This is a genomic window from Methylobacterium sp. UNC300MFChir4.1, assembly GCF_900110155.1.
Classification (GTDB): domain Bacteria; phylum Pseudomonadota; class Alphaproteobacteria; order Rhizobiales; family Beijerinckiaceae; genus Methylobacterium.
On the sequence record NZ_FOCS01000004.1, the window covers coordinates 111,970 to 167,830 of the forward strand.

Annotated in this window: 51 protein-coding genes and 1 pseudogene (2 of these 52 running past the window's edge); 26 read left to right on the forward strand and 26 right to left on the reverse strand. The window is 72.6% G+C overall.

The features are described from left to right. The 4 genes from BMY19_RS08040 to BMY19_RS08055 all read left to right on the forward strand — a co-directional run. On the forward strand, positions 1–636 hold the 3' portion of the coding sequence (locus BMY19_RS08040) for a malate--CoA ligase subunit beta (protein WP_020092653.1). It extends 543 nt beyond the left edge of the window; the window shows 636 of its 1,179 coding nt (coding positions 544–1,179); the start codon falls outside the window, past its left edge; its stop codon occupies positions 634–636. Between the two features lie 16 nt (positions 637–652). Next, entirely contained in the window at positions 653–1,543 is an 891-nt protein-coding gene (gene sucD / locus BMY19_RS08045) for a succinate--CoA ligase subunit alpha (protein WP_010687110.1), read from the forward strand. Positions 1,544–1,710: 167 nt separating this feature from the next. Then, positions 1,711–4,461 (forward strand): phosphoenolpyruvate carboxylase, encoded by a 2,751-nt coding sequence (locus BMY19_RS08050; RefSeq protein ID WP_100251383.1) that lies wholly within the window; start codon positions 1,711–1,713, stop codon positions 4,459–4,461. A gap of 186 nt (positions 4,462–4,647) precedes the next feature. Continuing rightward, positions 4,648–5,619 carry an HpcH/HpaI aldolase/citrate lyase family protein gene (locus BMY19_RS08055; RefSeq protein ID WP_091679616.1) on the forward strand — a complete coding sequence of 324 codons (972 nt, stop codon included), beginning with the start codon at positions 4,648–4,650 and terminating at the stop codon, positions 5,617–5,619. Between the two features lie 187 nt (positions 5,620–5,806). Here the strand turns inward: BMY19_RS08055 and BMY19_RS08060 are convergent, their stop codons facing one another. From BMY19_RS08060 to BMY19_RS08075, 4 genes are all read right to left on the reverse strand, one after another. Next, positions 5,807–6,658, reverse strand: a complete 852-nt coding sequence (locus tag BMY19_RS08060) for a glycosyltransferase family 2 protein (RefSeq protein WP_100251384.1) — start codon at positions 6,656–6,658, stop codon at positions 5,807–5,809. Beyond that, positions 6,655–7,248 carry an SAM-dependent methyltransferase gene (locus BMY19_RS08065; protein WP_100251385.1) on the reverse strand — a complete coding sequence of 198 codons (594 nt, stop codon included), beginning with the start codon at positions 7,246–7,248 and terminating at the stop codon, positions 6,655–6,657. Before BMY19_RS08065 ends, BMY19_RS08060 begins: the two co-directional genes overlap by 4 nt. Further along, positions 7,245–7,982 carry a PIG-L deacetylase family protein gene (locus BMY19_RS08070; RefSeq protein WP_100251386.1) on the reverse strand — a complete coding sequence of 246 codons (738 nt, stop codon included), beginning with the start codon at positions 7,980–7,982 and terminating at the stop codon, positions 7,245–7,247. Before BMY19_RS08070 ends, BMY19_RS08065 begins: the two co-directional genes overlap by 4 nt. Positions 7,983–8,174: 192 nt before the next feature. Continuing rightward, positions 8,175–8,498: a helix-turn-helix domain-containing protein gene (locus tag BMY19_RS08075; protein ID WP_020092648.1), complete on the reverse strand. Its 324-nt coding sequence runs from the start codon at positions 8,496–8,498 to the stop codon at positions 8,175–8,177. A gap of 222 nt (positions 8,499–8,720) precedes the next feature. Between BMY19_RS08075 and BMY19_RS08080 the strand changes: the two genes are divergently transcribed. Together BMY19_RS08080 and BMY19_RS30835 are read left to right on the forward strand one after the other, a co-directional pair. After that, positions 8,721–9,236, forward strand: a complete 516-nt coding sequence (locus BMY19_RS08080) for an META domain-containing protein (RefSeq protein WP_091926157.1) — start codon at positions 8,721–8,723, stop codon at positions 9,234–9,236. 94 nt (positions 9,237–9,330) lie between these two features. Next, positions 9,331–9,495 (forward strand): hypothetical protein, encoded by a 165-nt coding sequence (locus tag BMY19_RS30835; protein WP_170862923.1) that lies wholly within the window; start codon positions 9,331–9,333, stop codon positions 9,493–9,495. Between the two features lie 28 nt (positions 9,496–9,523). Here BMY19_RS30835 and BMY19_RS08085 read toward each other — a convergent pair whose 3' ends face one another. After that, on the reverse strand, positions 9,524–9,739 hold the full coding sequence (locus tag BMY19_RS08085) for a hypothetical protein (protein ID WP_020092645.1): 216 nt from the start codon (positions 9,737–9,739) through the stop codon (positions 9,524–9,526). Positions 9,740–9,847: 108 nt separating this feature from the next. Next, positions 9,848–10,126: a hypothetical protein gene (locus tag BMY19_RS08090; protein WP_091976768.1), complete on the reverse strand. Its 279-nt coding sequence runs from the start codon at positions 10,124–10,126 to the stop codon at positions 9,848–9,850. Between the two features lie 158 nt (positions 10,127–10,284). On the opposite strand from BMY19_RS08090, the gene BMY19_RS08095 reads away from it, so the two are divergent. Continuing rightward, a complete protein-coding gene (locus BMY19_RS08095; RefSeq protein WP_020092643.1) occupies positions 10,285–10,818 on the forward strand; it encodes a gamma carbonic anhydrase family protein in 534 nt (177 codons plus the stop codon). A 40-nt stretch (positions 10,819–10,858) separates the two neighbouring features. Here the strand turns inward: BMY19_RS08095 and ppa are convergent, their stop codons facing one another. After that, entirely contained in the window at positions 10,859–11,392 is a 534-nt protein-coding gene (gene ppa, locus BMY19_RS08100; protein ID WP_020092642.1) for an inorganic diphosphatase, read from the reverse strand. Positions 11,393–11,503: 111 nt separating this feature from the next. After that, positions 11,504–12,010 (reverse strand): GNAT family N-acetyltransferase, encoded by a 507-nt coding sequence (locus BMY19_RS08105; RefSeq protein ID WP_056525909.1) that lies wholly within the window; start codon positions 12,008–12,010, stop codon positions 11,504–11,506. A gap of 207 nt (positions 12,011–12,217) precedes the next feature. Between BMY19_RS08105 and BMY19_RS08110 the strand changes: the two genes are divergently transcribed. After that, positions 12,218–12,943, forward strand: a complete 726-nt coding sequence (locus BMY19_RS08110; RefSeq protein ID WP_020092640.1) for a tyrosine-protein phosphatase — start codon at positions 12,218–12,220, stop codon at positions 12,941–12,943. A gap of 3 nt (positions 12,944–12,946) precedes the next feature. Here BMY19_RS08110 and BMY19_RS08115 read toward each other — a convergent pair whose 3' ends face one another. Both BMY19_RS08115 and BMY19_RS08120 read right to left on the reverse strand, forming a co-directional pair. Continuing rightward, on the reverse strand, positions 12,947–13,804 hold the full coding sequence (locus BMY19_RS08115) for a prephenate dehydratase (protein ID WP_020092639.1): 858 nt from the start codon (positions 13,802–13,804) through the stop codon (positions 12,947–12,949). Positions 13,805–13,827: 23 nt separating this feature from the next. Beyond that, complete coding sequence (locus BMY19_RS08120; RefSeq protein ID WP_100251387.1) at positions 13,828–14,571, reverse strand: 3-deoxy-manno-octulosonate cytidylyltransferase; 744 nt, start codon at positions 14,569–14,571, stop codon at positions 13,828–13,830. 309 nt (positions 14,572–14,880) lie between these two features. Between BMY19_RS08120 and BMY19_RS08125 the strand changes: the two genes are divergently transcribed. Continuing rightward, the gene (locus BMY19_RS08125; protein WP_100251388.1) at positions 14,881–15,867 is read left to right on the forward strand and encodes a c-type cytochrome; all 987 of its coding nucleotides are present in this window, start codon (positions 14,881–14,883) and stop codon (positions 15,865–15,867) included. Between the two features lie 143 nt (positions 15,868–16,010). Continuing rightward, a complete protein-coding gene (locus BMY19_RS08130; protein WP_100251389.1) occupies positions 16,011–17,192 on the forward strand; it encodes a multidrug effflux MFS transporter in 1,182 nt (393 codons plus the stop codon). Between the two features lie 268 nt (positions 17,193–17,460). On the opposite strand, the gene BMY19_RS08135 is transcribed toward BMY19_RS08130, so the two are convergent. Next, the gene (locus tag BMY19_RS08135; protein WP_100251390.1) at positions 17,461–17,964 is read right to left on the reverse strand and encodes a GNAT family N-acetyltransferase; all 504 of its coding nucleotides are present in this window, start codon (positions 17,962–17,964) and stop codon (positions 17,461–17,463) included. Positions 17,965–18,028: 64 nt separating this feature from the next. Next, complete coding sequence (locus BMY19_RS08140) at positions 18,029–19,225, reverse strand: MFS transporter (RefSeq protein ID WP_100251391.1); 1,197 nt, start codon at positions 19,223–19,225, stop codon at positions 18,029–18,031. Between the two features lie 62 nt (positions 19,226–19,287). Between BMY19_RS08140 and BMY19_RS08145 the strand changes: the two genes are divergently transcribed. Continuing rightward, positions 19,288–20,103 carry an AraC family transcriptional regulator gene (locus BMY19_RS08145; RefSeq protein ID WP_100251392.1) on the forward strand — a complete coding sequence of 272 codons (816 nt, stop codon included), beginning with the start codon at positions 19,288–19,290 and terminating at the stop codon, positions 20,101–20,103. Positions 20,104–20,110: 7 nt separating this feature from the next. Here BMY19_RS08145 and hmpA read toward each other — a convergent pair whose 3' ends face one another. Next, the gene (hmpA, locus tag BMY19_RS08150; RefSeq protein WP_100251393.1) at positions 20,111–21,352 is read right to left on the reverse strand and encodes an NO-inducible flavohemoprotein; all 1,242 of its coding nucleotides are present in this window, start codon (positions 21,350–21,352) and stop codon (positions 20,111–20,113) included. A gap of 192 nt (positions 21,353–21,544) precedes the next feature. On the opposite strand from hmpA, the gene BMY19_RS08155 reads away from it, so the two are divergent. Beyond that, positions 21,545–22,036: an Rrf2 family transcriptional regulator gene (locus BMY19_RS08155; RefSeq protein WP_020092631.1), complete on the forward strand. Its 492-nt coding sequence runs from the start codon at positions 21,545–21,547 to the stop codon at positions 22,034–22,036. A gap of 19 nt (positions 22,037–22,055) precedes the next feature. Here BMY19_RS08155 and BMY19_RS08160 read toward each other — a convergent pair whose 3' ends face one another. From BMY19_RS08160 to BMY19_RS08190, 7 genes are all read right to left on the reverse strand, one after another. After that, positions 22,056–23,159 (reverse strand): microcin C ABC transporter permease YejB, encoded by a 1,104-nt coding sequence (locus BMY19_RS08160; protein ID WP_091926174.1) that lies wholly within the window; start codon positions 23,157–23,159, stop codon positions 22,056–22,058. A 4-nt stretch (positions 23,160–23,163) separates the two neighbouring features. Further along, positions 23,164–25,011 (reverse strand): extracellular solute-binding protein, encoded by a 1,848-nt coding sequence (locus tag BMY19_RS08165; RefSeq protein ID WP_100251394.1) that lies wholly within the window; start codon positions 25,009–25,011, stop codon positions 23,164–23,166. 14 nt (positions 25,012–25,025) lie between these two features. Further along, positions 25,026–26,951, reverse strand: coding sequence for an extracellular solute-binding protein (locus tag BMY19_RS08170; RefSeq protein WP_100251395.1), 1,926 nt, complete (start codon positions 26,949–26,951; stop codon positions 25,026–25,028). A gap of 151 nt (positions 26,952–27,102) precedes the next feature. Further along, positions 27,103–29,184 (reverse strand): hypothetical protein, encoded by a 2,082-nt coding sequence (locus BMY19_RS08175; RefSeq protein WP_100251396.1) that lies wholly within the window; start codon positions 29,182–29,184, stop codon positions 27,103–27,105. 334 nt (positions 29,185–29,518) lie between these two features. Next, positions 29,519–32,338: a DUF4159 domain-containing protein gene (locus BMY19_RS08180; RefSeq protein ID WP_100251397.1), complete on the reverse strand. Its 2,820-nt coding sequence runs from the start codon at positions 32,336–32,338 to the stop codon at positions 29,519–29,521. Between the two features lie 7 nt (positions 32,339–32,345). Then, positions 32,346–33,257: a DUF58 domain-containing protein gene (locus BMY19_RS08185; protein WP_091679560.1), complete on the reverse strand. Its 912-nt coding sequence runs from the start codon at positions 33,255–33,257 to the stop codon at positions 32,346–32,348. Between the two features lie 2 nt (positions 33,258–33,259). Next, complete coding sequence (locus tag BMY19_RS08190) at positions 33,260–34,264, reverse strand: AAA family ATPase (RefSeq protein WP_100251474.1); 1,005 nt, start codon at positions 34,262–34,264, stop codon at positions 33,260–33,262. Positions 34,265–34,600: 336 nt separating this feature from the next. Here BMY19_RS08190 and BMY19_RS08195 point away from each other — a divergent pair, with 336 nt between their 5' ends. From BMY19_RS08195 to BMY19_RS08215, 5 genes are all read left to right on the forward strand, one after another. Beyond that, positions 34,601–37,735, forward strand: coding sequence for a rhamnan synthesis F family protein (locus BMY19_RS08195; RefSeq protein WP_100251398.1), 3,135 nt, complete (start codon positions 34,601–34,603; stop codon positions 37,733–37,735). 19 nt (positions 37,736–37,754) lie between these two features. Beyond that, positions 37,755–39,287: a glycosyltransferase family 2 protein gene (locus BMY19_RS08200; RefSeq protein WP_100251399.1), complete on the forward strand. Its 1,533-nt coding sequence runs from the start codon at positions 37,755–37,757 to the stop codon at positions 39,285–39,287. Between the two features lie 140 nt (positions 39,288–39,427). Next, complete coding sequence (locus BMY19_RS08205; protein ID WP_100251400.1) at positions 39,428–39,931, forward strand: cupin domain-containing protein; 504 nt, start codon at positions 39,428–39,430, stop codon at positions 39,929–39,931. Positions 39,932–40,065: 134 nt separating this feature from the next. Next, positions 40,066–41,100 carry an acyltransferase family protein gene (locus BMY19_RS08210; RefSeq protein ID WP_100251401.1) on the forward strand — a complete coding sequence of 345 codons (1,035 nt, stop codon included), beginning with the start codon at positions 40,066–40,068 and terminating at the stop codon, positions 41,098–41,100. Positions 41,101–41,174: 74 nt separating this feature from the next. Next, on the forward strand, positions 41,175–42,128 hold the full coding sequence (locus BMY19_RS08215) for a phosphatase PAP2 family protein (protein ID WP_100251402.1): 954 nt from the start codon (positions 41,175–41,177) through the stop codon (positions 42,126–42,128). 21 nt (positions 42,129–42,149) lie between these two features. Here BMY19_RS08215 and BMY19_RS08220 read toward each other — a convergent pair whose 3' ends face one another. After that, positions 42,150–43,415: an FAD-dependent monooxygenase gene (locus tag BMY19_RS08220; protein WP_100251403.1), complete on the reverse strand. Its 1,266-nt coding sequence runs from the start codon at positions 43,413–43,415 to the stop codon at positions 42,150–42,152. A 98-nt stretch (positions 43,416–43,513) separates the two neighbouring features. On the opposite strand from BMY19_RS08220, the gene tesB reads away from it, so the two are divergent. The 3 genes from tesB (at position 43,514) to BMY19_RS08235 (ending at position 46,633) form a co-directional block, all read left to right on the forward strand. Then, positions 43,514–44,413: an acyl-CoA thioesterase II gene (gene tesB, locus BMY19_RS08225; protein ID WP_091976800.1), complete on the forward strand. Its 900-nt coding sequence runs from the start codon at positions 43,514–43,516 to the stop codon at positions 44,411–44,413. Positions 44,414–44,713: 300 nt separating this feature from the next. Further along, positions 44,714–45,052 (forward strand): P-II family nitrogen regulator, encoded by a 339-nt coding sequence (locus BMY19_RS08230; RefSeq protein ID WP_010683623.1) that lies wholly within the window; start codon positions 44,714–44,716, stop codon positions 45,050–45,052. Positions 45,053–45,133: 81 nt separating this feature from the next. Beyond that, positions 45,134–46,633, forward strand: coding sequence for an ammonium transporter (locus tag BMY19_RS08235; RefSeq protein ID WP_100251404.1), 1,500 nt, complete (start codon positions 45,134–45,136; stop codon positions 46,631–46,633). 215 nt (positions 46,634–46,848) lie between these two features. On the opposite strand, the gene BMY19_RS08240 is transcribed toward BMY19_RS08235, so the two are convergent. Further along, entirely contained in the window at positions 46,849–48,018 is a 1,170-nt protein-coding gene (locus BMY19_RS08240; RefSeq protein WP_100251405.1) for a phosphoserine transaminase, read from the reverse strand. 351 nt (positions 48,019–48,369) lie between these two features. Beyond that, positions 48,370–49,134 carry a tRNA (guanosine(37)-N1)-methyltransferase TrmD gene (trmD, locus tag BMY19_RS08250; protein ID WP_100251406.1) on the reverse strand — a complete coding sequence of 255 codons (765 nt, stop codon included), beginning with the start codon at positions 49,132–49,134 and terminating at the stop codon, positions 48,370–48,372. A gap of 75 nt (positions 49,135–49,209) precedes the next feature. On the opposite strand from trmD, the pseudogene BMY19_RS08255 reads away from it, so the two are divergent. Next, a pseudogene (locus tag BMY19_RS08255) lies at positions 49,210–49,942 on the forward strand (class I SAM-dependent methyltransferase). A gap of 7 nt (positions 49,943–49,949) precedes the next feature. On the opposite strand, the gene BMY19_RS08260 reads toward BMY19_RS08255, so the two are convergent. Both BMY19_RS08260 and BMY19_RS08265 read right to left on the reverse strand, forming a co-directional pair. Then, positions 49,950–51,092, reverse strand: coding sequence for an aromatic ring-hydroxylating oxygenase subunit alpha (locus BMY19_RS08260; RefSeq protein WP_100251407.1), 1,143 nt, complete (start codon positions 51,090–51,092; stop codon positions 49,950–49,952). Positions 51,093–51,422: 330 nt separating this feature from the next. Continuing rightward, the gene (locus tag BMY19_RS08265) at positions 51,423–52,052 is read right to left on the reverse strand and encodes an ATPase (RefSeq protein ID WP_100251408.1); all 630 of its coding nucleotides are present in this window, start codon (positions 52,050–52,052) and stop codon (positions 51,423–51,425) included. Between the two features lie 300 nt (positions 52,053–52,352). Here BMY19_RS08265 and BMY19_RS08270 point away from each other — a divergent pair, with 300 nt between their 5' ends. From BMY19_RS08270 to rimM, 5 genes are read left to right on the forward strand one after another with little or no spacing between them, the layout of a single operon-like run. Continuing rightward, entirely contained in the window at positions 52,353–52,571 is a 219-nt protein-coding gene (locus BMY19_RS08270; protein ID WP_026604841.1) for an eL24 family ribosomal protein, read from the forward strand. Positions 52,572–52,589: 18 nt separating this feature from the next. Continuing rightward, the gene (ffh, locus tag BMY19_RS08275; protein ID WP_100251409.1) at positions 52,590–54,152 is read left to right on the forward strand and encodes a signal recognition particle protein; all 1,563 of its coding nucleotides are present in this window, start codon (positions 52,590–52,592) and stop codon (positions 54,150–54,152) included. Further along, positions 54,149–54,481 carry a chorismate mutase gene (locus BMY19_RS08280; protein ID WP_012320554.1) on the forward strand — a complete coding sequence of 111 codons (333 nt, stop codon included), beginning with the start codon at positions 54,149–54,151 and terminating at the stop codon, positions 54,479–54,481. Before ffh ends, BMY19_RS08280 begins: the two co-directional genes overlap by 4 nt. Positions 54,482–54,488: 7 nt before the next feature. Further along, positions 54,489–54,851 (forward strand): 30S ribosomal protein S16, encoded by a 363-nt coding sequence (rpsP, locus tag BMY19_RS08285; protein WP_020092607.1) that lies wholly within the window; start codon positions 54,489–54,491, stop codon positions 54,849–54,851. Positions 54,852–54,863: 12 nt separating this feature from the next. Then, positions 54,864–55,559 carry a ribosome maturation factor RimM gene (gene rimM, locus BMY19_RS08290; RefSeq protein WP_100251410.1) on the forward strand — a complete coding sequence of 232 codons (696 nt, stop codon included), beginning with the start codon at positions 54,864–54,866 and terminating at the stop codon, positions 55,557–55,559. A 68-nt stretch (positions 55,560–55,627) separates the two neighbouring features. Here the strand turns inward: rimM and BMY19_RS08295 are convergent, their stop codons facing one another. Beyond that, on the reverse strand, positions 55,628–55,861 hold the final stretch of the coding sequence (locus BMY19_RS08295) for a DHA2 family efflux MFS transporter permease subunit (protein WP_100251411.1). Its footprint extends 1,446 nt past the window's final position; 234 of the gene's 1,680 nt are visible here — the last part of the coding sequence; the start codon falls outside the window, past its right edge; it ends in the stop codon at positions 55,628–55,630.

Below are 55,861 nucleotides of genomic sequence, written 5' to 3' on the forward strand. Positions count from 1 at the left end.
ATGAACGCCTACCGGGCGTTCCGCGACTGCGACGGCACCATGCTGGAGATCAACCCGCTCGTCGTCACCAAGGACGACCGGGTGCTGGCGCTCGACGCCAAGATGAGCTTCGACGACAACGCGATGTTCCGCCGGCCGGGCATCGCCGACATGCACGACCCGTCCCAGGGCGATCCCCGCGAGGCGCAGGCCGCCGAGCACAACCTCAGCTACATCGGCCTCGAGGGCGAGATCGGCTGCATCGTCAACGGCGCGGGCCTCGCCATGGCCACCATGGACATGATCAAGCACGCAGGCGGCGAGCCGGCGAACTTTCTGGACGTCGGCGGCGGCGCGTCTCCGGAGCGGGTCGCCACGGCCTTCCGGCTCGTACTCTCGGACCGCAACGTGAAGGCGATCTTGGTCAACATCTTCGCCGGCATCAACCGCTGCGACTGGGTCGCCGAGGGCGTCGTCCAGGCCGCTCGCGAGGTGAAGATCGACGTGCCGCTGGTGGTCCGGCTCGCCGGCACGAACGTCGAGGCCGGCAAGAAGATCCTGGCCGAGAGCGGCCTCGATCTCATCACCGCCGACACGCTGGCTGAGGCGGCCAAGAAGGCGGTCGACGCCTGCTCCGCCGCCAAGACGCAGCACTGAGAGGGGAGACCGCGCCATGAGCATCCTCATCGACGAGACCACCCCGATCATCGTCCAGGGCATCACGGGCGACAAGGGCACCTTCCACGCCAAGGAGATGCTGGATTACGGCACGAACGTCGTCGGCGGCGTCACTCCGGGCAAGGGCGGGCGCACCCATCTCGGCCTGCCGGTGTTCAACACCGTCAAGGAGGCGGTGGCGGCGACCGGCGCCACCACGTCGATCACCTTCGTGGCGCCCCCCTTCGCGGCGGACGCCATCATGGAGGCGGCCGATGCCGGCCTGCGGCTGGTCTGCTCGATCACCGACGGGATCCCGGCCCAGGACATGATGCGGGTGAAGCGCTACCTGTACCGCTACCCGAAAGAGAAGCGGACCATGGTGGTCGGCCCGAACTGCGCCGGCATCATCTCGCCCGGCAAGGCGATGCTCGGCATCATGCCCGGCCACATCTACCTTCCGGGCAATGTCGGGGTGATCTCCCGCTCCGGGACGCTGGGCTACGAGGCCGCCTCGCAACTCAAGGAACTCGGGCTCGGGATCTCGACCTCGGTGGGCATCGGCGGCGACCCGATCAACGGCTCGTCCTTCCTCGACCACCTCGCCCTGTTCGAGACCGACCCGGACACCGACGCGGTCCTGATGATCGGCGAGATCGGCGGCCCGCAGGAGGCCGAGGCCTCGGCCTGGATCCGCGAGAACATGTCGAAGCCGGTGATCGGCTTCGTGGCCGGGCTGACCGCCCCGAAGGGGCGCCGCATGGGCCATGCCGGCGCGATCATCTCGGCGGCCGGCGACAGCGCCGCCGAGAAGGCCGAGATCATGCGCTCCTACGGGCTGACGGTGGCGCCGGATCCGGGATCCTTCGGGCAGACGGTGGCCGACGTGCTGGCCCGGGCCGCGTAGCGCGGCCGGCCCGCCTTACGTCCCGGAACGCGGCGCGGGTCCTCTCTCCCGAGCGGGAGAGGGCGCGCGTCGCGCTGGGCACCGGCCGATGCGCGCCTCCCTCCCGGAGGTGACGGCGCATCGCGCTGAACATCCTCGAGAAAGACCGTGCGCCACGAGGTGGCTCCATGACCCGCACCCTTCACGCAACCCCCGGTCTCGTCGATGCCACGGCCTTCGCGCCGCCGGTGATCGTCGGCACGTCGTCGGAACAGGCGCTGGACATCCTGTTCCAGGCGCTGCTCGACGTCGCCCGCCGGCACGACCCCGACCTCGAGGCGGTCCTGCACGGGACGGCCGACATCTCGCGCTTCTCGCCGCAGATGCTGGCGCGCGCGCTGCAGGTGCAGGGCATCTGGTTCCAGCTGATCTCCATCGCCGAGCAGAACGCCGCGATGCGCCGACGCCGGCACGTGGAGCGCACGGAGGGACGGGCCGCCCTCGGCGGCTCCTTCGCCAAGGTGTTTTCCGACGCGCGCAAGCAGGGCGTGCCCCCTGAAAAAATCCAGGCGCTGCTGAGCGACCTGCGCATCCGGCCGACGCTGACCGCCCACCCCACCGAGGGCAAGCGGGTCACGGTGCTGGAGAAGTTCCGCCGGATCTACCTCGTGCTGCGCGAGCTGGAGATGCCGCGCTGGACCGACCGTGAGCGCAACGGGCTCATGAACGAGCTGCGCGACCAGATCGAGCTGGTCTGGATGACGGGCGAGCTGCACCTGGAGAAGGCGACCGTCGAGCGGGAGGTGGCCTGGGGGCTGCACTTCTTCGACGAGACCCTGTTCGAGATGCTGCCCGAGACCCTGGAGACCCTCCACGAGGCGCTGGCCGAGACCTATCCGGGCACGGAGTTCAGGGTGCCGCCGTTCTTCCAGTTCGGCTCCTGGATCGGCGGCGACCGGGACGGCAATCCCTACGTCACGGCGGCCGTCACCCGGCAGACCCTGCACCGCAACGCGCTCGCCTCGCTCACGCGCTACCGCGACGGCGTCCGCGAGCTGGGGCGGACCCTCTCGCTCACCGAGCGCTCGCTGCCGCTGCCCGAGAGCTTCCGCGCGGAGCTCGACCGGAATCTCGCCGAGAGCGGCCAGGCCCGCGCCATCACCCGGCGCAACCCGGGCGAGCCCTATCGCCAGTACCTCTCCTGCGTCCTGCGCAAGATCGAGGCGACCATCGCCCGCAACGAGGGCGAGCACCCGTCCGGCCCCGACTACGCGAGCGCGGACGGGCTGATCGAGGACCTGCGCACCCTGGAGCGCGGCCTGACCGAGGCCAAGTGCGGGGCACTGGCGCGGGATCTCGTGCGCCCGGTCCGGCGGATGGTCGAGATCTTCCGCTTCTCGACGGTCCGCCTCGACCTGCGCGAGAACACGACCCGGACCACCGACACGCTCCACGCCCTCTGGCGCCAGCGCAACGGCGACGGCGAGCCGCCGGCCCTCGGCGCGGCCGCGTGGCGCCAGTGGCTCGACACGGAGCTCGCCCGGCCGCGCGATCCCGAGCGGTCCTTCGAGGACCTGCCCGACGCCGCCCGCGAGACGCTCGCCACCTTCGCCCTCGTCGCCGAGATGCGCGAGGCCCTCGACCGCGAGGCGTTCGGCGCCTTCGTGCTGTCGATGACCCGCTCAGTGGAGGACGTGCTCGGCGCGTACCTGCTGGCCAAGGAAGCGGGGGTGTTCCTCGACGCCGCCGGTACGGAGATCTGCCCGCTGCCGATCGTGCCCCTGTTCGAGACCATCGACGACCTGCGCGCCGCCCCGGCGATCATGCGGGCGCTGCTCAGTACGCCGGTGGTCCGCCGCTCCACCCGCTGGCAGGGCGGCGTGCAGGAGGTGATGATCGGCTACTCCGACTCCAACAAGGACGGCGGCTTCGTCGCCGCCAACTGGGAACTATACAAGGCGCAGAGCAAGCTGACCCGGCTCGGCGAGGAGCTCGGCGTCGGCATCGCCTTCTTCCACGGGCGCGGCGGCTCGGTGAGCCGCGGCGGCGTGCCGACCCAGAAGGGCATCATGGCCCAGCCGCCGGGCTCGATCCGCGGCCGGTTCCGGACCACCGAGCAGGGCGAGGTCGTCTCGTTCAAGTACGCCAACCGCGGCACGGCCGCCTACCAGATGGAGCTGCTGGCGGCCTCGGTGTTCGAGCACGCGCTCGCCGGCGACGGCGAGCGGGCGGGCCCCGGCCACGACGACGCCCTCGAGGCGCTCGCCGGGGCCTCGCGGGCGGCCTACGTCCAGCTGCTCCAGACCGACGGCTTGGTCGATTACTTCCAGGCGGCGAGCCCGCTGGACGAGATCTCCCTTCTCAACATCGGCTCGCGTCCGGCCCGCCGCTTCGGCGCGCGCTCGCTCTCGGACCTCCGCGCGATCCCCTGGGTGTTCGCGTGGTCGCAGAACCGGCACGTGATCACCGGCTGGTACGGCGTCGGCTCGGGGCTGGCGAGCTTCATCGACGTGCGCGGCCGCGACGGCGAGGCGACCCTCAAGCGGCTGTTCAACGAGTCCCGCATCCTCCGCCTCGTCCTCGACGAGGTCGAGAAGACGCTGATGATGGTCGATCTCGACATCGCCCGCGCCTACGCGGGCCTGGTCCAGGACGCGGGCGTCCGGGACCGGATCTTCTCGATGATCGAGGCCGAGTACGCGCTCACCCGCGAGATGGTGCTGCGGGTGAGCGGCGACACGGAGCTGGCCGAGCGCTTCCCCCTGTTCCGGGACCGCCTGAAGGGCCGGCTCCCGACGATCAACCAGGTCAGCCGCGAGCAGGTCGAGCTGCTCGCCCGCTACCGCGCGGAGACCGACGAGGACCGGCGCGAGGCGGTGAAGTCGGCCCTGCTCCTGTCCATCAACTGCATCGCGGTCGGCTTCGGGGCGACCGGATAGGGGAGGGGCCAGCGGGCTCCCTCTCCCGCGCGGGAGACGGGACCCGTGCTCGATCCCGTACCGGGGACCCGGTCCATTCGTGCAGCCGCGCCCTGTCAGCGACCCACGCGCGCGCCATTTGCCGCCGATGAACGGGACCGCATCCCGCAACGGCATCAGAACCGTCACCAGGAGAGAGAACCCAAGATGAGCTTCACCCTGATCCAGCAGGCCAAGCCGCGCCTGCACCGCTCCGAACTCGCCGTGCCCGGCTCCAACCCGACCTTCATGGAGAAGTCGGCCTCCTCGGCGGCGGACGTGATCTTCCTCGATCTCGAGGACGCGGTCGCCCCGGACGACAAGGAGAAGGCCCGCACCAACATCATCCAGGCGCTGAACGACCTGGATTGGGGCAACAAGACCATGATGATCCGCATCAACGGTCTCGACACCCACTACATGTACCGCGACGTGGTCGATATCGTCGAAGCCTGCCCGCGGCTCGACATGGTGCTGATCCCCAAGGTCGGCGTGCCGGCCGACGTCTACGCCATCGACGTGCTGGTCACCCAGATCGAGCAGGCCAAGAAGCGCGAGAAGCAGATCGGCTTCGAGGTGCTGATCGAGACGGCCCTCGGCATGGCCAACGTCGAGGCGATCGCCCAGTCGTCGAAGCGGCTGGAGGCGATGTCCTTCGGCGTCGCCGACTACGCCGCCTCGACCCGCGCCCGATCCACCGTCATCGGCGGCGTGAACCCCGACTTCTCGGTGCTGACCGACAAGGACGAGTCCGGCGGCCGCCAGACCCACTGGCAGGATCCGTGGCTGTTCGCCCAGAACCGCATGCTGGTCGCCTGCCGCGCCTACGGCCTGCGCCCGATCGACGGACCGTTCGGCGACTTCTCGGATCCGGACGGCTACCGCTCGGCGGCCCGCCGCTGCGCCGCCCTCGGCTTCGAGGGCAAGTGGGCGATCCACCCGAGCCAGATCGAGCTCGCCAACGAGGTGTTCACCCCCTCCGAGGCCGAGGTCACCAAGGCCCGGCGCATCCTCGAGGCCATGGAAGAGGCCGCCAAGGCCGGCCGCGGCGCCGTGTCCCTGGACGGCCGCCTCATCGACATCGCCTCGATCCGCATGGCCGAGGCGCTGATCGAGAAGGCGAACGCCATGAAGGGCTGAAGACGGCTCCGACGCGGGCGGATCCCGGCCCCCTGGCCGAGATCCGCCCTCCGCACTGCGAGGAACGTCTCGTCCTTGCGAGTGCAGCGAAGCAATCGAAGGTCGCGGCTACGGCGACACGCGTGTCGCTGCCGGGTTGCCTCGCTGCGCTCGCGAGGACGGCGGCGCCGCGTGGCCCGAAGTCCCGTCAGAACGGCCGATCGTCGGGCAGCCGCGCCGCTTCCATCTCGTCCGGCGTCGGGTCCCGGTGAACCACGATCCCGGTGGAGCGGTCCGCCGCGATCAGCCCGAGCCGGGCGAACCCGTCGAGCCAGCCGTCCATCGGCCAGATCCCGTGCCGGTCGTGGAAGCGCGCCGCGTTGGCGACGATGTCGCGGAAATGCTGCAGAGGCGGGTCGTAGCCCGGATGATGCTGATGGTAGGCCCGGGGGCCGCCGAGGAACAGGATCGGCACGCCGGCCCGCTCGGCCCGGAAGGCGAGGTCGGTGTCCTCCGCGCCGTAGCCCGAGAAGGTCTCGTCGAAGCCGCCGAGGCGGTCATAGGTCGCGGCCCGCACCGCGAAGGCGAGGGACCAGAACAGGCCGGGCTGCGGCGCCGGCGCCACCGTGCCGGCGGGCGGGAAGACCCGCACCGGGTGCGGCGCGCCGAGACGCGCCAGATCCGTCTCGCGCCACCCGTCCGCGACCGCGCCGGCCGGCAGGTAGCCGATCTCGCAGCAGATCAGGCCGTCCCGCTCGGCCACCGCCCGCGACAGGCCCGCGACGAGCCCCGCCGAGGGGATGCAGTCCACGTCGAGGAAGATCAGCGTGTCGGCACCGGCGGCCCGGCGCCCGGCATTGCGCGCCGCGGCGAGCGGCAGGCCGGCACGCGGGAACGGCACGCGCTCCACCGGGAAGGGCAGGGCCGGGTAGGGCGCCGCGTCGTCGCCGATCTCGACGACGACGCAGCGGTCGGGCGGGTCGCCGCGGCCGAGGCCTTCGAGCAGACGGGTCAGGTGCGCGCGCCGGCCCTTGTTGAGGGTGATGACCGCGACGCTCACGGGGCGGTTCCGGCGCGCAGGACGTCGATGCGGTACTTGTCCGTCCGCGCCTGACTCAGGACCTGTGCGAAGGGCGCCGACAGCCGGATGAAGCCCTCGGCGGCGCCGTCACCCGAGAGCGGGTAGTCGGTCTCGCCCAGCCAGTGCACCAGCACGATGTCGCCGCCGGGCGCGATCGTCGCGCCGGCCCGGCACACGAGCGCGGCGAAATCCTCCGGGGCCAGGAAGTACAGGAACTCGGAGAGGACGATCAGGTCGAAGCGCTCCTCGGGCCAGTCCGCCGGCATCGTGCCCTGCCGGATCTCGACGTGGGGGCGATCCGCGCAGCGCGCCCGGGCGTCCTCCAGGGCGGCCGGAACCAGATCCGTGGCGAGCAGACGCTCGCAGCGCTCGGACAGGGCGTGGGTGAAGACGCCGATCGAGCAGGCCGGCTCGAACGCGGCCCGGTAGCGCGCCTGCGGCAGGGCCGCCAGCGTCGCCGCGTACTTGTCGCGCTCGTAGGACGACGAGGTGAAGCGCCAGGGATCCGGGTCGCTGGCGTACATGCCGAGGAAGTAGTCTTCCGGCAGGGTCTGCGTCCGGCGGCTCATGCGGGGACCGCGACGAAGCGCTCGTAGGGGCCGCAGAGCCGGTCGATCATGGCGGGCTCGAGCCGGAAGCCCTGGGGATCGTCCGCGATCAGGTCGGTGGTCTGCGATTCGTGGGCGGCGACGGCGCGCGCCTTGGTCTCGCGATAGGCGGAGACGTCGAGGCGCAGGCCGGCGGGGCTCGGCCCGACCTCGGTCTCGGGCGGCAGGGTCCAGCCCCAGACGGGGTACTCGTAGACGCGGACCCCCGGCATCTGCGGCCGCGCGAGGGCGACGATCGCCGCGGCCGCCTTGTGGTCGCAGTGGGGATCGTGGCGCCACGTGACGAAGACCGCGCCGGCCCCGATCGCCGCGGCCGCGCGGGCGACCGCGGACGCGGCGGCCTCGGCCTCGGGGCCGTCGCTCGGGACGTGCGCGTCCGGGAGGCGCAGGAAGGTGACGGCCTCGGGCCCGAGGCCGAGGACCGCCACGGCCCGCCGGGTCTCCGCCTCGCGGAGGGCGCGCAGTTTCTCGGGCGGGTAGAGACGGGAATGCGTGTGCGACCCGCAGCCGTCGCTGACCACGACGAGATGCACGGGCCGTCCCGACGCCCGGGCGGCGGCGATCAGCCCGCCGCATCCAAGGCTCTCGTCGTCGGGATGGGGCGCGACCACCACGAGCCCCCGGCTCCCCAGGAGGGCGTCGAGGCTCGCCACGGGCAGCGCGTCGGCGGCGGCGAGGAAGGCGTCGGCGCGCATCAGCGGCCTCCGATCCGGTCAGAGGCCGAGAGGTCGGAGGCCAAGAGGAAGCGCCGGTCGCACCGCGACGGGCTGCTGACGGGATCGATCACGGGACGCTCCACGGACGGTGCGCGGGTTGTGGCGTCCCGGGTTGTCAGGCGCGGCGCATGAACGCGCCATGAGCGGCGCGTACGGGCCGGCCGGCGAGTGTCAGCGATCGTTCTCGGTGGTGAGCGCGTCGGCGCGGGTGCCCTCGTCGACGCCCCGGCCCGCCGCGAGGTGGACGCCGGGCGTCGGCGCGTCGCGGAAGACCGCACCGGCGGCGCTGAGGGCGCTGCGCAGGGCCTCGACTTGGCCACTGGGCGCGTCGCTGTAGCCGCCCTCGAAATCCCGCACGAATCGCTCGTCCAGGCCGACCTTGCCGGCGAGATCGGCCTCCGACCAGCCGAGCAGCCCGCGAGCCGCCCGCGACTGCGCCGGGGTCATGGCGAGCGCCCGGGTCCCGCTCTGCGCGCCCTCGTCCGATCCTGCCAAGGTGATCCTCCTGCTTCGCACTGATCAACAACGATCGCGGTCCCGGATCGTTTCCGGGCGGTCTTCGGCCGAGCGCGACCATAATTGTGCTGAAATCCTGTCGCATCCGGCACGGCGCAAGGATTCGGAGCGGCCCACGCGAGGGGCCGGACCGCGCGGCCCGCGCGGCGCTTCCGGACCGGGATGACCTGCGCGCGGCGCGCGCGACATGGGGACTGGACGATGAGAGGGGTGCTGATCGCGAGCTTGGCCTGTGCCGTGCTGGCCATGGACCTGACCGCGGCGACGCAGGCGCAGGCGCAGATGGGCGGCTCGCCCACGGGCTTCGGCCGGGGCAACCGCCGGCCGGGCGGCGAGGAGGAGAAGAAGCCCCAGTACGTGCCGGGGACCAAGGCCAGCGAGAAGATGTTCCCGCTGGACTCGACCTGGACCGCCGTGAGCCTGAACGGCAAGCCGTTCACGGGCGGCGACCGGCCGAGCTTCATCATCGACAAGCAGTACCGCGCCCGCGGCTACGGCGGCTGCAACACCTTCGCGGCGACCGCCTTCCCGCTCAAGGAGCAGCACATCGCCGTCGGCCCGCTCGCGCTCACCAAGAAGAGCTGCGACAAGGGCCTCGCGGCCGCCGAGCAGGCGTTCTTCATCGCCCTGCGCACCTCGGCGGCGTGGGACTTGGTCGGCTCGCAGCTCGTTCTGAAGAGCCCGAACGGCGAGCTGAAGTTCGACCGGGCCCTTTAAGGGCCGGTTCACCACGCCGAACGACGACGGCAGCCGATTCAGACGCTCTTGAGGGACGTCGGCGCTCACTCCTCCGGTATCGAGGAGTGCGCGGATGCCAGTCGGGATCGGGATCGGACGCGGGGATCCCCTGCGTCCCGCGGTGACGCGGACCGCGCGCTTCTCGGGACCCGAGGGCTTCCATCCGGGCGCCCTCTGGCTCGCCGCGGCGGCGCCGCTCCTGGCGACCCTCCTCCTCCTCGTCCGGCTCGCGGCCTGAGGGGAGCCTGCGCCGACCGGTCCTAGCCTCAGCGGGTGCCGGTCGCGTCCGGCGCCCGCGAGGTCTCGGAGGCGCGGTGCGTCTCGGGCGAGGCCTCCGAGCGCAGCATTACGGGCGGGAACAGGGCCGCCAGACCCGCGGCCACGCCGTACAGGACGGGATCGGCGTTCGCTCCCGCTTCGGGCGGACGGAGATCGCTGGTCAGCTTCGTGCGCCGGCGGGCATCGCGCGCGTTCGCGAGCATCTGTCCGCGTCTCCGTTGTTCGCGTGTTCGAAACGGTCAATGCCGCGTTCCGCGTTTCGTTGCCGCGGACGTCCGATATTTCTCCCGGCCCTCGATCGCGGCCGATTCTCAGCCGCGGCGCCGGAGGATCGGCACGGACCGACCGTCCGGCAGCGGGCAGGCGGCCGGGACGACCTCGACGATCGACGCGCTCGGACAGCGCGCCCGGCAGCCCTCGGCCGCCGCGATCTGATCGCCGCCGCAGGCGTCGGCGAAGCAGAAGGTCCCGAGATCCTCGCACGTCGCCCGGAACCGGCCCGGCGCCGCTGGCCCCCGCAGGTCCGCGGCCCCGGCCCCCTGCGTCAGCAGGAGAAGCGTCAGACCGATCAGGGCCGGGAGGCGTGCCATCTCTGTCTCCGATCCGGGTCGCGACCGCTTGCGGAGCCAGCCTAGCATTGGCAGCCTGGACGCGCCGTACCATTCCCGCGACACGTGCCGCGCGTCATCTGTCGCGATCCCGGCCGCGCCGCGCGGCCGATACCACCGCTCTTCCGTGAAAGGCCGCCATGCCGCTCTACGCCCTCGACGAGCACGTCCCCGACCTCGCCGACCCGGCCCGGGTCTGGATCGCGCCCGACGCGCAGGTGATCGGCCGGGTGCATCTCGGCCTCGATGTCGGCATCTGGTTCGGCGCGGCCCTGCGCGGCGACAACGAGCCGATCCGCATCGGCGACCGCACCAACGTCCAGGAAGGCGTGATCATGCACGTCGATCCCGGCTTCCCCCTCGTGATCGGGACCGACGTCACGATCGGGCACGGCGCGATCGTGCACGGCTGCACCATCGGGGACGGCAGCCTCGTCGGCATGGGGGCGACGGTTCTGAACGGGGCCCGGATCGGCCGCGGCTGCCTCGTCGGCGCCAACGCGCTGGTCACCGAGGGCAAGGAGTTCCCGGATCACAGCCTGATCGTCGGGGCGCCGGCCAAGGCCGTGCGCACCCTCGACGAGGCCGCGATCGAGGGTCTGCGGCAGGCCGCCCTGCGCTACGTGGAGAATGCCCGGCGCTACCGGGCCGGGCTGCGCCGCATCGACGGCTGACGGGTACGGGCCGCTCCCCGCAGGAGCGGCCGGTCAGCCCTTACTTCTTGGCCTTGCCGCGCTCGATCGCTTCCTCGATCAGCCGGTGGGCCTCCTCCTTGTCGCCCCAGCGGACGAACTTGACCCACTTGCCGGGCTCCAGATCCTTGTAGTGCTCGAAGAAGTGCTGGATCTGCTGGATCGTGATGTCGGGCAGGTCGGTGTAGTTCTCGACCCGGTCGTAGCGCTTGGTCAGGTGGCGCGAGGGCACCGCGATGATCTTCTCGTCCTCGCCGCCCTCGTCCTGCATCACCATCACGCCCACGGGACGCGCGCTGATGATCGCGCCCGGCAGCACCGCGCGGGTGTTGGCCACCAGCACGTCGCAGGGATCGCCGTCGCCCGACAGGGTGTGGGGGATGAAGCCGTAATTGCCCGGGTAGAACATCGGCGTGTACAGGAACCGGTCGACGACCAGCGCGCCGGATTCCTTGTCCATCTCGTACTTGATCGGTTCGCCGCCGAGCGGCACCTCGACGATCACGTTGACGTCGTGCGGCGGCTTCTTGCCGAGCGGGATGGCGTCGATCTTCATGGCCTGTCGCTTCCGGAATGCGGTCTCGTCCGCTTCCCGGATCTCTTAGAGGCGCCGCCTGGCAAAGCAAATCAGTCGATGGTACGGCCCGGCAACGAGCGCTGGAAAACGTTAGCCGAAGAGAAACCCGACCTTCGGGAGCGGGAGGCCCGCCACGCGGTCCAGCACCCGCGGGCCGGCGACGCCGCCGAGCCCCTCGTAGAAGGCGCTGGCGCGGGCGTTGTCCTCCAGGCTCCACACGCCGAGCCGCGCGAGGCCGTGATCCGCGAGGTCGTTGCGCACCGCCCGGAACAGGCGGCGGCCCAGGCCGACGCCCTGGTACTCCGGCAGCAGGTAGAGTTCGTCGATCTCCGCCTCGGTGCCGAGCGACCGGCTGCGCGTCCGCCCGTAGGCCGCGTAGCCGACGACGAGCTCGCCCGTCTCGACCACCGCGATCGGCCGGCCGCGGCGCAGGGCGCCCCGCCACCACGCCCGATCCCGGGTCGAGATCAGCCGCTCCAGGGCGACGCCCGGGATGATGCCGCGATAGGCCTCGCGCCACGACGCGTCGAACACCTTGGACAAGCCGCCGAGGTCGGCCTCGCGGGCCCGGCGGATGCTCGTGGTGCGCGTGCTCATGGGCCTCGGGCCTCCCATCGTCCGACCGGCGGATAACTCGCGCGGTCCGCGCAGGTTCGATGCCGATCCGGGCGGAGTGAAGGCAAGAACGGCGCCGGAACGCGTCGGTGTGTGGTCGACCGCGTGCCGGTCGGGGGCCGGGCCCGCGAATTGCCGGGCCGCCGGGTGGCTGGTAGAGCCCGAGCTCGTTCCCTCGGCAGCCCGGCCTTGTTCAACCGCTTCCTCAAGCCCGAGACGCGCTACGCGCGCCGCATGGCCCGGATCGCCCGCTTCGAGCGGCCGATCGCCGGCCCCGGCGACCGGCTGATGGCCTGGGCCAGCATGCTGCTGATGGACCACGGCGTGTTCCGCCTCGCCTACCTCAACCGGCACCGGGTCGGCACCGGCGCCGTCTGGCGCTCGGCCCAGCCCGGTCCCCACCAACTCGCCCGCTTCCGGGCCGAGGGCGTGCGGACGATCATCTCCCTGCGCGGCGGGCGCGAGCACGGGTCCTGGCCGCTGCAGCGCGAGGCCTGCGAGCGCCACGGCCTCAAGCTCGTCGAGTTCGTGCTCCGCTCACGGGAGGCGCCGGACCGCGCCACCATCCTCGGCGCCAAGGCGTTCTTCGCCGGCATCGAGTACCCGGCCGTGATGCACTGCAAGTCCGGCGCCGACCGGGCCGGCCTCGCCTCGGCCCTGTACCTGATCCTGCACGAGGGCCGCCCGGTGGCCGAGGCCGCCCGGCAGCTCTCCGCCCGCTACGGCCATCTCCGCTTCGCCAAGACCGGGATCCTCGACGCGTTCTTCGCCCGCTACCGCGTCGAGGGCGAGGCGCAGGGCCTCGACTTCCTGACCTGGGTCGAGACCGTCTACGATCCCGAGGCGCTCAAGCGGGATTTCCGGCCGGGCTTCTGGTCGGATCTGGCCGCCGACCGCATCCTGCGGCGGGAGTGAGGATCACTCCGCGGGCGGCCGCGCCGCCTCGCGGAACGGGTGGGCTGGGTAGGTCCCGATCACCCGCAGCTCGCGCGAGAAGAAGCCGAGCTCGTCCAGCGCGCGGCGGAGGCCCGTATCCTCCGGATGGCCGTCGACCTCGGCGTAGAACTGCGTGGCGGTGAACTCGCCGTCGACCATGTAGCTCTCGAGCTTCGACATGTTGACGCCGTTGGTCGCGAAGCCGCCGAGCGCCTTGTAGAGGGCGGCCGGGATGTTGCGGACGCGGAACACGAAGCTCGTCACGCAGGGCTCGGCGCCCTGGGCGACCGGCTCGGGCTCGGGGGAGAACACCACGAACCGGGTGGTGTTGTGCGCCTCGTCCTCGACGTCGCGCTCGAGGATGTCCAGGCCGTAGACCTCGGCGGCGAGAGCGGGCGCCAGGGCCGCCCGGCTCGGGTCGCCGATCTCGGCGATCTCGCGGGCCGCCCCGGCGGTGTCGCCGGCGACCACGGCCTTCAGGCCCAGCCGGCGGATGATGCGGCGGCACTGGCCCAGCGCGTGGACGTGGCTGTGGACGCTCCTCAGCGCCTCGAGCTTCGTGCCCGGCAGGACCATCAGCTGGAAGTGGATCGGCAGGAAGTGCTCGGCCACGATGTGCAGCGGCGAGATCGGGATCAGGTGGTGGATGTCGGCGACGCGGCCCGCGATCGAGTTCTCGATCGGGATCATCGCCCGCTGCGCGCGCCCCTCCGTCACCGCCGCGAAGGCGTCCTCGAAGGTCGGGCAGGGCAGCGGCGTCCAGTCCGGATAGGCCTCCGCGCAGATGATGTGCGAGTTGGCCCCGGGCTCACCCTGGTAGGCGATGGTGCGGTCGGTCATGGCGGCGCGGATTCGTTCGTCGGTCAGTTCAGGCGCCGGCCCTGCAGCAGGGCGCGGGCCCGTTCCAGGTCGGCGGGGGTGTCGACGCCGAGCGGCAGGTCGTCGACGATGGCGGCATCGATGCGCATGCCGGCCTCGAGGGCCCGCAGCTGCTCCAGCTTCTCCCGCACCTCCAGCTCGCCGGGCGGCAGGGCCACGAACCGGCTGAGCGCCGTGCGCCGGTAGGCGTACAGGCCGATGTGGTGCCAGAGGGGCCCGTCGCCCCAGGGCGCGCGGGCGCGGGTGAAGTAGAGGGCGCGCAGGCGCCCGGGACCGACCGCGTGGCCGACGAGCTTGACCACGTTGGGGTTGTCGGCCTCTTGCGGATCGGTGATCGGCGCGCAGAGGGTGACGATGTCGACGGTGCGGTCGGCGAGCGGCGCGACGGAGGCGCCGATGATCGCCGGGTCGATGGTGGGCAGGTCGCCCTGCACGTTGACGACCACGTCGTGGCGGCCCTCCGGATCGACGATCTCCAGGGCCTCGGCGAGGCGATCGGAGCCCGACGGGTGGTCGGCCCGGGTCATCACCGCGAGGCCGCCCGCGGCCTCGACCGTGCGGGCGATCTCCGCCGTGTCGGTGGCGACCACCACCGGGCCGATCCCGGCCTCGACGGCCCGGCGCCAGACATGGACGATCATGGCCTCGCCGGCGATGTCGGCCAGCGGCTTGTTCGGCAGGCGGGTCGCGGCGAGGCGCGCCGGGATCAGGACCAGGGGATCGGACATCGAGATTCGGATCCGGATGCGCGGATCGAGCGGCCGCGACGGGAGGCGGCCGGCTGCTTAACAGGCCGGCCCCCGGTTGTCGTCCCCCGGGAACGGGCCGGGCCGCGGTGGAGAAAAGGTGCCACCCGGTGACAAGCTGGACAATTCGGTGGAACAATCCTGCGCCGGAGCGACGCGGAACGCCCCTGCGGCATTGTCAGGAGCCGCCCGGAACCGCTAAGGCAACCTCGAAATCTTCCAATGTCCGGTGTCCGAGCCCGCTCGCCCGTGTCAGGCGCGCGTTCGGCACGGCCGAGTTGCGAGAAGAGCATGAACTCGTTCGAGGTGAACAAGGTCCTGGGTGCGGTCCTCGGCGCCCTTCTGTTCGCGGCCGGATCGGGTTTCGTCGCCGAATTGATCTACCACCCGAAGCCGGCGGGCAATGCCGGCTATGACCTGCCCGAGCCGCAGCCCGAGGCCGCCTCCGCGGCGCCCGAGGCCAAGGTCGAGCCGATCGCCGTCCGCCTCGCGAGCGCCAATGCCGAGAAGGGCGAGGCCGGCACCAAGGCCTGCCACGCCTGCCACAGCTTCGAGAAGGGCGGCCCGAACAAGGTCGGCCCCGACCTGTACGGCATCGTCGAGCGGCCGAAGGGCGCGCATGCGGGCTTCGACTACTCGGCGGCCATGAAGGAGAAGGGCGGCTCCTGGACTTACGCCGACCTCGACGAGTTCCTGACGAACCCGAAGGCCTACGTGAAGGGCACCAAGATGGCCTACGCGGGCATCGCGGCGCCGCAGGAGCGGGCCAACGTCATCGCCTACCTGCGGACGCTCGCCGAATCGCCGAAGCCGCTGCCGGCCGTCGAGAAGACGGACGCCGCGCCGGCGGCCGCGCCCGCCGCGGCCAAGCCCGAGGACAAGCCTGCCGCCGACAAGCCCGCGGCCGACAAGCCGTCCGCCGACAAGCCCGCCGCCAACAAGGCGTCCGAGGGTAAGGACAGCCCGGCCAAGCCCGCCGATACCGGCACCGCCAAGCCGGTCGAGGCGAAGTCGCCCGGCAGCCCGCGGACGACCGGCGAGTCGAGCGACCGCAACGCGCCGGCTCCCCCGGCCAGCGCCCACGACAGCGACCAGCAGGGCCAGCCCTCGAGCCTGATCCCCGCCGAGCCGACCGCGCCGACGGCGCCGGCCGCCAAGGAGCCGGCCGCGAAGGCCAATCCCGAGGCCGTCGAGCGGGCGAAGGATCTGGAGGTCGGCGGCCCGACCAAGGATCTGAACGCGCCGCTGCCGACCCCGCAGCCGCTGCCGAAGGAGTAGGCGGCACGGCCGGGTGCGGGGCCGAGCACGGTCCCGCCCCTCGCGTGCCTGGCGCGTTCCGCCGGCATGGCTCCGGGCGTGGCCCTTGCTCTAAGGCGGCTGCGCCCCGGCATCCGGCCGGATCGAGAACCGCGTAGGGCCCCTTGACTGATCGACGTCCCGCCGAGCCGGAGCGCCGGGCCCCCCTGCCGCTCCTCGTCGCCGTGACCATGACCGGGACGGTGGCGCTGCACATCTTCGTGCCGGCGCTGGCGGCGGCGGCCGTCGACCTCGGCACCAACGCCGCCGGCGCGCAGCTGACGATCACCGTCTACCTGATCGGGCTCGCGGGCGGTCAGCTCCTCTACGGGCCGCTCTCGGACCGGTACGGGCGGCGCCCGATCCTGATCGGGGGACTCGGCCTCTACCTCGCCGGCCTGCTGCTCGCGATCCCCGCGCCGAATATCGGGGTCCTGCTCGTCGCCCGCGTCCTGCAATCCCTCGGCGCCTGCGGCTCGCTGGTGATCGGCCGGGCGATGGTCCGCGACGTCTCGACCCGCGAGGACGCCGCCCGGAAGCTCGCGATCCTCACCACCGCGATGACGCTCACGCCCGCGCTGGCCCCGGCGATCGGCGGCGTGGTGAACGAGGCCTTCGGCTGGCGCGCGGTGTTCGTGGTGCTGGCCGGCCTCGTCGCCGTGCTGGGCGCGCTCGTGGTCTTCACCCTGCCCGAGACCAACCGCCACAAAGTGGCGCTGCCGGGCTTCGTCGCCGTCCTGTCCGGCTACCTGCGGCTGGTGCGGATCCCGGTGTTCCGGGCCTACCTAGTGGCGGGCGCCTGCGGCGGCACCAGTCTCTACGCGTTCCTGGCGGTGGCGCCGTTCCTCCTCGTGGACCGGCTCGGGCGCTCCTCGCAGGAGGTGGGCTTCGACTGCCTGATCGTCGTGTTCGGCATGGTCGGCGGCGCCGTCCTGGCGAGCCGGCTCGCCGCCCGGGTGCCGATCCGCAAGGCGGCGCGGAGCGGCAACCTCCTCTGTATCGGGGCGGCGCTGTCGCTGCTGGTCGTGGACCGCACCGGCATGCTCGGCGTGGTCAGCCTGATCGTGCCGCTCTTCGCCTACGCGGTGGGCGTCGGTCTGCTCAGCCCCAACGCGGTGGCGGGGCTGATGAACGTCGACCCGCACGCCGCCGGGTCGGCCTCCAGCCTCTACGGCTTCACCCAGATGACGTTCGGGGCGCTGTTCACGGCCGCCGCCTCCGCGTGGCCGGCGACCTCGGCGACGCCGGTGGCGCTGGCGCTGCTCGCGGCCGGGCTGATCGCCGCGCTGGCGCTCCGGCGGGCCTGAACCGGGTTTCGAACGGTCGAGCGCCGGCCCTGGAGGCGCTCGCTGCTCGGCGGAGCCGTCGGCCCCCTCCGTCATCGCGAGCGCAGCGAAGCGACCCAGGGCCAGCGCGCCCTCCGTAAGTGTGGCGCTACTGGATTGCTTCGCTTCGCTCGCAATGATGGCGGCTGCGTGTGGGTTGAGCTGAGCCATTCACGCGCATGCAGAAGACCAGCCCGGTGCGGATCGAAATCACCGTCAGAGAGCTGAGGCACGCCCGCCGGGCCCCGTTTCAGGTCCTGACCGCCTCGATCGGGCCCGACACGCCCGCACGGAACTCCTCGGCCAGTTCCAGCCACAGCAGGCGCGCCGGGTCGACCGGTCCCGGCAGGGTCAGGCGCCCGGGCGGAACCGGCGTGAACCCGAAGCGGGCGTAGTAGGGCGCGTCGCCGACGAGGATCACCAGACCCTCGCCCGCCCGCCGCGCCCCCTCGATCGCCGCGCGGGTCAGGGTGCCGCCGATGCCGCGGCCCTCGAAGCTCGGATCGACCGCCAGGGGGCCGAGCATCACGAAGGGCGTCGCCCCGGTCCGCACCGGACCCATCCGGACCGAGCCGACGAGGAAGCTGCCGACCGAGGCGGTGATGCCGAGATCGATCCGCTCGGCCGCGCCCTCGCGGAGGCGGTAGGCGGTGCGGGCGAAGCGGCCGGGACCGAAGGCCCGGGCGTGGAGGCGCTCGATGGCGGGGGCATCCTCCGGCCGCTCCGGCCGGATGACGAGGGACAGATCGGTCACGGGGTACTCGCGGGTCGGACGGGCGCCGCGTAGCAGCGCCGGGCCGGACCCGCAAACCGTCGCGCTACTCGGCGGCGGCCAGGGCGGGCCGCGCGCCGCCCTGCGTCAGCCTCAGGAAGCCCAGGGCCGCGAGCCAGATCACCGCGCCGCAGGCGGAGGCGACGCCGAGGACCAGCGCGAAGCCGCCGCGGTCGTGCAGGAGGGCGATCGCCGGCACCACGAAGCCGCTCGCCGTGAAGCCGACGAAGTAGCGCACGCTGTAGGCGCGGGCCCGGTAGGCGGGCGGCACGTAGCGGGCGATCATCGCGTCGTTGATCACCACCTGCCCGTAGATCGCCGTCATGGCGAGGACGAGCCCGGCGAGCAGCGGCAGGCCGGTCGAGACGGCCGCGATCCCGAGCCCGAGCGGCTGCAGCACCGACAGGGCCACGAACAGGGACGGCAGGCTGTAGCGGTCGATCAGCCGGCCCATGGCGAGCTGCATCAGGGCGCCGAACAGGAAGACGCCGGTGGCGATCGAGCCGGTCAGCGCCAGCGGCAGCGCCTGCCCGACGCCCTCGTCGATCACCTTGGGCAGGCTGATCGTCGTCAGGTTGAAGGTCAGGCCGCCCGCGAAGATCGACAGGGCGAACATCGCCATGAGCGCCCAGGGCCGGGTCACCGGGATCACGGCCGCGCCGCCGGCCTTCCTCCCCGCGGCGTCGCCGTCGCCCGGGACCAGGGCCACGAAGGCGGCCCCGCAGGCGAGGCAGACGAGGCCGGGAACGATGAAGGCCGCGCGCCAGCTGACCGCGGCGGCGAGCAGCGCGGTCAGGCCGGAGGCCGAGGCCGCGCCGAGATTGCCCCAGACGCCGTTGATGCCGAGATCGTGCCCGAGCCGGCGGGCATGAGTCACCAGAATGGCCGAGCCGACCGGGTGGTAGATCGCCGAGGCGAGCCCGAGGACGCAGAGCCAGAGGGCGAAGCCCAGCGGCGTCGAGGCGCTCGCCACGCCCAGGCAGGACAGGCCGTAGCCGAAGAAGAACACCGCCAGCATGTTGCGCCGCCCGAACCGGTCGGCGAGCGAGCCCATCGGCAGCGAGCACAGGCCGAAGGCCACGAAGGCGCCGGTGGCGAGCCCGATCAGCTCGCCGTAGCCGAGCCCGGTCTGGGCCGCGATGGCGATGACCGCGGTCGGGTAGATCAGCAGCACGAAATGGTCGAGGGCGTGCGCGACGTTGACGAAGCGCAGGGTGCGGCGGGACAGCGTGTCCGAATCCATCGCGGCGTATCCTCCGGGACGGCACCCTGATAGCCTGACCCGATGGCGGTGTTGGGCCGGATATGTACGCGAACGGGCCAATCTCGACGGAGGCGCGCGGCGCCGTCGGGCGGTCGACCGAGGCGGCCGACTATCAGGACGTGCCGCGCCCGGTCGCGGTGATGCCCAAGACCTACGCGGCCGGGATGCACCTCGCCCGGCACTTCCATCCCCGCGCGCAGCTGCTCTACGCCACGTCCGGGCTGATGATGGCGTTCGCGGAGGACGGCACCTGGGTGGTTCCCGAGGGGCACGCCCTCTGGATCCCGCCGCTTCTGCCGCACGCGGTCGCGACCCACGGCGCGGTCGCGATGTGCTCGGCCTATCTCGATCCGGCCGCGGTCCGGTCCTTCCCGGCGAGCTGCCGGGTGATCGCGGTGTCGCGGCTCCTCGCCGCCGCGCTCACCGCGCTGGCGGAGGAACCGGTGCTCTACGCAGAGGCGGGTCGCGGCGGCCACCTCGCCGCCCTGGTGCTCGACGAGATCGGCCGGGCCCCGGCGACGCCGCTCGCGCTGCCGCTCCCGCGCGACGCGCGCCTGCGCCGCGTCTGCCTCGCGCTGATCGAGGATCCGGCCTCGGAGGCCGATCTCGACGCCTGGGCCGACCGTGCCGGGGCGAGCCGGCGCACGCTCACGCGCGGGTTCCGCGCGGAGACCGGTCTCAGCTTCGGCGACTGGCGGGCGAGAGCCCGCGTGATCCGGGCGCTGGCGCTGGCGGCCGAGGGGCGGCCGCCCCGGGCGGTCGCGGCGGCGGTTGGCTACCGGAGCGCGCAGGCGCTGCGAACCACCGTGGCGCGGGTGCTCGGCCCGGAGCGCCCGCTCGGCGGCGGGTCGGCGTGAGCGCCGCTTAGGCTGCCTGCCGGGGCTCCTCGAAGAGCTCGTCGGCCGGGCCGAAGAACTCGAACTTCACCCGCTCGGCCGGGACGCCGCGGCGCAGCAGGCCGGTGGCGAGATCCCGAAGGAACGGCTTGGGACCGCACAGGTAGTAGGTCGCGCGGTCGTGCGGCGTGTGCTCCGCGAGCCAGTCCGCCGTGATCAGGCCCTGGACGTCGTAGTGCTCACCCGGCCGGTCCGCGGCTTCGGGCTCCGCGTAGAACGTCACGAGCGTCGCGGCGCGGGCCCGCGCCGCGAGCGCCCGGGCGTGGTCGCGCAGGGCGTGGACGCGGCCGAACAGGGCGCCGTGGACGTACCAGGTCGGCCGGTCCGGGCTGTCCGCCGCGATGGTCTCGAGCATGCTGATCATCGGGGTCAGCCCGACGCCGCCGCTGACCAGCACCACGGGCGCGTCACTCTCGGTGTCGAGGCTGAAGTCGCCCGCCGGTGCGGCGACCTTCAGCACGGTGCCGGGCCGCGCGTGGTCGTGCAGCCAGTTCGAGGCGATCCCGGACGGACGGCCCGGCGCCGCCTCGCGCTTGACGGTGATGCGGTAGGCCCGGTCGCTCGGCGCGCAGGACACCGAGTAGTTCCGCTTCAGCACGCCGCGGCCCGGCAGGTCCAGGAGGAAGCCGAGATACTGGCCCGGCCGATGCCGCAGCACCGGGCCACCGTCGGCCGGCACGAGGACGAAGGAGCGGATCGTCTCGCTCTCCTGGGTCACGCTGTCGACCACGAAGTCGCGCCAGCCGTTCCAGCCGCCCGGCTTGGAGGCATGGTCGCGGTAGATCGCGGCCTCCCGGCCGATCAGCAGTTCCGCCAGGAACCAGTAGGCCTCCCCCCAGGCCGTGGCGATCTCCGGCGTGGCGGCCTCGCCGAGGACATCCCCGATCGCGCCGAGGAGGGCGTCGGCCACGTGCGGGTAGTGCTCCGGCAGGATGTTCAGGGCGACGTGCTTCTGCGCGATGCGCTCGACCGCGCCCGCCAGGACGCCGAGATTGTCGATGTTGCGGGCGTAGGCGAGCACGGCCTGGGCCAGGGCCTTCGGCTGAGAGCCGGTCTCGCCGTGATGGGACTGGTTGAAGAGGTCGCGGATCTCGGCGTTCTCGAAGAGGCGCTCGTACATGCGCTTCGTGATGGTGAGGCCGTGGGCCTCCAGGGCCGGCACGGTGTCCTTGATGAGAGCGACGGTGGCGGGGGAGAGGGGCGCGGGCATGGCACAGCTCAAAAGGTGCATATGACATGCTTCTTTTAGCGCCCCCTCGAAAAGATGCAAGGGAAATACATCTTATAGGGACGGTGCCTGTTCGCCTGCCTGCGGTGGTGCCGGTCCGCGGCTGCGCGTACGGACTCGGACCGCGGCGGACATCGCATCGCCCCACGGCAGGGATCGTCTTCTGGAGTTGAGATGCGCCTGACCCGCTACACGGATTACGCGTTGCGCACGCTGATCTACGTCGGGCTCCACGAGCCCGAGCAGAGTTCGATCGCCGGGATCGCGCGCGCCTACGGCATCTCGGAAAATCACCTGACCAAGGTGGTCCACCAGCTGGGTCGGCTCGGCCTGATCCGGACGATCCGCGGCCGGGGCGGCGGCCTTCGGCTGGCGAAGCCGCCGGAGGAGATCGTCGTCGGTGCAGTGGTGCGCCAGACCGAGGACGACCTGGCGCTGGTCGAGTGTTTCGGCGGCGGCGCCTGCGCCATCACGGCCCCGTGCCGGCTCCGGCGGGTGCTGGGCGAGGCCCTGGCGGCGTTCCTCGCCGTCCTCGACCGCTACACGCTGGCGGACCTCCTCGGCGCGCCGGACGGCGACGCCATCGCGGCGCTGCTGGGCCTGGCCGGCCCCCCGCGCGACGAGCCGCCGGTGCCGGCCGGCGCCGCGAGCCTCCCGGAGGCCTGAGGCTCCGCGCGTCGCGCGGTCAGGTCGCCCGCGCCGAGAAATCGATCCGCGGGTCGATCCAGACGTAGATCAGGTCGGACAGCAGGTTCACCGCGAGCCCGAGCAGCGAGAAGATGTAGAGCGTGGCGAACACCACCGGATAGTCGCGCCCGACGATCGCCCGGAACGACAGCTCGCCCAGGCCGTCGAGGGAGAAGATCGTCTCGATGAGCAGCGAGCCGGTGAAGAAGGCCGAGATGAAGGCGCCCGGAAAGCCCGCGATCACGATCAGCATGGCGTTGCGGAACACGTGCCCGTAGAGCACGCGCCGCTCGGAGAGCCCCTTCATCCGCGCGGTCAGCACGTACTGCTTGCGGATCTCGTCGAGGAACGAGTTCTTGGTCAGCAGGGTCGAGGTGGCGAAGGCGCCGATCACCAGGGCGGTCAGCGGCAGCACCATGTGCCACGCGTAGTCGGTCACCTTGTGCCAGGGCGAGAAGCTCTCCCAGCCCTCGCTGGTCAGGCCGCGCAGCGGGAACCACTGGTAGAACGAGCCGCCGGCGAACAGGATGATCAGCATCAGCCCGAACATGAAGCCCGGGATCGCGTAGCCGATGATCACCACGAAGGAGGTCGCGCGGTCGAAGCGCGTGCCGTCCGCCACGGCCTTGCGGATGCCGAGCGGGATCGAGATCGCGTAGGACAGCAGCGTCATCCACAGGCCCAGCGAGATCGAGACCGGCAGCCGCTCCTTGATCAGCTGGATGACCGTGACGTCGCGGAAGTAGCTGCGGCCGAAATCGAACCGGACGTAGTCCCAGAGCATCTTGGCGAAGCGCTCGGGCGCCGGCTTGTCGAAGCCGAACTGCTTCTCGAGCTTGGCGATGAATTCCGGGCTCAACCCCTGGGCGCCGCGGTAGCGGGAACTGGCGTCGCCGCCGCCCGACGGCCGGCTGGCGCCGCCGAGGTCGCCCGAGCCGCCGGTGACGCGGGACATGGCCCCGTCGCGCTGGCCCTGGAGCTGCGACAGCACCCGCTCCACCGGTCCGCCGGGGGCGAACTGCACGATGGTGAAGGTGATCAGCATGATCCCGAACAGGGTCGGGATCATCAGGCCGATGCGGCGCAGGATGTAGGCGAGCATGGCGTCAGTCCCGCCCGATCCGCTTGGCCTTGTCGGCGTCGAACCACCACGTCCCGGGGGCGCCGAGATCGTATTTCGGCGGCGTCGCCGGGCGGCCGTACACGTCCCAGAGGGCGAGGCGGTGGGTCGAGGCGTACCACATCGGCACCCAGTAGCGCCCGGCCCGCAGGACCCGGTCCAGGGCCCGGCAGGCGGTGGTCAGGTCCGCCCGCGACGTCGCGTCGGCGACGGCGGTGAGCAGCGCGTCGATCGCCGGGCTGGCGATCCCCGAGAGGTTGTTGGAGCCCGCCGTCCCGGCGGAGCGGGACCCGTAGGTCTCGCGCAGCTCCGCGCCGGGGGTGAGCCCGCTGCTGTAGCGGCGCGGTGTGACGTCGAAGTCGAAATCCTTCAGCCGCGCCTGGTACTGAGACGGGTCGACCGTGCGCAGGCTCGCCTTGATGCCGAGCAGCCCCAGGTTGCGGATGAAGGGCTGCGTGACCGCCTGGAAGACCGGATCCTCGTCGAGGAACTCGAGAGTCAGGGGCTGGCCGCCGGGCAGCAGCAGGTTGCCACCCTGGCGGGTGCAGCCGGCCTCCCGCAGGAGCGCGTCGGCGCGCTTCAGCAGCGCCCGGTCCTGGCCGGACCCGTCGGAGACCGGCGGCGCCCAGGCCTCGCCGAACACCTCGGGCGGCAGGTCCTTGAACGGCTCCAGCAGGGCGAGCTCCTCGGACGAGGGCTTGCCGGTCGCCTTGAGGTCGGAATTCTCGAAGAACGAGGCCGTGCGCGCGTAGGCGCCGTACATCAGGTTGCGGTTCGACCATTCGAAATCGAAGCACAGGCCGATCGCCTCGCGCACCCGCGGGTCGCGGAACGCCGCGCGGCGGGTGTTGATCCACCAGCCCTGCGTGCCGCTCGGCCGCGCGTCCGGCACCGTCTCGCGGACAACGCGGCCCTCGGTCATCGCCGGGAAGTCGTACCCGGTGGCCCAGACCCGGGCGGTGAACTCCTCGCGGAACGTGAAGGCACCGCTCTTGAACGCCTCGAAGGCCACGGTGCGGTCGCGGAAATACTCGTAGCGGATCGCGTCGAAGTTGTTCTGGCCGACATTCACCGGCAGCTCGGCGGCCCAGTAATCCGGGACGCGCTCCAGGCCGATGGACCGGCCCGGATCGACGGTGCCGACCCGGTAGGGACCGGAGCCGAGCGGCGCCTCCAAGGTCGAGGCCTCGAAGTCCCGGCCGGCGTAGTAGGCGGCGGAGAAGAGCGGCAGCTGCGCGACGAACAGCGGCAGGTCCCGGGCGCGGCCCGGCTCGAAGGTCACCACGAGCCGCCCGTCGCCCTCGGCCCGGGCGTCGGTCATGGGCCGGATCACCTCGGCGATCTCGGGGTGGCCCTTGTCGCGCAGGAGCTTGAGGCTGAAGGCCGCGTCCCGCGCGGTCAGCGGCGAGCCGTCGTGGAACCGCGCCTGCGGGCGCAGCGCGAAGGTGTAGGTCAGGCCGTCCGGGCTGACCGTGACGGCGCGCGCCACCAGCCCGTAGAGGGCGTCCGGCTCGTCGAGGGCGCGGACCATCAGGCTGTCGAAGGTCAGGGGCATGCCGGCGGCCCCGTCGCCGCGCAGCACGTAGACGTTGAGCGTGTTGAAGGTGTTGAGCGACTGATTGCCGGTCGTCGCGGCGAGCTGCGCCGAGAAGCGCCCGCCGCGGGGCGCCATCGGGTTCACGTAGTCGAAATGCGCGAAGTCTGGGCCGTATTTGAGCTCGCCGAAGCTGGACAGGCCGTGGCGCTCCTCCGCGTCGGCCGCCCGGGCGGGGCGCCACGGCGGCATCGCCGCGAGCGCGCCGGCCCCGAGGACCAGCCCGCGCCGGGTCGGCATCCCGGGACCGCCCGTCAACGGGGCGCCCCGGTCTTGGCGGCGAGCGTCTCGTCGTACCACCACGTCGTCGGGAAGCCGGAGCTGGCGTAGAGCGGCAGGATCGCCGGGTGGCCGAACCGGTTCCAGCGCAGCGTCCGCTGCTGGTCGGAGGACCACTGCGGGACGACGTAGTCGTGGGCGAGGAGCACCCGGTCCAGGGCCCGGGTCGCCGCGATCACGGTGTGCCGGTCCTTGGCGAAGATCACCGTCTCGATCAGGGCGTCGATGCCGGGGTCCTTGATCCCGATCAGGTTGCGCGAGCCGGGCTTGTCGGCCGCGGCCGAGCCCCAGTACTCGCGCTGCTCGTTGCCGGGCGAGAGCGACTCGCCCCACGACGCCGTGGTGACGTCGAAGTCGAAGTTGCGGATGCGGTTCTGATACTGCGCCTGGTCGATGACCCGCAGGGTGGCGTCGATGCCGATCAGCTTCAGCTGCGCCGAGAACGGCAGGATGACCCGCTCGAAGGTGTTCTGGAACTCCAGGAACTCGACGGTCAGCGGCTCGCCGGTCGCCTTGCTGACCATCTTGCCGCCGCGCAGCTCGTAGCCGGCCTCGCGCAGCAGGCCGACGGCCTCGCGGAGGTTCCTGCGCACCGCCTCGGGGCCGTCGTTGACCGGGTTGGCGTAGGGGGTGGTGAAGACCGAGGCCGGGACCTTGTCCTTGACGCTCTCGAGGATCGCCTTCTCCTCGCCCTCCGGCAGGCCCGATGACGCCAGCTCCGAGCCGAAGAAGTAGGAGTTGATCCGCTTGTACAGGCCGTAGAACAGCGCCTTGTTCATCTCCTCGTAGTTCATCGCGAGGTTGAAGGCCCGGCGGACGCGCGGGTCCCTGAACTTGTCCCGGCGCGTGTTGAACGCGAAGGCCTGCATGATGCCCATGCCGCGCTCGGGGAACGCCTCCTTGATCAGCCGGCCCTCCTTCACGGCCGGGAAATCCTCGTAGGCGGTCGCCCAATTGCGGGCGATGTTCTCGACGCGGAAATCGTAGAGGTCGCCCTTCAGCGCCTCGACCAGCACGGTGCCGTCGCGGAAGTACTCGTAGCGCTCGGTGTCGAAGTTATAGCGACCGGCATTCACCGGCAGGTCCTTGCCCCAGTAATCGGGCACGCGGGTGTAGGTGGTGGTGCGGCCCGGCTCGAACTTCGCGAGGCGGTAGGGGCCCGAGCCCAGCGGCGGCTCCAGGGTCGTCTCGGTGACGCTGCGCGGCTTGCCGTTGGAATCCTTGGCGGTCCACCAGTGCTTGGGCAGGACGCGGAGCTGCCCGATCACCTGCGGCAACTCGCGGTTGCCGGTCTCGGTGAAGGTGAAGGTCACCTCGCGCGGCCCGGTCACCTCGGCCTTGGCCACGGTCTGGTAGTAGGCGGCGTAGAACGGGCTGTTGGCCTTCAGCACGTCGAAGGACCAGACCACATCCTCGGGCGTGATCGGCTTGCCGTCGTGCCAGCGGGCGTTCTCGCGCAGCCGGTACGAGACCGAGCCGAGATCGGGGGCGATCCGCACCGCCTCGGCGAGCAGGCCGTAGGAGGTGAACGGCTCGTCCGACGACTCGGTCATCAGCGGATCGTAGATCTGCTGGATGCCGTTCTCGAGGTCGCCCTTCAGGCCGGCGACGACGATGTTGAAATTGTCGAACCCGCCCTGGGCCCCGAACCGGACCATGCCGCCCTTGGGGGCTGCCGGGTCGGCGTAGTCGAAATGCTTGAAGTCCGGGCCGTATTTCGGCTGGCCCATCAGCGTGATCGCGTGGGTCCACTGGCCGTTGGCGGCCGGCAGGGTGGCCGGCACGGCAGGCGGCGTCGACGGCATCGCGGCCGGTTCCTGCGCACGGGCCGGGGCGAGCTGGAGGCAGGCGACGAGGAGCGTCGCGGCGAGGAGGCGTCCAGTCACGGTCTGCGCTGTCACGGGCAGGCTGTCTCCGTTGGTTCGAGCCCGCGCCGGACGCGGACTCTCTCGACATGTCAGGGGGTCATAGGACGCGGACCGCCGCCCGTCGACCATGCGGGAGCGCACAGGGCCGCACGGGTCCGAAGGCGCGCCCAGCCGCAAGTCCGCGTCACGCCGCCCGCCCCCGCCGGCCCTCGACCAGCCACATGGCGAGCAGGGCGGCCGCCAGCGCGGCCAGCGCCGCGAGGCCGAGCGCCAGCGGGTAGACCTCAACGCCGCGGATGTTGGCGCTGTCGCTCGGCCGGAAGCCGATCCAGTCGCTGCCGGCGAGGCGGCCGCCGCGCACCAGCGCGAGGCGCGGCACCTGGATGCCGCCCGACTCGGCGACCCGGCGGACCGAGCCGCCCGACCCGTCGGCCGCGGCCTTCAGGCGCTCGGTGTCGCTGAACACGTCGGCGAGCTCGCGCGGGTTGGCCGGCCCGACGCTGACGAAGGCCACGAGGTTGCCCGACCGCAGGGTGTGCAGGCCCAGGGTCTCCGCGTCGAAGGTCGCGGTGAACAGGCCGGGCTCCTGGGGCTTGAGCGTCAGCGTCGTCACCTTGCCGGTGGGGCCCGTCACTGTGACCGGCTCGGCCTGATCCGCCATCGTCTGGCGCTCGACCCGCACCTCGCGGCCGCGCCCGGTGGTCTGGGCGCGCAGCGCCTCCTCCTCCAGGGCCGGCTCCTTCATCAGCCAGTGGCCGAGGCGGCGCAGCAGGTCGAGATAGGGGCCGCCCTCCTGGTAGCCCCGCGCCCAGAGCCAGGCGTGGTCGGACAGGAGCAGGGCGACGCGGCCCTTGTCCTCGCGCGACAGCGCGAGCAGCGGCAGGCCCTCGGCCCCCGACAGGATCGGCTGGATTCCCGGCCGGGTCCGGGCCTCGACGATGCGCAGCCAGTCGCCCCAGGCGGGCGGGTTCGCGTCCGAGCCCGGCAGGGCGCGGGTCACCGGGTGGCGCTGGCCGACCTGCGTCGGCGTCGCCTTGTAGGGCTTCTCGACGACCCGGCCGTCGGGGTCACCGGGCAGGATGCCGGCGAGCCGGGTGCGGGCGAGGCTCGCCGGTCCGGCGAATTCGGGGCCGGCGGCGATCAGCAGGGCGCCGCCCTCGCGGACGTAGCGGACGATGTTGTCGAAATAGGCCTGCGGCAGCACGCTCTGATTGGCGTAGCGGTCGAAGATGATCAGGTCGAAGTCCTTGATCTTCTGGACGAACAGCTCGCGCGTCGGGAAGGCGATCAGGGAGAGTTCCGAGATCGGCGTGCCGTCCTGCTTCTCCGGCGGCCGCAGGATGGTGAAGTGGACGAGGTCGACGTTGGCGTCCGACTTCAGGAGGTTGCGCCAGGTGCGCTCGCCCTGGTGCGGCTCGCCGGAGACGAGCAGCACCCGGAGCTTCTCGCGGATGCCCTCGATCGGCAGGACCGCCCGGTTGTTGACCGTGGTGAGCTCGCCCGGCAGCGGCTCGACCTCGATCTCCACCACGTTCGGGCCGCCGTGCTCGATGCGCAGGTTGAGGGCGAACGGCTTGTCGGTGGCGACGTCCCGCCGGCCGATCTCCTCGCCGTCGCGGCGCACGGTGACGACCGCGTGGCCGGTCCCGCCGCGCTCCATGACCTCGGCGCGGATCGTCAGGTCCTTGCCGACGATGCCGAAGCGCGGCGCCTCCAGGAGCTTGATCTGCCGGTCGCGCTCGTCCGGGTGTCCCGTGACGAGGACGTGGAGCGGCGCCTTGATGCCGAGCTGCGCCAGCGAGGACGGGATGTCGTGCACCACGCCGTCGGTGAGCATCACGATCCCGGCGAGGCGCTCCGGCGGGACGTCGGCCAGCGCCTGGCTCAGGGCCGTGAACAGCTTGGTGCCGTCGTCGCCGTCCTTGGAATCGGGCACGTCGATGAAGCGGGGCTCGATATCGGTGAGCGCACCGAACCGGCGCTGCAACTCGGCGCGGACCGCGTCGGTCATCTGCGGCCGGTCGCCGAGCTGCTGGGACCCGGACCGGTCGACCACGATGGCGGCCACGTCCTTCACAGGCTCCCGGTCCTCGCGCACCAGCGCCGGGTTGGTGAGCGCCGCCAGAACCAGGGCGAGGACGAGGACGCGCAGCAGCGCGGTGCGGCCCCGGGCCAGGACGGCGAACACCGCCAGGACGGCGACGATCGCTCCGAGGACGGCGATGGCCGGCCAGGGCAGGAGGGGCGTGAAGCTGAGGCTCAGCATGGGGCGGAGCGCTCCGGATCCGTGAGGCGGCGCCGCGCCTCATTCCATGAACCGCCACGCTCACGCGGCGGCGCGGGCAGGCGCGACGGGCTCCTTCTCCCGCGCGGGAGAGGGCTGGGGTGAGGGTTGGGAAGGTACAGGCTCGAGCACGCCGTCGATGTGCCGGCAGGGAGCGCCGCGTCCGGGGAGATCTGGCCCCTCACCGTATCCCTCTCCCGCACGGGAGAGGGGACCCGCGCCCCGTCCTGCCGACGCGGCGCCGCGCGCGCGCTTCGAATCTGCAGGCATGCAGAGGAGGGAGGGGAGGCGGCCGCGCGCCGTGTGTCCGAACCGATCACTGCCCCAGCCGCTCCAGCAGCGCGGGCACGTGGACCTGGTCCGCCTTGTAGTTCCCGGTGAGCGTGTACATCACGATGTTCACGCCACCCCGGAACGCCATCTCGCGCTGGCGCTGGTCGCCGCCCACGATCGGGTAGAGCGGCTCGCCCCGGCGTCCCACCGCCCAGGCGGCGGCGAGGTCGTTGCCGGTGATGATGATCGGGCTCACACCGTCGCCGGCGCGGGCCGGGCGGCGCTCGGCGCCTTCCGCGGCCGGCGGCAAAGCCTCCACCCAGGTCTGGCCCGTGGCATAGCGGCCGGGGAAGCTGTCCACGAGGTAGAAGGCCTTGGTCAGCACGTGGTCGAGGGGCACCGGCTCCAGTTCCGGCACCTCGAGCGTCGCCAGCATCTTCCGGAGATAGGCTCCCTCCGGGGTGGGCGGCCCGCCCGGCCGCGCGGTGAGCGCGTCGCGGGTGTCGAACAGGACCGTGCCACCGTTGCGCATGAACGCGTCGATCTTGCGGATCGCGACGTCCGAGGGCTGCGGCCGGTTCGGGGCGATCGGCCAGTAGATCAGCGGGTAGAAGGCCAGCTCGTCCTTCGCCGGATCGATCCCGGCCGGCTCGCCCGGCTCCAGCGCGGTGCGCGCGGCCAGCATCTGGGTCAGGCCGGTGAGGCCGGTGCGGCTCGCCTCGTCGACGGCGGCGTCGCCCGTGATCACGTAGGCGAGGCGCGTGACCAGCGCCGACTCGATGCCGTTCGGTCGGTTGGCCGGCGGCTCCTCCGCGCGGACCGGGCGCGCCGGCAGGGCGGCGAGCAGGACGAGGCCGGCGAGGGCCAGCACGGCCGGCCGGCCGCGCAGGCGGGCCGCCAGACCGCCGCGGCGCAGGAAGCCGCCGAGCCACAGCCCCGCCAGGGTGTCGAGCGCCAGCAGCAGCAGCGCCAGGGTGAACAGGCTGGGCCGCAGGTCCAGGGTCTCGGCGCCGGCGAGGGATCCGAACCGGGCGCCCTCGAGCGCGGCGGTGTCGAGGGGCTTCAGCCGGTCATCCGGTTTCAGGGCGTTCACGCTGATGCCTCCGTCCGGCGGGCCGTAGAAGCCCGGCGGATGTTCGAGGTTCGCCCGGTCGGCGTAGTCGGCCGACACCGCGGTGGCCGAGGCCGGCGGCGATCCCAGCGCGCCGAACCCGTCCAGCGTCACCCGCGGCGCGAGCACCGGGGCCGCGGCCCGCGTCGCGTCCCCCTGGACCGGCGCCGCGGCGCCGGCCAGCGCCACGACGCGCCGGAGCATGTCGATGAACAGGCCGGAGAGCGGCAGGTTCGACCACGTCGTGTCGGCGGTCACGTGGAACAGCACGATCGTGCCCTGGCCGCGCTTCTGCGCGGTGACGATCGGCGTGCCGTCCTGGAGCGACGCCCAGGTCCGGTTCGGCAGGTCGCCGTCCGGCTCGGCCAGGATCTGGCGGCGCACGCCGATATCGGCCGGCGGCGTCAGGCCCGCGAAGGGGCTCTCGGGCGGGAACGGGGCCAGGGTCTTGGGGCTGTCCCAGGAGAGCGTGCCGCCGAGCGTCCGGCCGCCCCGCCGCAGCCGCACGGGCACGAGCGGATCGTTGCCGGCGGCGAGCCGCGGGCCGGCGAAGCGCAGCAGCATCCCGCCGTCCTTCACGAAGCTCTCGATCCGCGCGGTGGTCTTCTCGTCGAGCGCGCCGACATCGGCCAGCACGAGGACCGAGACCTGATTGTCGAGGAGCTGGTTGATCGAGTCCGCCGTGCCCTTGGCGCCTCGGGGCTCCTGCACGTCCGCGAAGGGCTGGAGCGCCCGCGACAGGTAGTAGGTCGGCGCCAGGAGCGGCTGCGCCTGGTCGAGGGTGCCGCCGAACACGAGCCCGACCCGGCGGCGCTTGCCGCGCTCGTCCTGCAGCACCACGGCGCCGGCCGAGCGCTCGCCCGCGATCTCCAGCCGGCTGATGCTGTTGCGCAGCTCCACCGGCATCTCGAAGGCCGCGTCCGCCTCGGTGGCGTCGGCTCCGAAGGCGAAGTCGCGCTCGGCGAGCGGCAGGCCCTTCTGGTCGAGCGCCCGGATCACGCCCGCGTCGCGCCCGTTCGGCGCCGCCCGCAGGACGTGGGTCACGAGCTTGCCGGCGTTCTCGGTGGCGGTGAGGGCGAGGGCCGGCGGCCTGTCGGCCCGCAGCACCGTGAGGGCCGCGCCCCTGTCGCCCGCGAGGTCGGCGAGCCCCTTGGCGAAGCGCGTGTCGCCCGCGCCGGCGACGCCGTCGCTGATCCAGACGAGGCCGGCGCCCCGGTTCTTGTCGAGGAAGGTCTCGATCGTCGCGAGATGCGCGTCGCGGGCGGGGAGGATCGGGCGCGGCGCGAGGGCGCGCAGGCGCTCCAGGGCGGCGGCCGGCGTCTTCGCCTCGAAGGCCGCGGGGGCGTCGGCGAGGCCGATCACCGCGACGGGCCGTCCGTCCCGGGCGGCGCCCTCGACCGCGTCGGTGGCGACGCGCAGGCGGTCGCGCCAGTCGTGGGCGGCCGGGAAGCCGTTGTCGAGGAGCACGAGGAGCGCGCTGCGGCCACCGCCGGCCCCGACGCCCCCGGCGTTCCAGACCGGGCCGGCGACCGCGAGGATCAGGGCGGCGGCGATCAGGAGCCGCAGGATCAGCAGCCAGGGCGGCGTCCGGGCCGGGGTCTGCCGCTGCGGGATCAGGTCGGCGACGAGCTTCAGCGGCGGGAAGTCGATCCGGCGGGGGCGCGGCGGGGTCACCCGCAGCAGGAACCACAGGGCCGGCAGGCCGATCAGGGCGGCGAGCGCCAGCGGCGCCGCGAAGGTCAGACCCAGCATGGCGGCCTCACTCGGTGCCGCGGGCGGCGATCAGCGTGGCGAGCCGCAGGGCCGCCTCGCTCGCCGGCCGGTCGGTGCGGTGGATCGTCAGCGTCCAACCCTGTCCGCGGGCGATGGACGCCAGCGCGGCCCGGTGCTCGGCGATCCGGGCGCGGTAGCGCGCGCCCCAGGCGTCGGCGTCGCCGATATCGAGGCTGAGGCCGCCCTCGAGATCGTGCAGGACGGCCTGGCCGGTGAACGGGAAGGTCTCCTCGATCGGGTCCGCCACCATGAGGAGATGGCCGCGGCTGCCGCGGCCGGCGAGGCTCTGCACCGAGGCCGCGATCCGGTCGGGCTCGGTCAGGAAGTCGCCGATCAGCACCACCTCGTCGAAGCGGGCGGGGCTGGCCCGGGGCGGCAGGTCCTGGGTGAGGCCGGCCGTGTCGGCCACGAGCGCCTGGGCCAGGCGCTCGACGATCCCGCGGGAGGCGCTCGCGCGGGTCAGGCCGAGCAGGCCCACCCGCTCGCCGCCCTCCACGAAGGCGTCGGCCAGGGCGAGGCCCAGGATCAGGGCGCGCTCGATCTTCGGGGCCGAGGCGAGGTCCGACACGAAGCCCATCGAGGCCGAGCGGTCGATCCACAGCCAGATGTTGTGGGCGGCCTCCCATTCGCGCTCGCGGACGTAGAGCCGGTCGTCGCGGGCCGAGCGGCGCCAGTCGACGCGGGCCGCGGCCTCGCCGGTGACGAAGGGGCGGAACTGCCAGAAGCTCTCGCCCGGCCCGGCGCGGCGGCGGCCGTGGAGGCCGTGGGCCAGCAGGCTCGACACGCGGCGCGCCTCCAGGACGAGGCGGGGCATCTTGTCGGAGAGGGCGGTCGCGCCCTCGCTCTCGCGCCGGCCGGGGGTGCGCCTGCCGGCGTCGAGGGCGTTCGTCGCGACCAAAGTCAGAGCTTCTCCGCGAGCTTGGCGATCAGGCCCTCGATGGTCTCGCCGTCGGCGCGGGCGGTGTAGCTCAGCGCCATCCGGTGCTTGAGCACCGGCTCGGCGAGCGCCTTCACGTCGGCCACCGACGGCGCGACCCGGCCCTCGATCAGCGCCCGGGCGCGGGCGGCGAGCGTCAGCGCCTGGCTGGCGCGGGGGCCGGGCCCCCAGAGGAGCTTGTCCTTCACGATGGCGTCGCCGCTGTCCGGCCGGGCGGCGCGCACGAGGTCGAGGATCGCCTCGACCACGGCCTCGCCCACCGGCAGCCGGCGCACGAGGCGCTGGGCGGTGAGCAGCTGCTCGGTGGACATCACGGCCCGCGGGCGCGCCTCGTCCACGCCGGTGGTCTCGATCAGGATCCGCCGCTCGGCGGCGCGGTCGGGGTAGCCGACGTCGATCTCCAGGAGGAAGCGGTCGAGCTGCGCCTCGGGCAGGGGATAGGTACCCTCCTGCTCGATCGGATTCTGGGTGGCGAGCACGTGGAACGGCCGCGGAAGGTCGTGGCGGGCGCCCGCCACCGAGACGTGGCCCTCCTGCATGGCCTGCAGCAGCGCCGACTGCGTGCGCGGGCTCGCCCGGTTGATCTCGTCGGCCATCAGGAGCTGGGTGAAGACCGGCCCCTGCACGAACCGGAAGGCCCGGCGGCGCTCGGCGTCCTCCTCCAGGATCTCGGTGCCGAGGATGTCGGAGGGCATCAGGTCGGGCGTGAACTGCACGCGCCGCGCGTCGAGGCCCAGCACCGTGCCCAGCGTCTCGACCAACTTGGTCTTGGCGAGGCCCGGCAGGCCGACCAGCAGGCCGTGGCCGCCGGCCAGGATGGTCACGAGTGCGAGATCGACCACTTTCTCCTGGCCGAAGATCACCCCGTGAATCGCCTCCCGCGCCGCGCCGACGTCGGCGAGGCAGCTCTCCGCCGTCGCCACGATGCCGTCGTCCAGGGTGGTGGCCGGGTTGATCCCCTGCGTCATGCCGATATCCATCTCCTGCCCGGGCCCCGCGGGACCCGCCGGCCAATCCCGCAAGTGTGGGGCTTCAGGTGCCGGGCTGGCAAGGTCGGGATCGCCGCACGCCCGTTCGCGGCCGCGTTGGCGGCGTCCGGCGCCCTCGCCGAGACCGGAGCCGCCCGCGATGGGTCGGACGCCGATCCCGCCCCGCTCTTGGCGTGGGCGACCCGGACCTTTAGGAAGGCGCCCAAGCCGGGGCGATCCTCACCCGCGACCGCCGGACCGGCCGAACCCTCTGATGTCTCTCGCGGATCGCGGCGTGGGCAGCTTTGCGGGCTTCCCGCGTATCCGGACCTGACCATGCGCCTTCGAGATGTGTTCGTCGTCGGATCGTCGGAGAAGGCCGGCCTCGCCGGCGCGGCGCAGTCCCTCGCGCGCCCGTTGACCCGGCGCCTCAAGGGCCGCCGCCGCACCGAACCCCGCCAGGCGGACCTCGTCCGCGCGGTCAAGGAATCCGGCCTGTTCGACCCGGCCTGGTACGCGAGGCGCTACCCCGACGTGGTCGGCGAGGGGATCGATCCGGCGGTGCACTACGCGGTCCATGGCGGGCGCGAGGGGCGCTGGCCGCACCCGCTCTTCCACGGCGACCTCTACCTCGACTCCGTCCCGGGCCTCCGGGCCGAGGGCACCAACCCGCTGCTCCACTTCCTCGACCGCGGTGCCGCGGCGGGCATCCGCCCCAACCCGCTGTTCGATCCGGACTGGTACGCGACGCGCTACCTCGGCGGCGCGGAGCACCGCGCCCGGGCGTTCTCCGACTTCCTGTCGCGCAGCGACACCGACCCGTCGCCTCAGTTCGACACCGCCTGGTACCTGTCCCGCTACCCGGATGCCCGCGCGGCCGGCGGCAACGCGCTGAGCCACTTCTTCGAGACCGGCCGGAAGCAGGGCTACCTGCGCAACCCGGAGGAGTTCGCCGGCCTGTCGCGGCACGTCGACCTGATCAGGCGGTCGGGCCTGTTCGACGCCGCGTTCTACCGCGAGCGCTGCCCCGAGGCCGAGACCAGCGGGCTCGAGCCCCTGGAGCACTACGTGATGGCCGGCGGCTACCGCCGCTACGCGCCGCACCCGCTGTTCGATCCCGACTGGTACGCGGCCCAGTCCGCCGCGGTGCGGGCCGACAGCCTCAACCCGCTGGTCCATTACCTGGAGCACGGCGCCGCCGAGGGCCTCGACCCGGGGCCCTGGTTCGCCACGCGCTGGTACACCGAGACCTACCTTGAAGACGACGCGGCCGGGCAGAACCCGCTGGCGCATTTCCTCGCCGATGGCGGGCGCACGACGAGCCCGTCGCCCCGCTTCGACGCGCCCTGGTACCGCGCCCGCTACCCGAAGGTCGCGGCGCTGGGCCTCAACCCGCTGATCGACTACGTCACCACCGGCCTGGAGGCGGGCCGCCTGACCCGCCGCGTCCCCGGGGCCGCGGTGCCGGAAGCCTCCGACGCGCGCCTCTCCTGCCTGAAGCGCGAGCCCCGGCGGCACGGCCGCACGGCCCTGTTCATCACCCACTGCCCCGAGGGGCGGATCCGCGGCCACGTCGAGCCGTACCTGCGGGCGTTCGCGGAGAACGGGACCGACCTCGTCCTGATCATCGCCGCCGACCAGCACAAGAACGCCGTGCCGCAGGCGATCCTGGATCTCTGCGCCTCGGTCTACCTGCGCGAGAACAGCGGCTTCGACTTCGCCGCCTGGGCGCATGTCCTCCTAGAGGACACCGACCTCCTCGATTCCGAGACGCTCTACCTCGCCAACGACAGCCTCGTCGGGCCCCTCGACCGCGACGACTTCGCCGGCCTGCTCGCCAAGATCGACGCCTTCCCGGAGGCGGTGATCGGCCTCGCCGACAATTTCTACTACAGCCACCACCTCCAGAGCTTCTTCCTGGCCCTGAAGCGGCGCTGCCTGTCCTCGTACGCGTTCAACCACTTCCTCCTGTCGGTGGCGAACTGGCCGGACAAGAACGCGGTCATCACCGAGTACGAGCTGACCTTCTCGCAGCGGATGCGGGCGGCCGGGCTCGGCATGCGCAGCCTGTTCTCGGCCCAGAACAAGCACATGTCGCTGGTCAACGACCCGCGCAACAACCGCACCCTGTTCGACTGGGAGAACATGCTCAGCCAGGGCTTCCCGTTCGTGAAGCGCTCGCTGCTGGGCGAGCACGCCGCGATCGGCGGGGCGGCGGTGCGGGAGGCGATCGCCGAGCGCGGCTTCGACCTCGACCGGCTCGACGTGACCTACACGTATCCGGGGGCCAGGATCTGGGCCGACCTGCGCCGGCCCCGGGCGCCGGAGCGGCCGCAGCGCGTCGCCTACGTCTCGCCGATGAACTACGCCAACGGCCTCGGCGTCGCGGCCCGCAGCTACGCCCGCGCCCTGCATCGGACCCCCTTCGCGCTGAACGTCCACCCGATGGAGCGGCCGTTCCACGTCCACGCCCGGGTGGCGCCGGCGTGGCAGGCCCGGACCTTCTCGGGCCCCGCCGACGTCGCGCTGGTCCATTTCAACGGCGACAGCTGGCACTCGCTGATGAGCGACCGGCAGCGGGCGATCGCCGCCGAGGCGCGGCTGAAGATCGGGCTGTTCGTCTGGGAGACCTCGCACGTGCCCGGGGGCTGGCTGCCGACCGTCGACGGCCTCGACGCGATCTGGGCGCCCACGGAGTTCTGCGCGGCGATCTTCCGGCAGATCACCGACATCCCGGTCGACGTCGTGCCCTACGTGGTCGAGAACGAGGCCGGCGAGCCGGTGAGCGCCGCCGCCAAGGCGAACCTGCGCAAGGCCTTCGCGATCGACCCGTCCAAGCGGGTGATCCTCTACGCCTTTGACGGCTCCAGCTACCTCGCCCGCAAGAATCCGCACGCGCTGATCCGGGCCTTCCGGGCGGCGGGTCTCGGGCAGGCCGGCTGGCAGCTCGTGCTCAAGACCAAGCACGTGTTCGACCTGCCCGAGGAGGGCAAGAAGCTCCTCGACCTCGTGGGCACGTCCGGCGACGTCGTGGTGATCGACCAGCCGCTCTCCCAGAACGAGCTCGGCGCGCTGTTCGATCTCTGCGCGGTCTACGCCTCGTCGCACTCCTCGGAGGGCTTCGGCCTGACGATCGCCGAGGCGATGGAGATGGGCAAGGTCGTGGTCGCCACCGATTACGGCGGCTGCCGCGACTTCCTCGACGCCACCTGCGGCTTCCCCGTGAAGGCCGAGGTCACGGCCCTCGACCAGACCTACGGCCCGTACCTGCGCGGCGCCGAGTGGGGCCAGGTGGACGAGGCGGACCTCACCCGGGCCCTCAACGACGCGGCCCGGGCGGTGACCGGCGGCGACGCGGCCCGGATCGGCGCCGCCGCCCGGGCCCGCATCCGCGAGCGGCTGTCCATCGGCGCGGTGGCGCGGGCCATGGAGGCGAGCCTGATCCGCCTCCTGGCCGCCGAACGGTCCTGAATCCCCGGAGACGCGACCCGTGTTGAAGAAGAAGCCGGTCCCGGCCCCGTCGGCCTCCTGGGGCACGCTCCCGTGGCCGGACGCGATCCTGCCGCTGCCCCTCGACGGGCAACTCCGCCCCCTCGACGAGCGCCGGCTCGCCCAGGTCGCTTCCGGCCAGTTCCCCGCCTGCCGGGCGATCTTCGTCGCGCCCGCGGCCTCCGAGCTGCGCCCCGACCTCGCGGCGCACCTGACGCGCGCGCTGGCGGAGCGGCCCGATATCGGCATCTTCTACGGCGACGACGCCGTGGTGGACGGCGCCGGCCAGGTCCGCAGCGTCCACTGCAAGCCGGCCTTCAACCCGGCCCTCCTGATGGCCGACGACTATATCGGCTTCCCGCTGCTGATCCGCGTCTCGGCCCTGGCCGGCCTGAGCCCCGATTTCGGCCTGCGCCACGGCAGCGCCGCGTGGTTCCGATTCCTGCTCGGCGCGATCTCCGCGGGGATCGGCATCGACCGGATCCCCCAGACCCTGATCGCCTCGCCGCTGGAGCGCCCGAAGGCGACGCGCACGGCGCGCGCCCACGCCCTCGACCGCTGGTTCGAGGCCTCCGGCATGCCGCTGCGCACCGCCCCGGGGCTGACCCCGGACACGCTGGAGATCCGCCGGAGCTTCGACGCGCGGCCGGCCGTGACCCTGGTCGTGCCGACCAACCAGAGCCGCCCGAAGGACGATCAGGGCCGCGCCGTCGAGGGCGCCAAGCCCCACGTGATCAACCTGCTCGACAGTCTCGGCCGCAGCACCTACCCGGCCGACCGGATCCGCGTGCTGATCGGCGACGACGTGGCCGACGACGCGATCTACCGCGGCCGCTCCGACCGCTTCACCGTGACCCGCCTGCTGACGACCCGGGCTCCGGGCGAGCGGTTCAACTACGCGGCCAAGATGAACACGCTCTGGCGCGCGGCCGAGACCGACCTCGTCATCCTGATGAACGACGACCTCGTCGTGCGCCGGCCCGGCTGGATCGAGGCGCTCCTGACCTTCGCGCTGGACCGCGGCGTCGGCGGCGCCGGCGGCCGGCTGCTGTTCCCCACGGGCAAGATCCAGCATGCCGGCATGACCGGCGGCATCTTCGACGTGTTCGCCCACCCCTGGTACAACCGGGACGCGGCTGAGCCGACCTACGGCGACTGGGCCCTGACGCAGCGCGACTGCTCGGCGGTGACCGGGGCGCTCTTCGCCACCCGCAAGGCGGTGCTCGAGGCGGTCAACGGCTTCGACGAGGGCTTCGCCCTCGACTTCAACGACGTCGACCTGTGCCTGAAGATGCGGCAGCTCGGCTACCGCATCGTCTACACGCCCTTCGCCGAGATGGCGCACCACGAGAGCGCCTCGCGGCAGACCAGCTTTGCGCCGGGCTCGCAGATCGCCCGCTTCCTGCGCCGCTGGGGCGACGTCATCGCGGAGGATCCGGCCTACAGCCCGCAGCTGCGCATCGACACCGACGTGGTCGCCCCGCGGGCCGACGCGACGCGCTGGATCTCGGAGCGCCGGGCGGACGCCGCCTGAGCGGCCCCGGATCCGGCGCGCCCGGGTTAAGCTAAACGCGCGAAGTTCGGCGCGGCGGCCTGGAACGGGGCAGTCCGAGCCTCTACCCATCTTGGCGGATGCGCGGACGGAACCGTCCGCGCCGGGGTGGGGAGCCCAACGTGAAGAAGCCGCTCACCGCCGCCGCCCTCCTCGTCGGCCTCGCCCTGGTCGGCCTCGCGGCGGAGATCCGGCTGCACGAGCGGGGTCGTCCCGTCGCCAGCACGGCGGTCCGGTCCGGCGGCGCCGCCTTCGCCCCGGCGCCGATCCCGGCGGACTGGGTCGTCTCCGGCGACCCCGTCACCGAGGTCGCGGAGGTCTCGCAGACCCATGACGGCAGCGCGCAGGTCTACCTCTGGCGCACCACGGCCAGCACGTTCCGCTGGACCCACCACGCCGACGAGATCATCACCATCCTCGACGGCGAGGTCTTCGTCACCGACGCCGACGGCAGCCGCCACCACCTGACGCCGGGCGACGTGGCGCATTTCCCGGTCGGGTCCGTCCAGCTCTGGGAGGTGCCGAGGACGCTCCTGAAATCGGCGATCCTCAAGCACCGCAGCCCGACCCTGATCGAGGCGTCCCTGCGGTGGCTGCGCCGGGCGCGGGCGCTCGTCGCCGGATGAGGCGCGGGCGCCGGCGGCATCCGCCGCGCCGAGCCGACGAGGCGTAATACTAGGTTGAATCCCGCGCTCCGGTGACACGGCTTGCTAAGGCTCGGCGCGGCATCATCGGCGTTCCGACGCCGCGAACCGACCCGATGGCTCCATCCCGCGACCTGCAGCTCGACGCCGCGCGCGGCCTTGCCGTGCTGCTGGTCCTCCTCGGCCACCTGCTGCAGCCCGTCTTCTACGGCCCGTCGGGGCTCGAGCCGGGGCCGGCCCTCGCGGTCTGGCGGGTCATATACGCCTTCCACATGCCGTTCTTCTTCCTGCTCTGCGGGATGGTCGACCGGATCAAGGGCGAGGCGAGTCTCGGCGAAGCCTGCCGCTCCGCGCTGCGGCTCGTGGCGGTGGCGCTGGCGTTCGGCACCCTCGCGCTGGTCCCCCAGGCCCTCGCCGGCACCCTGTCGCCCGGTGACGCGCTGCGCGCCGCTCTCTACGGCCGCGACTTCGGCCTGGGCGTGCTCTGGTTCCTGGTCGCCCTGGGGCTGGTGCGGGTGATCGACGCCGCGGCGCGCGCGGCGACCTTCCCGGGCGGCTACTGGCTCGTCCTGGGCGGCGCCCTGGCCCTGTCGTGGACCTGCAGCGCGCGGGCGTTCCCGTACTGGCAGGTCCACGCGCTCGTGGGCGCCCTGCCGTTCTACGTTGCGGGCCTGCGGCTCGGGCCACGGGTGTTCGACGTGTCGGCGCTGCTCGGCGCCTGCGGCCTCGCCGTGCTCCTGCTCTGCGCGCCGCGGAACTTCGTCCACGTCGCGGCCGGGCAGTACGGCGACCCGGCGCTGTTCGCCGTGACGGCCACGGCGGGCTCGGCGTTCGCGCTGGCGGTCGCCGGCCGGCTGCGCGGCCCGCCGCGCGCCGCGGCCGGCCTGCTGGGGCGGGCGAGCTTCGAACTCTACATCGTCAGCGGCGTCTTCCTCCTCCTGGCGCCGCACTGGCCCGCCTGGGACCGGTGGGACGGCCTGGTGCTGCTCGCCGCAATCGGCCTGCCCCTGCACCTGATCGCGGCTCGCGGGCTGCGCGGGCCGATCCGGGCCGTCCGCGCGGCCGCCGACAGTGTTGTCGACGGCTTGGTCGACGGGCTCGCCGGCCGCCGGCGTCGCGCGCGGCCGGGCTTGTCCGGGGCGGATCCTTAAGACTTGTGCGGGACGATCCGCCGGCATTCCGGCCGCAAGACCCTCGATGACAGCGCCACACGCCAGGGGCCCCGATGTTCGCTGAGCGCCCGCGCGGCGGCGTCGGCGCGTGGCCCCTCATCGCCGCCACGCTGGTCGCCACGATCGTCTGGATGGCGGTCGCCGGGCTGCACTTCGCCTGGGACAGCGCCCTCGTCACCCTCGCGGCCTGCGGCGGGCTCGAGGCCCTGGCGTGGGTCTACCGCACGCGACGCCCCGAGCCGCGCATCGCCGCGACGCTCAGCGCGCTGGCGCAGGTCATCGCCTTCAGCGCCTGCGCGGCCGCGCTGTCGTACACCGTCGCGAGCACTGGCGGCCCGCTCTGGGATTCGACCTTCGACGCCTGGGACCGGCGGCTCGGACTGGACTGGCGCGCCTACCTCGCCTTCGTGGACGGCCATCCGCGGCTCGGGCTGGCGCTCTCGCTGGCCTACCGGAGCCTGATCCTGCAGACCATGCTGGCGGTCATCCTGCTGGGCTTCAGCGGTCGGCTGCGGGCCCTGCGGGACTTCGTCCTGGCCTTCGCCCTCGCCGGCACGGTGACGGTCCTGATCTCCGCGCTGACGCCGGCCCTGGCCAACTTCGTCTTCCTGGGCCTGTCCCCGGCGGACTTCCCCAACCTGCACCCGGCCGCGTCCTACGTCCACGTCGCGGACCTGACCGGCCTGCGCGACGGCACGCTCCGGACGATCTCCCTCGACCACGTCGAAGGCATCATCACGTTCCCGAGCTTCCACGCGGCGCTGGGCGCCCTCTACATCTGGGCCTTCTGGCACCTGCGCGCGGCCCGGATCCCGGCCCTCCTCGTCAACGTCCTCCTCATCGCCGCCACGCCGATCGACGGCGGCCACTACTTCGTCGACGTGATCGCCGGGCTGGTCATCGCCGTCCTGGCGATCTGCGCCGCGCGGGCGCTCGGGCGGCGGCGGGCCGCGGACGCGCTCCGCCCCGGAGCGCGCGAGGGCGGACCCGCGCCCGGGCGGGCCTGACGCGCGCGGCCCGCGGGCGTCTCAGAGCGCCTCGCCCCGCATCAGCCGGGGCCGCGAGTCGCGCGCGGCCGCGGCCTCGCCGATGAAGAAGCGCTTGAGCCCCGGCAGCCTGTCCACGATCCCGAGGCCGAGGTCGCGGGCGAGCCGCAGCGGCAGGGCGTCGTTCGAGAACAGCCGGTTCAGCCCGTCGGTCGCCGCCGCCATGGCGAAGCTGTCGAAGCGCCGGGCGCGCTCGTAGGCGCGCAGCACGTCGGGGCTGCCGGGGTCGAGGCCGAGGCGCAGCGCGCCGGTCACGGATTCGGCCAGCGCCGCGGCGTCCGCGAGCCCGAGATTGAGGCCCTGGCCGGCGATCGGGTGGATCACGTGCGCCGCGTCGCCCAGCAGGGCGAGGCGCTCGGCGCGGAAGGCGCGGGCGATGCCGAAGGCGAGGGGGTGACGGCTGGGGCCGTGCTCCAGCGCGAGCGCGCCGAGATCCAGGGTGAACCGGCGCTCGATCTCGGCGAGCACCTCGTCGGGGCCGCCGGAGAGCAGGGCCTCGGCGTCGTCCGACCGCTCGGTCCAGACGATGGAGGAGCGGTGCCCCAGGGGGCCGCCGTCCCGCAGCGGCAGGATCGCGAACGGGCCCGCGGGCAGGAAGTGCTCGAAGGCGCGGCCTTCGTGCGGCCGGGCGTGGCCGATCGTCGCCACGATCCCGACCTGCGGGTAGGACCAGCCGACCCAGCCGATCCGCGCCGCCTCGCGCAGCCGCGAGCGCGCGCCGTCGGCGGCCACCAGCAGGTCGCCCCGCAGGGTCTCGCCGGTGGTGAGCGCCGCGCGGATCGCGGCCCCCTCCGGCACCGCGCGCACCACCCCGGCGGCGACGATCGCGACCCCCGCCGCCCGGCAGGCCTCCGCGAGGGCCGCGGCGAGCGGCTCGGCCTCGATCATGTGGGCGAAGGGCTCGCCGTCGTCGCGCTCCGCGTCCGCCTCGCGGCCGAAGGTCAGGAAGACCGGCCGCACCGGGTCGGCGAGGCGGCTGTCGCTGATCACCATCTCGCCGATCGGCTCGGCCGCGTCGGCGACCCGGGCCCACAGGCCGAGGCGCTCCAGCATCCGCCGCCCGCCCGCCGCGAGGGCGTAGGCGCGGCCGCGATGCCGAGCGGGGTCGGCGGCGCCCGGATCGATGACCGTCACGGCCAGCGCCGGCCCGTGGGCCTGCTTCAGGGCGAGGGCCAGGGCGAGGCTGGGCAGGCCGCCGCCGGCGATCAGGAGGCTGCGGCTGCCGGGGCGAGGCGTCTCGGCCGTCATCGGGGCGGATCTCCTAGGGGTCCAGCGCGGGACGCGTGGATTGGTTCGTCCGAAAAGCCTATGTCGCACGCGGGCAACGAACGGAAACCCCGCGGGTCATGACCGACGCCAACACCGACGCGATGACGGACGCCGTCGCCGAGCTGATCGCCATCCTCGACCTGGAGCGCCTGGAGGTCGACCTGTTCCGCGGCCAGAACCCTAAGACAGGCTGGCGGCGCGTCTTCGGCGGGCAGGTGGTGGCGCAGGCCCTGGTCGCCGCGACCCGGACGGTGCCCGACGACCGTCCCGCCCACTCCCTCCACGCCTACTTCATGCTGCCCGGCGACCCGCGCACGCCCATCGTCTACGAGGTCGAGCGGATCCGGGACGGGCGGAGCTTCACGACCCGCCGGGTCAAGGCGATCCAGCACGGGCGCGCGATCTTCGCCACGACGGTGTCCTATCAGGTCGTCGAGGAGGGGCTCACGCACCAGCCGGCGATGCCGGCGGTGGCCGGGCCCGAGGGGCTCCTCGACGGCAAGGCCCTGGCGGCGGCCGGCGGCACCGGGATGCCGGAGGCGATCGCCGCCTATTTCGGCCGCGAGCGGCCGATCGCCTTGCGGCCGGTCGATCTGAACCGCTACCTGCCCGCCGGCGCGGGCGGCCGGGCGCCGGACCCGATCTTCAATGTCTGGCTGCGCGCGGCCTCGGCGCTGCCGGACGATCCGGCACTCCACCGGGCCGTGCTGGCCTACGCGTCCGACATGACCCTGCTCGACGTCTCGCTGATCCCGCACGCGCGCTCGGTGTTCGACCCGACGATCCAGGCGGCGAGCCTCGACCACGCGCTCTGGTTCCACCGGCCCGTGAAGATCGACGACTGGCTGCTCTACGCCCAGGACAGCCCGGTCGCGGGCGGCGCCCGCGGCTTCGCCCGGGGCCAGATCTTCGACCGGGCCGGCAACCTCGTGGCGTCGGTGGCGCAGGAGGGTCTGATCCGCCCGACGCGGGATTAAAACGCGTTGCCGCGCGTGTGTTGCCGGCACGCAACGGGGCGAGATGCACGGAATTGGGCAGATTGCCTCGTGTTTGTGCGGCGGCGCGACCGGACCTGCCCGCGATCTGGCCGCATCGGGCTAATCGATGGGCAAAATGGCGACCGGCGAAAATGTTCCCGGTCAAGCTTGTCTGGCATAGTCCTTGAATAGCGGCCTTCGACCGCGGGTCATCCCGAGCCTGCGGACGGTCCGGGTCGGCTCGTCCCGCAGGTCGGGTGACGGCAACGGTTCCCGAAGACTTCGAAGGGGGCGTCGCCCATGAAAATCGTGATGGCCATCATCAAGCCGTTCAAGCTCGAAGAGGTGCGCGACGCGCTCACCGGAATCGGCGTGCACGGCCTGACGGTGACGGAGGTGAAGGGTTATGGCCGCCAGAAGGGCCACACCGAGATCTACCGCGGCGCGGAATACGCCGTCAGCTTCCTGCCGAAGCTGAAGATCGAGGTCGCCGTCGCCTCGGACCTGACGTCCAGCGTGATCGACGCCATCGCGGGGGCCGCGCGGACCGGCCAGATCGGCGACGGCAAGATCTTCGTGATGCCGCTGGAGAAGGCGGTGCGCATCCGGACCGGCGAGACCGACGCCGACGCCCTCTGATCCGCGGCCCGGTGCGCCCGGGCCCGCCGATCCCCAGACCTCCTGAAACACTACGGACTTGAGACCGGGAGCCACGTGCCCATGAAACTTCGTCATGCCCTCATGCTCGGCTTGGGAGGGGCGGCGATCGCCGCCCTCCTGATCGAGCCGTCCCTCGCGCAGACCCCGACACCGGAAGCCGCCTCGCCGCCGCCCTCGCCGATCCCCAACAAGGGCGACACGGCCTGGATGATGATCTCGTCGGCCCTGGTGCTGATGATGAGCATCCCGGGCCTCGCGCTGTTCTACGGCGGCCTCGTGCGCACCAAGAACATGCTGTCGGTGCTGACCCAGGTGTTCGCGATCGTGTCGATCGTCGGCCTGCTCTGGGTGTTCTACGGCTACAGCCTCGCCTTCACCAGCGGCGGCGGCCTCAACGACTTCGTCGGCGGCCTCTCGAAGGCCTTCCTGAAGGGCGTCGACGCGAACTCGACGGTCGCGACCTTCTCGAACGGCGTCGTGATCCCGGAATACGCCTATCTGTGCTTCCAGATGACGTTCGCCATGATCACGCCCGCGCTGATCGTCGGCGCCTTCGCCGAGCGGATGAAGTTCTCCGCGCTGGTGGTGTTCACGATCCTCTGGGTCACGATCATCTACTTCCCGATGGCCCACATGGTCTGGTACTGGGCCGGCCCGGACGCCGTCGGCAACGCCGCGAAGGCGCTGGCCGCCGCCACCGACGACGCCTCGAAGGCGACCGCCCAGGCGGCCCTCGACGCGGTCAACAAGGATGCCGGCTTCCTCTTCCAGAAGGGCGCCCTCGACTTCGCGGGCGGCACGGTCGTGCACATCAACGCGGGCATCGCCGGCTTCGTCGGCTGCCTGATCATGGGCAAGCGCATCGGCTACGGCCGCGACCTGCTCGCCCCGCACTCCCTGACCATGACGATGATCGGCGCCTCGCTGCTGTGGGTCGGCTGGTTCGGCTTCAACGCCGGCTCGAACCTCGAGTCCAACGGCACCGCCGCCCTCGCGATGCTCAACACCTTCGTGGCGACCTGCGCCGCCGCGGTGGCGTGGCTGTTCGCCGAGTGGGCCCTCAAGGGCAAGCCGTCCCTGCTCGGCATGCTGTCGGGCGCGGTCGCCGGCCTCGTCGCGGTCACCCCGGCCTCCGGCTTCGCCGGCCCGATGGGCTCGATCGTGCTCGGCCTCGTCGCCGGCGTGGTCTGCTTCGTGATGTGCTCCACCGTGAAGAACGCGCTGGGCTACGACGACTCGCTGGACGTCTTCGGCGTCCACTGCGTCGGCGGCATCCTGGGCGCGCTGGCGACCGGCATCCTGGTCGACCCGAACCTCGGCGGCGTCGGCATCCCCGACTACACCTCGAAGCCGGGCGAGCTCGCCGTCGGTGCCTACGACATGATGAGCCAGCTCATCGTCCAGGCGGAGGCGGTCGGCCTGACCCTGCTGTGGTCGGGCATCGGCTCGGCGATCCTCTACAAGCTCGTCGATGTGACGATCGGCCTGCGCGTCACGCAGGAGGAGGAGCGCGAGGGTCTCGACATCGCCGATCACGGCGAGCGCGCCTACAACTACTGAGACGGACGGCGCGGCCCCGCGGGGCCGCGTCTCCCGAACGAGAAAACCCCGGCTCCGCGAGGACCGGGGTTTTCTGTCGCGTCAGGCCGTCATCGCGAGCGCAGCGAAGCGACCCAGGGCAACGCTGCGGCTGGACGTGGTGCGCTGCCCCGGATTGCTCCGCTCCGCTCGCAAGGACGATGCGGGGCGGCGATCGGGCATCGACCCCGAAGCCTTCACGCCGCCCGCGTCAGCGCCGCCTTCTCCTCCGCGAAGGCCCAGTCGAGCCAGGGTGTCAGCGCTTCCAGATCCGAGGTCTCCACGGTGGCGCCGCACCAGATCCGCAGGCCCGCCGGCGCGTCGCGGTAGGCGCCGATGTCGAGGGCGACGCCCTCGCGGTCGAGGCGCTCGACGATCCCCGCCGCGAAGGCCGAGACCGCCGCGTCGCCGCGGGCGAGCACGTCCGGATCGGCGATCACGAGGCAGACGCCCGTGTTCGAGTAGCTCGCGGGATCGGCGGCCAGCGGCGCGATCCAGGGCGTGCGCGCGACCCAGTCGTAGACGACCTTCGCGTTGGCGTCGGCCCGCGCGTGCAGCGCCTTCAGGCCGCCGATCCGCTCGGCCCAGTCCAGGGTGTCGAGGTAGTCCTCGACGGCCAGCATCGAGGGCGTGTTGATCGTGTCGCCCTTGAAGATGCCCTCGATCAGCTTGCCGTCCTTGGTGAGGCGGAAGATCTTCGGCAGCGGCCAGGACGGCGTGTGGCTCTCCAGCCGCGCCACGGCGCGGGGCGAGAGGATCAGCATGCCGTGCGCCGCCTCGCCGCCCATCACCTTCTGCCAGGAGAAGGTCACGACATCGAGCTTGTCCCAGGGCAGGGGTTGGGCGAAGGCCGCCGAGGTCGCGTCGCAGATCGTCAGGCCCTCGCGGTCGGCCGCGATCCAGTCGCCGTCCGGCACCTTCACGCCGGCCGCGGTGCCGTTCCAGGTGAAGACCACGTCGCTGTTCTTCGTGTCGATCGCCGCGAGGTCCGGCAGGATCCCGTAGGGCGTCTGGTGGATGCGCGGCGCGATCTTGAGCTGCTTCAGCGCGTCCGTGACCCACTCCTTGCCGAACGCCTCCCAGGCGGCGACCGCGACGGGCTTCGGCCCGAGCATCGTCCACATCGCCATCTCGACGGCGCCGGTGTCGGAGGCCGGCACGATGCCGATCCGGTAGTCGGCGGGCACCTGCAGGACCGTGCGGGTCAGGTCGATCGCCCGGCCGAGCTTGGCCTTGCCGAGGGGGGAGCGGTGCGACCGGCCGAGGGCGGCGTCGGCCAGCGCGGCCGGGGTCCAGCCGGGGCGCTTGGCGCAGGGGCCGGAGGAGAAGTAGGGCACGCGCGGGCGCTGCGTGGGGCGGCTGGTCATGGCGGATCCATCCTTGCAGAGGGCCGCGCTCCCGGGGGAGGCGCGTCCCGGCTCGCGCATGCGCCGAAACCGGCCGGCTTGCAAGCGCCCGTCCCGGCGGCAGTCTTCGCGGCGCTGCCCCCGGTCGGGACACGGCCCCGGGCGGCGGGGAACAGTCGATTAATCCGGGCCCGTTAGCCTTAATGAGGTGCCGCGTAGCGTTTGAGGTGCGCCGATGACTTTCCACAGCGCCGCGATATTGGCGGTCTGGTCCGTTCTACTCTTGGTTATTGGGGCCTTAATTCCCCGCCTCCTGCAGGCGAGCCGGACACCGCGGCTGGTGCCGCAGCCGCTGCGGCTCGACCCGCCGGATTACGACCGCGACGGCCCGGTGATCGACCTCGAGCCGGCCTGACCGGGGCTGCCCCCGGGGCGCAGGTCCGGGCGCCGCTCGGCGGTGATCCGCTCGGCCTCCGCCCGCCGCCAGCGGGCGATGGCGGCGTGGTTGCCGCCGGAGAGGACGTCCGGGATCGCGCGGCCCTCCCAGTCGCGGGGGCGCGTGTAGTGCGGGTACTCGAGGAGCCCGCCCTCGAAGCTCTCCTCGACGCCGGATTCCACCTTGCCCATCACGCCGGGCAGGAGGCGCACGCAGGCGTCCAGAACCACCAGCGCGGCGATCTCGCCGCCGGACAGCACGTAGTCGCCGATCGAGACCTCCTCCAGGCCGCGCCCGGCGATCACGCGCTCGTCGACGCCCTCGAAGCGGCCGCAGACGATCAGCGCGCCCGGTCCCGCCGCGAGGTCGCGCACCCGGGCCTGGGTGAGCGGCCGGCCGCGGGGCGACATCAGCAGGCGCGGGCGCGGGTCGACGGCCCCGGTCGCGGCGTCGTAAGTCGCGGCGTCGATGGCGGCGCCGAGCACGTCGCAGCGCAGGACCATCCCGGCCCCGCCGCCCGCCGGCGTGTCGTCCACCGAGCGGTGGCGGCCGAGGCCGTGCGCGCGGATGTTGCGGGCCTCCAGGGTCCAGTCGCCCCGCGCCAGGGCGTCGCCCGACAGGGACACGCCCAGCGGGCCCGGGAACATCTCCGGGTAGAGGGTGAGGATCGTGGCCCGCCAGGGCGTGTCCGCGCGCGTCATGGCGCTTGATGGCGCGCGGGGTGCGGCACGGTCAACGGGGCCGGCACCGTCGGCGCGCCCCGCGGGTTGTCGGCCATGATCCGCGCCCTCGCCCTCCTCGCGGCCGCTGCCGCCACCGCTGCCCTGGCCGGCCCGGCCCGCGCCGCCGAGCCGCTGGCGCCCCCGGGCGCGCCCGCCGCCGCCTTCCCCAGGCCCGACCGGCCCGTGGCCGAGATCGTCGCGCCGCGCTGGTCCTCGGAGGCCGAGCGCGACAGGGCGGGCGAGTTCGAGCAGGTGGCCGAGGGGATGGGCATCGCGCCCGGCGAGACGGTGGCGGATATCGGCGCCGGCAGCGGCTACTACGCGGTGCGGTTGAGCCCCCGGGTCGGGCCGCGGGGCCGCGTGCTCGCCGAGGACGTGACGCCGTCCTACCTGGCGGCCTTAGAAGCGGGTGAAGGTGCTCGGGAACGTCACGGTCGTGCGCGGCGAGCCGCACGACCCGCGCCTGCCCCCGGCCTCGGTGGACGCGGCGATCCTCGTCCACATGTACCACGAGATCACCCAGCCCTTCGGTCTGCTCCACAACCTCGCCGCCGCGATGCGCCCGGGCGCCCGGGTCGGGATCGTCGACGCCGACGCGATCCCGTCGCGGCACGGCACGCCGCCGGCGCTCCTGCGCTGCGAGCTCGCCGCCGCGGGCTACCGCGAGACCGGCTTCCGGCCGCTCGCGGACGGGGCCTACCTGGCAATCTTCGCGGCGCCCGCGCCGGAGGCGCGCCCGAGGCCGGAGACGGTCCGGCCCTGCCGCGACGACGCGACGGCGCGGTAGAAGTGGCTCAGGATCGCCAGCGCAGCTCGCGGCGCTCCAGCGGGTTGACGAACGGGCGCCCGTCGCGGGCCGATTCCAGGGCCTCGCGCTTCAGCCGGAAATACCATTGCGAGGGCAGGTCGCCCTGGCCGAACAGCACCATGGTGGGCTTGCGGTCGAGCCCGTCCTGCGCGTGCTGGAGCACCTGCTGGTCCTGGGTCAGGAACTGCCGCATCAGCGGGCGCGCGACCGGCTTGAGCAGGTTCAGGGCCGGCATGCTCCAGTAGAGGGCGTTGGTGAGCAGCGTCCGGTCCGGCGTCAGCGGCGTCGCGAAGGTGTAGTTCGCCACCCGCTTCGCCCCCGCGCGGATGCGCTCCAGGCGCACGCCGGGCAGGCGGAACTCGATCTCGACCTCGGGGACGCCGCCGAGCAGGCGGTAGACCGGCGAACTCGTCGTGGTGGCGTGGCTCGTCATCACGAAGCCGTGCGGCACCGGCTGGAAGGTCTTCACCTTCTCGCGGAGCTGCTTCGACGGCCGGAACCACCACGAATCGTGGACGAAGGCGACGTGCCCGGGATCGACGAGGCTCAGCGTCGTCAGGTCGAAGGAGGCCTCGACCTCCAGCTCGACCACGAGGGAGCCGGCGGGCTCGAAATCCAGCTCCGGCACCTCCGGCACCTCCGGCACCGAGCCCGCGGCCGGGCCGAGATGCGGGTTGACCCAGAGGAAGCCGGCGCTCTCCCGCACGGGGAAGCGCTGCACCTGGATGCGCGAGAAGTCGGCGGCGTCGTGCTCCGACAGGGTCGGGACGTCGCGGCAGCGCCCATCGGTGCCGAAGCGCCAGCCGTGGAACGGGCACATCAGGGTGTCGCCGGCGAAGCGGCCCTTCGACAGGGCCATGCCGCGGTGGGGGCAGCGGTCGCGCAGCGCGAAGGGCGCGCCGTCGGGGGCGCGGCCCAGGACGATCTGCTCGCCGTTCAGCGCCACGGCCCGCAGGGCCGACCGGCCGCCCGCCCTGCCGAGGCTCCGGGACTGCCCGACGCAGTACCACGCGTTGCCGAGCGGCTGGCGCATCGCGTCGGGATCGAGCGCGGCCTCGTCGGCAGGGCGCGGCGGGTTGGCGAAGGGCGCGTTCAAGGCGGTTCGGGCAGACCTCGGGGCGCCCGTCATACGCCCGGCTGCCGGGACGGGGAAGCGCCGGGCCGGGGAGGACAAACGGGCGCAGGCGCGGGGCTTCACAAGCCGGGCGCGGCCACCTACCTTCGCCTCACCCGCAACCAACGAAAGGAGGTGATCCAGTGTCTCATTGTCATCAGCCGTGTGTCTCGGCTCATCGGACCTGGACCGTCGCCTCCGGCGCGTCGCTCTAAGACGCGTCAGAGACCCGATCTCGGGACAGTTCCGCCGGACAACACGGTTCGGCAATGGAAGGGCCACCCTCTCGGGTGGCCCTTCGGCGTTTCAGGGTCCGGACATGCGGTCGGCGGCGCTCATCGCCGCTCAGCGCCGCTGGGACTGGAACAGCGGCTGGGCCAGCGCCTCGGTCCGGGCGCGCCACAGGTCGCGCTCTTCGCGCAGGGCGTCGCGCTCGCCGGCCAGGGTCAGCCGCTCGGCCCGCAGGGCGTCTCGCTCGGCGATCGCCCGGTCGCGCTCGGCGCGCAGCTCCTCGCGCTCGGCCCGGAAGCGCTCCCGCTCGCCGCGGAACTCCTCGCGCTCGACGCGGACGTCCTCCTGCTCGGCCCGGAGATCCTCCAGGGAGCCGATCTCGTCGCGGATATGCTCGCGGAGCGTCCGGATCTCGTCGGCCAGGATGGCCTGCAGCTCGTCCTGGCGCTCGGCCTCGACGCGGAGCCGGGCCTTCAGCATCAGGTTCTCGGCCATCAGCTCGGCGATGTCGGGATCCTCGGCCGCGGCCCGCGGCGCCTCGGGGGCGGGGACGACGCGGGGCGACCACGCCGTCTCCCCGCCGCGCGGCCGCTTCGCCTCGGGCAGGGTCTCCTCGGGCCGGGTATCGCCGCGGGCCTCGGCCGGCGCCTGGGCCTTCATCGCCGTCAGCCAGTCGCGGAGCGGACCGGTCGCGGGAAAGCTGCCGGACTCGGTCGGCGAGTGAGAGCGGGCGGGTTCCGACATCGGCGGGCGTCCTGATCGAATATGGCCCGAAGACAATCCCAACATGCTTAACGATCGGTAAAAGTTAACACCGATCGGCGGCCCGTTTCGGCACCGCCGCGGCGCCGGCCGGGCCGAAAAATTGACTTTCCGGCCGGCTGCCGCTACGCCCCGGCCTCCCGATCCGTAGCAGATCGACCGATGCCAAGCCGACCGGTCCCGCGAGGCCGGAGGTCAACGCCCGACAGCGCGTCCGCGCCCTCGGGCGCGATGGGCGTTGGCCGATATGCGAGGACGGGATCCGCCGGCCGAGGCACCCGCATGACGCGAGATCAAGAAGCGTTGAAGATCGAGGACGCGATCAACGAGACCTGCCCGTGGTCGGGCAAGCCGATCTCGGCGGACTCGCTGACGCTCTACAACGGCGCCGTGGTGGGCTTCTGCAACCCGGACTGCCGGGACAAGTTCGCCAAGGCCGTGCGCGGCTTCGAGGCCGCCCTCCAGGCGCGCCGCGTCGAGCGCGCCGGGCTCGAGCAGTAACGGCGGGGCGTCAGGAACATGTTCGAAGGCCTGTCCGACCGCCTCTCCGGCATCCTCTCGGGGCTCACCCGTCGCGGTGCCCTGACCGAGGCCGACGTCACCGCCGCCATGCGCGAGGTGCGCCGCGCCCTGCTGGAGGCCGACGTCGCCCTCGAGGTGGTCCGCGGCTTCACCGACCGGGTGAAGGAGAAGGCCGTCGGCGCCGTCGTGCTCAAGTCGGTGACGCCCGGCCAGATGGTCGTGAAGATCGTCAACGACGAGCTCGTGGCGATGCTCGGCACCGACGCCGAGACCGTCGATCTCAACGCCCCCGCCCCGGTGCCGATCCTGATGGTCGGCCTGCAGGGCTCGGGCAAGACCACGACCACCGCCAAGATCGCCCGGCGCCTCTCCGACCGCGAGAAGCGCAAGGTCCTGCTCGCCTCGCTCGACACCCGCCGCCCGGCCGCCATGGAGCAGCTCGCGGTGCTGGCCAGGCAGGTCGGCGTGGAGAGCCTGCCGATCATCGCCGGCCAGTCGGCGGTGCAGATCGCCAAGCGCGCCATGGACGCAGCCCGCCTCGGCGGCTTCGACGTGGTGATGCTCGACACCGCCGGCCGCACCACGGTGGACGAGGGCCTGATGGCCGAGGCCGCCGAGGTGAAGGCCGCGACGAGGCCCCACGAGGTGCTGCTCGTCGCCGACGCGCTCACCGGCCAGGACGCGGTCAACACCGCCCGCGCCTTCGACCAGCGGCTCGGCGTCACCGGCATCGTGCTGACCCGCATGGACGGCGATTCCCGCGGCGGCGCGGCGCTGTCGATGCGCGCCGTCACCGGCAAGCCGATCAAGCTCGTCGGCGTCGGCGAGAAGGTCGACGCGCTGGAGGAGTTCCACCCGGCCCGCGTGGCCAACCGCATCCTCGGCATGGGCGACATCGTCTCGCTCGTCGAGAAGGCCGCCGAGACCATCGACCACGAGCAGGCGCTCCGCACCGCGGAGAAGATGCGCAAGGGCAAGTTCGACCTCGAAGACTTGTCCATGCAGCTCGCCCAGATGGAGAAGATGGGCGGCATCGGCGGCCTGATGGGCATGCTGCCCGGGATGGGCCAGATCAAGAAGCAGGTCGAGGGCGCCAACCTCGACGAGAAGATGTTCAAGCGCCAGCGGGCGATCATCTCGTCGATGACCCCGCAGGAGCGGAAGAATCCCGACCTCCTCAAGAACAGCCGCAAGAAGCGCATCGCGGCGGGCTCGGGGGTCGACGTCTCGGAGATCAACAAGCTCCTGAAGATGCACCGGACCATGGCCGACATGATGAAGGCGATGGGCCAGGGCAAGCGCGGGATCGGGCAGGCGCTCGGCTCGATGTTCGGCCTGGGCGGCGGCGGGATGGGCGGTGGAATGCCCGGCCTCCCGCCCGGCATGCCGGAGCCGACGCCGGAGCAGATCGCGCAGCTCGAGAAGCAGTTCGGCGGCAAGCTGCCGCCGATGCCGCCGGGGCTGGGCGGGGGCGGGATGCCCAAGCTTCCCGGACTTCCGGGCCTCGGCGGTCCGAAGCTGCCGGGTCTCGGTGGGTTCATGCCGGGGAAGAAGAAATGAGCGTGCTCGCGGCCCAGGCCGTCGATCCCGAACTCGCGCGCCTGCGGGACAGCATCGACAATTTCGATGCGGCGCTGATCCACCTCCTCGCCGAGCGTTTCCGCTGCACGCAGCGGGTCGGCGAGCTCAAGGCCCGAAAGGGGATCCCCCCTTCCGATCCGGACCGGGAGGCCCGTCAGGTCGCCCGGCTCCGCAAGCTCGCGGTCGAGGCCAAGCTCGACCCCGACTTCGCCGAGAAGTTTCTGGCCTTCGTGGTCAAGGAAGTCATTCGGCACCACCAGTCGATCAAGGCGGACCACGAGTCCCAGATCGAGCAACAGCGAAAGTAGTCAGACCATGGCCCTCAAGATCCGTCTCACCCGCGGCGGCGCCAAGAAGCGCCCCTACTACCGCATCGTCGTCGCCGACGCCCGCGCCCCGCGCGACGGCCGCTTCATCGACAAGGTCGGCGCCTACGACCCGATGAAGGCCAAGGACGATCCGGCCCGCATCGTGCTCGACAACGAGAAGATCCAGAGCTGGCTCGCCAAGGGCGCGCAGCCGACCGACCGCGTCCTGCGCTTCCTCGACCAGGCCGGCCTCGCCAAGCGCCCGACCCGCAACAACCCGCAGAAGGCCGAGCCGGGCGAGAAGGCCAAGGAGCGCGCCGCCAAGCGCGCCGAGAAGGCCGCCGCTCCCGCCGAGGACGCCGCCGCGTAAGGCGCACCGGTCATGGCGCGCCGCCCCGCAGGTCCCACCTCCCGCGACGGCGGCCGCCGAGGCCGCACGAGCTCGGCGATCGGCAAGATCGCGCCCGACGCGGCGACCTCGCCCAAGGCGCCGGCCCCCAAGCCGGCGCCCCGGCCCGCGCCGCCCGATCCGAACCTCGTCCTGCTGGGCGAGTTCGGGCGGGCGCACGGCCTCACCGGCGAGGTCCGGCTCAAATCCTACACCGGCGATCCGCAGGCGATCGCCGGCTACGGAACGCTCCAGACGGCCGACGGCCGGACGCTGACGCTCGCCGACGTGCGTCCCGCCCCCGGCCCGTCGCCCGACATGCTGATCGCCCGGGTCAAGGGCGTCTCGGGCCGCAGCGCCGCGGAGGCGCTCAACCGCGTCGCCCTGTACGTTCCCCGCGACCGTCTGGCCGCGCCCGAGGACGACGACGAGGTCTACGCCGCCGACCTGATCGGCGCCGCGGCGGTGGACGAGGCCGGGACCCTCGTCGGGACGATCGTGGCCGTGCCGAATTACGGCGGCGGCGACCTCCTGGAACTGCGCCCGCCGAACGGCGGCGCCACCGCGCTCCTGCCCTTCACGAAGGCCTTCGTGCCGGTCCTCGACGTGGCGCAGCGCCGCGTCACCGTGGTCGCGCCGGAGGACCTGTTCGCGGCGCCGGGTGAGAAGCCCGCCGACGATCCGGGCTAGGGACGGCGGTCGGTCCGCGCGCCGGCGGCGCGTCCGGAGTCCGGGCGGCGCCCTGGCCGCGACCGCCCTCAATGCCCCCCGGCCGGCGCTCCGCCGCCGAGCTTGACGCTCTTCAGGCTCAGGGCCAGCGGGACCGCGCAGGCCGCGACGAGGCCGAGCACCCAGAACACGTCGATATAGGCCCAGTAGGCCACCTGCGTGCTGAGGACGCTCCCGATCCACGCCGTCGCCTGGTTCTGGGCCTCGATCCCGGCGTAGCCGTGCTCGGAGAAGTACTGCGTCGCCTGCCGCATGGTCTCCTG

What these genes read in the sequence shown, in the direction of transcription:
- BMY19_RS08230 (WP_010683623.1), top strand. Translation starts at nt 44,714, where the DNA reads ATGAAAATCGTGATGGCCATCATCAAGCCGTTCAAGCTCGAAGAGGTG.
- BMY19_RS08270 (WP_026604841.1), top strand. Translation starts at nt 52,353, where the DNA reads ATGACGCGAGATCAAGAAGCGTTGAAGATCGAGGACGCGATCAACGAG.
- rimM (WP_100251410.1), top strand. Translation starts at nt 54,864, where the DNA reads ATGGCGCGCCGCCCCGCAGGTCCCACCTCCCGCGACGGCGGCCGCCGA.
- tesB (WP_091976800.1), top strand. Translation starts at nt 43,514, where the DNA reads ATGACCGACGCCAACACCGACGCGATGACGGACGCCGTCGCCGAGCTG.
- BMY19_RS08260 (WP_100251407.1), bottom strand. Translation starts at nt 51,092, where the DNA reads ATGACGGGCGCCCCGAGGTCTGCCCGAACCGCCTTGAACGCGCCCTTC.
- BMY19_RS08190 (WP_100251474.1), bottom strand. Translation starts at nt 34,264, where the DNA reads ATGACGCAGGGGATCAACCCGGCCACCACCCTGGACGACGGCATCGTG.
- ppa (WP_020092642.1), bottom strand. Translation starts at nt 11,392, where the DNA reads ATGAAGATCGACGCCATCCCGCTCGGCAAGAAGCCGCCGCACGACGTC.
- BMY19_RS08120 (WP_100251387.1), bottom strand. Translation starts at nt 14,571, where the DNA reads ATGTCCGATCCCCTGGTCCTGATCCCGGCGCGCCTCGCCGCGACCCGC.
- BMY19_RS08105 (WP_056525909.1), bottom strand. Translation starts at nt 12,010, where the DNA reads ATGAGCACGCGCACCACGAGCATCCGCCGGGCCCGCGAGGCCGACCTC.
- BMY19_RS08180 (WP_100251397.1), bottom strand. Translation starts at nt 32,338, where the DNA reads ATGCTGGGTCTGACCTTCGCGGCGCCGCTGGCGCTCGCCGCCCTGATC.
- rpsP (WP_020092607.1), top strand. Translation starts at nt 54,489, where the DNA reads ATGGCCCTCAAGATCCGTCTCACCCGCGGCGGCGCCAAGAAGCGCCCC.
- BMY19_RS08085 (WP_020092645.1), bottom strand. Translation starts at nt 9,739, where the DNA reads ATGCTCGCGAACGCGCGCGATGCCCGCCGGCGCACGAAGCTGACCAGC.
- BMY19_RS08195 (WP_100251398.1), top strand. Translation starts at nt 34,601, where the DNA reads ATGCGCCTTCGAGATGTGTTCGTCGTCGGATCGTCGGAGAAGGCCGGC.
- hmpA (WP_100251393.1), bottom strand. Translation starts at nt 21,352, where the DNA reads ATGCCCGCGCCCCTCTCCCCCGCCACCGTCGCTCTCATCAAGGACACC.
- BMY19_RS08240 (WP_100251405.1), bottom strand. Translation starts at nt 48,018, where the DNA reads ATGACCAGCCGCCCCACGCAGCGCCCGCGCGTGCCCTACTTCTCCTCC.
- BMY19_RS08220 (WP_100251403.1), bottom strand. Translation starts at nt 43,415, where the DNA reads ATGACGGCCGAGACGCCTCGCCCCGGCAGCCGCAGCCTCCTGATCGCC.
- BMY19_RS08065 (WP_100251385.1), bottom strand. Translation starts at nt 7,248, where the DNA reads ATGAGCCGCCGGACGCAGACCCTGCCGGAAGACTACTTCCTCGGCATG.
- trmD (WP_100251406.1), bottom strand. Translation starts at nt 49,134, where the DNA reads ATGACGCGCGCGGACACGCCCTGGCGGGCCACGATCCTCACCCTCTAC.
- BMY19_RS08070 (WP_100251386.1), bottom strand. Translation starts at nt 7,982, where the DNA reads ATGCGCGCCGACGCCTTCCTCGCCGCCGCCGACGCGCTGCCCGTGGCG.
- BMY19_RS08050 (WP_100251383.1), top strand. Translation starts at nt 1,711, where the DNA reads ATGACCCGCACCCTTCACGCAACCCCCGGTCTCGTCGATGCCACGGCC.
- sucD (WP_010687110.1), top strand. Translation starts at nt 653, where the DNA reads ATGAGCATCCTCATCGACGAGACCACCCCGATCATCGTCCAGGGCATC.
- BMY19_RS08215 (WP_100251402.1), top strand. Translation starts at nt 41,175, where the DNA reads ATGTTCGCTGAGCGCCCGCGCGGCGGCGTCGGCGCGTGGCCCCTCATC.
- BMY19_RS30835 (WP_170862923.1), top strand. Translation starts at nt 9,331, where the DNA reads ATGCCAGTCGGGATCGGGATCGGACGCGGGGATCCCCTGCGTCCCGCG.
- BMY19_RS08175 (WP_100251396.1), bottom strand. Translation starts at nt 29,184, where the DNA reads ATGCTGAGCCTCAGCTTCACGCCCCTCCTGCCCTGGCCGGCCATCGCC.
- BMY19_RS08055 (WP_091679616.1), top strand. Translation starts at nt 4,648, where the DNA reads ATGAGCTTCACCCTGATCCAGCAGGCCAAGCCGCGCCTGCACCGCTCC.
- BMY19_RS08265 (WP_100251408.1), bottom strand. Translation starts at nt 52,052, where the DNA reads ATGTCGGAACCCGCCCGCTCTCACTCGCCGACCGAGTCCGGCAGCTTT.
- BMY19_RS08155 (WP_020092631.1), top strand. Translation starts at nt 21,545, where the DNA reads ATGCGCCTGACCCGCTACACGGATTACGCGTTGCGCACGCTGATCTAC.
- BMY19_RS08160 (WP_091926174.1), bottom strand. Translation starts at nt 23,159, where the DNA reads ATGCTCGCCTACATCCTGCGCCGCATCGGCCTGATGATCCCGACCCTG.
- BMY19_RS08080 (WP_091926157.1), top strand. Translation starts at nt 8,721, where the DNA reads ATGAGAGGGGTGCTGATCGCGAGCTTGGCCTGTGCCGTGCTGGCCATG.
- BMY19_RS08090 (WP_091976768.1), bottom strand. Translation starts at nt 10,126, where the DNA reads ATGGCACGCCTCCCGGCCCTGATCGGTCTGACGCTTCTCCTGCTGACG.
- BMY19_RS08210 (WP_100251401.1), top strand. Translation starts at nt 40,066, where the DNA reads ATGGCTCCATCCCGCGACCTGCAGCTCGACGCCGCGCGCGGCCTTGCC.
- BMY19_RS08140 (WP_100251391.1), bottom strand. Translation starts at nt 19,225, where the DNA reads ATGGATTCGGACACGCTGTCCCGCCGCACCCTGCGCTTCGTCAACGTC.
- BMY19_RS08235 (WP_100251404.1), top strand. Translation starts at nt 45,134, where the DNA reads ATGAAACTTCGTCATGCCCTCATGCTCGGCTTGGGAGGGGCGGCGATC.
- BMY19_RS08095 (WP_020092643.1), top strand. Translation starts at nt 10,285, where the DNA reads ATGCCGCTCTACGCCCTCGACGAGCACGTCCCCGACCTCGCCGACCCG.
- BMY19_RS08125 (WP_100251388.1), top strand. Translation starts at nt 14,881, where the DNA reads ATGAACTCGTTCGAGGTGAACAAGGTCCTGGGTGCGGTCCTCGGCGCC.
- BMY19_RS08145 (WP_100251392.1), top strand. Translation starts at nt 19,288, where the DNA reads ATGTACGCGAACGGGCCAATCTCGACGGAGGCGCGCGGCGCCGTCGGG.
- BMY19_RS08280 (WP_012320554.1), top strand. Translation starts at nt 54,149, where the DNA reads ATGAGCGTGCTCGCGGCCCAGGCCGTCGATCCCGAACTCGCGCGCCTG.
- ffh (WP_100251409.1), top strand. Translation starts at nt 52,590, where the DNA reads ATGTTCGAAGGCCTGTCCGACCGCCTCTCCGGCATCCTCTCGGGGCTC.
- BMY19_RS08115 (WP_020092639.1), bottom strand. Translation starts at nt 13,804, where the DNA reads ATGACCGACCGCACCATCGCCTACCAGGGTGAGCCCGGGGCCAACTCG.
- BMY19_RS08165 (WP_100251394.1), bottom strand. Translation starts at nt 25,011, where the DNA reads ATGCCGACCCGGCGCGGGCTGGTCCTCGGGGCCGGCGCGCTCGCGGCG.